The sequence below is a fragment of the Nodosilinea nodulosa PCC 7104 genome (assembly GCF_000309385.1).
GTDB classification, from domain to species: Bacteria; Cyanobacteriota; Cyanobacteriia; order Phormidesmidales; family Phormidesmidaceae; genus Nodosilinea; species Nodosilinea nodulosa.
On sequence record NZ_JH976537.1, the window covers coordinates 4,055,785 to 4,111,502 of the forward strand.

51 protein-coding genes and 1 pseudogene are annotated in these 55,718 nt (G+C 57.3%); 17 read left to right on the top strand and 35 right to left on the bottom strand.

Going from position 1 to position 55,718, the window contains the following annotated elements; genetic code table 11:
* Positions 1–327: 327 nt before the first annotated feature.
* From LEPTO7104_RS0118760 to tsaB, 5 genes are all read right to left on the bottom strand, one after another.
* Positions 328–1,476, bottom strand: a complete 1,149-nt coding sequence (locus LEPTO7104_RS0118760; RefSeq protein ID WP_026072846.1) for a Fic family protein — start codon at positions 1,474–1,476, stop codon at positions 328–330.
* A gap of 383 nt (positions 1,477–1,859) precedes the next feature.
* Positions 1,860–2,552 (bottom strand): SDR family oxidoreductase, encoded by a 693-nt coding sequence (locus tag LEPTO7104_RS0118765; RefSeq protein ID WP_026072847.1) that lies wholly within the window; start codon positions 2,550–2,552, stop codon positions 1,860–1,862.
* Between the two features lie 110 nt (positions 2,553–2,662).
* Positions 2,663–4,081 (bottom strand): sensor histidine kinase, encoded by a 1,419-nt coding sequence (locus tag LEPTO7104_RS0118770; protein ID WP_017300126.1) that lies wholly within the window; start codon positions 4,079–4,081, stop codon positions 2,663–2,665.
* Entirely contained in the window at positions 4,078–5,739 is a 1,662-nt protein-coding gene (locus LEPTO7104_RS0118775) for a response regulator (RefSeq protein ID WP_017300127.1), read from the bottom strand. The genes LEPTO7104_RS0118770 and LEPTO7104_RS0118775 overlap by 4 nt, the downstream gene beginning before the upstream one ends.
* A 182-nt stretch (positions 5,740–5,921) precedes the next feature.
* Positions 5,922–6,557 (bottom strand): tRNA (adenosine(37)-N6)-threonylcarbamoyltransferase complex dimerization subunit type 1 TsaB, encoded by a 636-nt coding sequence (gene tsaB / locus LEPTO7104_RS0118780; RefSeq protein WP_225887014.1) that lies wholly within the window; start codon positions 6,555–6,557, stop codon positions 5,922–5,924.
* A 416-nt stretch (positions 6,558–6,973) separates the two neighbouring features.
* On the opposite strand from tsaB, the gene LEPTO7104_RS0118785 reads away from it, so the two are divergent.
* On the top strand, positions 6,974–7,162 hold the full coding sequence (locus tag LEPTO7104_RS0118785) for a hypothetical protein (RefSeq protein ID WP_017300129.1): 189 nt from the start codon (positions 6,974–6,976) through the stop codon (positions 7,160–7,162).
* Positions 7,163–7,371: 209 nt separating this feature from the next.
* Here the strand turns inward: LEPTO7104_RS0118785 and LEPTO7104_RS0118790 are convergent, their stop codons facing one another.
* A complete protein-coding gene (locus LEPTO7104_RS0118790; protein WP_017300130.1) occupies positions 7,372–8,925 on the bottom strand; it encodes an ABC transporter permease subunit in 1,554 nt (517 codons plus the stop codon).
* Between the two features lie 180 nt (positions 8,926–9,105).
* Here LEPTO7104_RS0118790 and LEPTO7104_RS0118795 point away from each other — a divergent pair, with 180 nt between their 5' ends.
* Positions 9,106–9,876 carry an amino acid ABC transporter ATP-binding protein gene (locus tag LEPTO7104_RS0118795; protein WP_017300131.1) on the top strand — a complete coding sequence of 257 codons (771 nt, stop codon included), beginning with the start codon at positions 9,106–9,108 and terminating at the stop codon, positions 9,874–9,876.
* Between the two features lie 122 nt (positions 9,877–9,998).
* Entirely contained in the window at positions 9,999–10,607 is a 609-nt protein-coding gene (rpsD, locus tag LEPTO7104_RS0118800; RefSeq protein ID WP_017300132.1) for a 30S ribosomal protein S4, read from the top strand.
* A gap of 269 nt (positions 10,608–10,876) precedes the next feature.
* On the opposite strand, the gene LEPTO7104_RS0118805 is transcribed toward rpsD, so the two are convergent.
* From LEPTO7104_RS0118805 to LEPTO7104_RS34520, 3 genes are all read right to left on the bottom strand, one after another.
* Positions 10,877–11,404 carry a universal stress protein gene (locus LEPTO7104_RS0118805; protein WP_017300133.1) on the bottom strand — a complete coding sequence of 176 codons (528 nt, stop codon included), beginning with the start codon at positions 11,402–11,404 and terminating at the stop codon, positions 10,877–10,879.
* A 154-nt stretch (positions 11,405–11,558) separates the two neighbouring features.
* Positions 11,559–12,974: an adenylate/guanylate cyclase domain-containing protein gene (locus tag LEPTO7104_RS0118810; RefSeq protein ID WP_026072848.1), complete on the bottom strand. Its 1,416-nt coding sequence runs from the start codon at positions 12,972–12,974 to the stop codon at positions 11,559–11,561.
* Positions 12,975–13,158: 184 nt separating this feature from the next.
* Positions 13,159–13,830, bottom strand: coding sequence for a metal ABC transporter substrate-binding protein (locus LEPTO7104_RS34520; protein WP_017300135.1), 672 nt, complete (start codon positions 13,828–13,830; stop codon positions 13,159–13,161).
* A 102-nt stretch (positions 13,831–13,932) separates the two neighbouring features.
* Between LEPTO7104_RS34520 and LEPTO7104_RS42910 the strand changes: the two are divergent.
* Positions 13,933–14,220, top strand: a pseudogene (locus LEPTO7104_RS42910) (ATP-binding cassette domain-containing protein); the annotation flags it as partial.
* 150 nt (positions 14,221–14,370) lie between these two features.
* Here LEPTO7104_RS42910 and LEPTO7104_RS0118825 read toward each other — a convergent pair.
* The 6 genes from LEPTO7104_RS0118825 to psaA form a co-directional block, all read right to left on the bottom strand.
* The gene (locus LEPTO7104_RS0118825; RefSeq protein WP_017300137.1) at positions 14,371–14,856 is read right to left on the bottom strand and encodes a PIN domain-containing protein; all 486 of its coding nucleotides are present in this window, start codon (positions 14,854–14,856) and stop codon (positions 14,371–14,373) included.
* Positions 14,857–14,860: 4 nt separating this feature from the next.
* A complete protein-coding gene (locus LEPTO7104_RS0118830) occupies positions 14,861–15,097 on the bottom strand; it encodes a hypothetical protein (protein WP_017300138.1) in 237 nt (78 codons plus the stop codon).
* A 141-nt stretch (positions 15,098–15,238) separates the two neighbouring features.
* Entirely contained in the window at positions 15,239–16,051 is an 813-nt protein-coding gene (locus tag LEPTO7104_RS0118835; protein ID WP_017300139.1) for a hypothetical protein, read from the bottom strand.
* Positions 16,048–16,599, bottom strand: a complete 552-nt coding sequence (locus LEPTO7104_RS0118840; protein WP_017300140.1) for a hypothetical protein — start codon at positions 16,597–16,599, stop codon at positions 16,048–16,050. The genes LEPTO7104_RS0118835 and LEPTO7104_RS0118840 overlap by 4 nt, the downstream gene beginning before the upstream one ends.
* Before the next feature lie 103 nt (positions 16,600–16,702).
* Positions 16,703–18,904: a photosystem I core protein PsaB gene (gene psaB, locus LEPTO7104_RS0118845; RefSeq protein ID WP_017300141.1), complete on the bottom strand. Its 2,202-nt coding sequence runs from the start codon at positions 18,902–18,904 to the stop codon at positions 16,703–16,705.
* A gap of 109 nt (positions 18,905–19,013) precedes the next feature.
* A complete protein-coding gene (gene psaA / locus LEPTO7104_RS0118850) occupies positions 19,014–21,278 on the bottom strand; it encodes a photosystem I core protein PsaA (RefSeq protein WP_017300142.1) in 2,265 nt (754 codons plus the stop codon).
* Positions 21,279–22,047: 769 nt separating this feature from the next.
* On the opposite strand from psaA, the gene LEPTO7104_RS0118855 reads away from it, so the two are divergent.
* The 3 genes from LEPTO7104_RS0118855 (at position 22,048) to LEPTO7104_RS0118865 (ending at position 24,771) form a co-directional block, all read left to right on the top strand.
* The gene (locus tag LEPTO7104_RS0118855) at positions 22,048–22,491 is read left to right on the top strand and encodes an NUDIX hydrolase (RefSeq protein ID WP_017300143.1); all 444 of its coding nucleotides are present in this window, start codon (positions 22,048–22,050) and stop codon (positions 22,489–22,491) included.
* A gap of 38 nt (positions 22,492–22,529) precedes the next feature.
* The gene (locus tag LEPTO7104_RS0118860) at positions 22,530–23,288 is read left to right on the top strand and encodes a M48 family metallopeptidase (RefSeq protein ID WP_017300144.1); all 759 of its coding nucleotides are present in this window, start codon (positions 22,530–22,532) and stop codon (positions 23,286–23,288) included.
* A 409-nt stretch (positions 23,289–23,697) separates the two neighbouring features.
* Complete coding sequence (locus LEPTO7104_RS0118865) at positions 23,698–24,771, top strand: tocopherol cyclase family protein (RefSeq protein ID WP_017300145.1); 1,074 nt, start codon at positions 23,698–23,700, stop codon at positions 24,769–24,771.
* A 46-nt stretch (positions 24,772–24,817) separates the two neighbouring features.
* On the opposite strand, the gene LEPTO7104_RS0118870 is transcribed toward LEPTO7104_RS0118865, so the two are convergent.
* The 4 genes from LEPTO7104_RS0118870 to LEPTO7104_RS34530 form a co-directional block, all read right to left on the bottom strand.
* Positions 24,818–25,483: an SDR family oxidoreductase gene (locus LEPTO7104_RS0118870; RefSeq protein ID WP_017300146.1), complete on the bottom strand. Its 666-nt coding sequence runs from the start codon at positions 25,481–25,483 to the stop codon at positions 24,818–24,820.
* A 246-nt stretch (positions 25,484–25,729) separates the two neighbouring features.
* Positions 25,730–27,400, bottom strand: a complete 1,671-nt coding sequence (locus LEPTO7104_RS0118875) for a GMC oxidoreductase (RefSeq protein ID WP_017300147.1) — start codon at positions 27,398–27,400, stop codon at positions 25,730–25,732.
* Positions 27,401–27,854: 454 nt separating this feature from the next.
* The gene (locus LEPTO7104_RS0118880; RefSeq protein ID WP_017300148.1) at positions 27,855–28,424 is read right to left on the bottom strand and encodes a superantigen-like protein SSL4; all 570 of its coding nucleotides are present in this window, start codon (positions 28,422–28,424) and stop codon (positions 27,855–27,857) included.
* Positions 28,425–28,655: 231 nt separating this feature from the next.
* Positions 28,656–30,140 carry a hypothetical protein gene (locus LEPTO7104_RS34530; RefSeq protein WP_017300149.1) on the bottom strand — a complete coding sequence of 495 codons (1,485 nt, stop codon included), beginning with the start codon at positions 30,138–30,140 and terminating at the stop codon, positions 28,656–28,658.
* Between the two features lie 134 nt (positions 30,141–30,274).
* On the opposite strand from LEPTO7104_RS34530, the gene LEPTO7104_RS0118890 reads away from it, so the two are divergent.
* A complete protein-coding gene (locus LEPTO7104_RS0118890; RefSeq protein WP_017300150.1) occupies positions 30,275–31,168 on the top strand; it encodes an alpha/beta fold hydrolase in 894 nt (297 codons plus the stop codon).
* A 118-nt stretch (positions 31,169–31,286) separates the two neighbouring features.
* Here the strand turns inward: LEPTO7104_RS0118890 and LEPTO7104_RS0118895 are convergent, their stop codons facing one another.
* The 4 genes from LEPTO7104_RS0118895 to petJ form a co-directional block, all read right to left on the bottom strand.
* Positions 31,287–31,754, bottom strand: a complete 468-nt coding sequence (locus LEPTO7104_RS0118895) for a hypothetical protein (RefSeq protein WP_017300151.1) — start codon at positions 31,752–31,754, stop codon at positions 31,287–31,289.
* 253 nt (positions 31,755–32,007) lie between these two features.
* On the bottom strand, positions 32,008–32,535 hold the full coding sequence (locus LEPTO7104_RS0118900; protein WP_017300152.1) for a hypothetical protein: 528 nt from the start codon (positions 32,533–32,535) through the stop codon (positions 32,008–32,010).
* Between the two features lie 55 nt (positions 32,536–32,590).
* The gene (locus tag LEPTO7104_RS34535; RefSeq protein ID WP_017300153.1) at positions 32,591–33,367 is read right to left on the bottom strand and encodes a tetratricopeptide repeat protein; all 777 of its coding nucleotides are present in this window, start codon (positions 33,365–33,367) and stop codon (positions 32,591–32,593) included.
* Positions 33,368–33,440: 73 nt separating this feature from the next.
* Positions 33,441–33,773 carry a cytochrome c6 PetJ gene (gene petJ / locus LEPTO7104_RS0118910; protein WP_026072849.1) on the bottom strand — a complete coding sequence of 111 codons (333 nt, stop codon included), beginning with the start codon at positions 33,771–33,773 and terminating at the stop codon, positions 33,441–33,443.
* A gap of 183 nt (positions 33,774–33,956) precedes the next feature.
* On the opposite strand from petJ, the gene LEPTO7104_RS0118915 reads away from it, so the two are divergent.
* Positions 33,957–34,403: a BlaI/MecI/CopY family transcriptional regulator gene (locus LEPTO7104_RS0118915; protein ID WP_017300155.1), complete on the top strand. Its 447-nt coding sequence runs from the start codon at positions 33,957–33,959 to the stop codon at positions 34,401–34,403.
* Positions 34,403–35,308 carry a M56 family metallopeptidase gene (locus tag LEPTO7104_RS0118920; protein ID WP_017300156.1) on the top strand — a complete coding sequence of 302 codons (906 nt, stop codon included), beginning with the start codon at positions 34,403–34,405 and terminating at the stop codon, positions 35,306–35,308. The genes LEPTO7104_RS0118915 and LEPTO7104_RS0118920 overlap by 1 nt, the downstream gene beginning before the upstream one ends.
* Before the next feature lie 8 nt (positions 35,309–35,316).
* Here LEPTO7104_RS0118920 and LEPTO7104_RS0118925 read toward each other — a convergent pair whose 3' ends face one another.
* Positions 35,317–35,877, bottom strand: coding sequence for a hypothetical protein (locus LEPTO7104_RS0118925; RefSeq protein WP_017300157.1), 561 nt, complete (start codon positions 35,875–35,877; stop codon positions 35,317–35,319).
* A 62-nt stretch (positions 35,878–35,939) separates the two neighbouring features.
* Here LEPTO7104_RS0118925 and LEPTO7104_RS40240 point away from each other — a divergent pair, with 62 nt between their 5' ends.
* Positions 35,940–36,089 carry a hypothetical protein gene (locus tag LEPTO7104_RS40240; RefSeq protein WP_155523696.1) on the top strand — a complete coding sequence of 50 codons (150 nt, stop codon included), beginning with the start codon at positions 35,940–35,942 and terminating at the stop codon, positions 36,087–36,089.
* 80 nt (positions 36,090–36,169) lie between these two features.
* Here LEPTO7104_RS40240 and moeB read toward each other — a convergent pair whose 3' ends face one another.
* The 5 genes from moeB to LEPTO7104_RS0118950 form a co-directional block, all read right to left on the bottom strand.
* Entirely contained in the window at positions 36,170–37,342 is a 1,173-nt protein-coding gene (moeB, locus tag LEPTO7104_RS0118930; protein WP_026072851.1) for a molybdopterin-synthase adenylyltransferase MoeB, read from the bottom strand.
* Between the two features lie 76 nt (positions 37,343–37,418).
* Positions 37,419–37,958 (bottom strand): M67 family metallopeptidase, encoded by a 540-nt coding sequence (locus LEPTO7104_RS0118935; protein WP_017300159.1) that lies wholly within the window; start codon positions 37,956–37,958, stop codon positions 37,419–37,421.
* A 52-nt stretch (positions 37,959–38,010) separates the two neighbouring features.
* Positions 38,011–39,804, bottom strand: a complete 1,794-nt coding sequence (locus LEPTO7104_RS34540; protein WP_017300160.1) for a TolC family protein — start codon at positions 39,802–39,804, stop codon at positions 38,011–38,013.
* A gap of 205 nt (positions 39,805–40,009) precedes the next feature.
* Positions 40,010–41,467 carry a TIGR03279 family radical SAM protein gene (locus LEPTO7104_RS0118945; protein WP_017300161.1) on the bottom strand — a complete coding sequence of 486 codons (1,458 nt, stop codon included), beginning with the start codon at positions 41,465–41,467 and terminating at the stop codon, positions 40,010–40,012.
* A 41-nt stretch (positions 41,468–41,508) separates the two neighbouring features.
* Complete coding sequence (locus tag LEPTO7104_RS0118950; RefSeq protein ID WP_155523697.1) at positions 41,509–42,423, bottom strand: undecaprenyl-diphosphate phosphatase; 915 nt, start codon at positions 42,421–42,423, stop codon at positions 41,509–41,511.
* A 506-nt stretch (positions 42,424–42,929) separates the two neighbouring features.
* Here LEPTO7104_RS0118950 and LEPTO7104_RS0118955 point away from each other — a divergent pair.
* The 5 genes from LEPTO7104_RS0118955 to LEPTO7104_RS0118975 all read left to right on the top strand — a co-directional run bounded on the left by LEPTO7104_RS0118955 (position 42,930) and on the right by LEPTO7104_RS0118975 (position 49,834).
* Positions 42,930–43,589 carry a DUF3120 domain-containing protein gene (locus LEPTO7104_RS0118955; protein ID WP_225887015.1) on the top strand — a complete coding sequence of 220 codons (660 nt, stop codon included), beginning with the start codon at positions 42,930–42,932 and terminating at the stop codon, positions 43,587–43,589.
* A 137-nt stretch (positions 43,590–43,726) separates the two neighbouring features.
* Positions 43,727–44,761, top strand: coding sequence for an adenylate/guanylate cyclase domain-containing protein (locus LEPTO7104_RS0118960; RefSeq protein ID WP_017300164.1), 1,035 nt, complete (start codon positions 43,727–43,729; stop codon positions 44,759–44,761).
* 148 nt (positions 44,762–44,909) lie between these two features.
* Positions 44,910–47,306 carry a phosphoribosylformylglycinamidine synthase subunit PurL gene (gene purL / locus LEPTO7104_RS0118965; protein WP_017300165.1) on the top strand — a complete coding sequence of 799 codons (2,397 nt, stop codon included), beginning with the start codon at positions 44,910–44,912 and terminating at the stop codon, positions 47,304–47,306.
* 349 nt (positions 47,307–47,655) lie between these two features.
* Entirely contained in the window at positions 47,656–49,173 is a 1,518-nt protein-coding gene (gene purF, locus LEPTO7104_RS0118970) for an amidophosphoribosyltransferase (RefSeq protein ID WP_017300166.1), read from the top strand.
* Between the two features lie 85 nt (positions 49,174–49,258).
* Positions 49,259–49,834, top strand: a complete 576-nt coding sequence (locus LEPTO7104_RS0118975; protein WP_026072853.1) for a TMEM175 family protein — start codon at positions 49,259–49,261, stop codon at positions 49,832–49,834.
* A gap of 92 nt (positions 49,835–49,926) precedes the next feature.
* Here the strand turns inward: LEPTO7104_RS0118975 and LEPTO7104_RS0118980 are convergent, their stop codons facing one another.
* From LEPTO7104_RS0118980 to LEPTO7104_RS34545, 3 genes are all read right to left on the bottom strand, one after another.
* Complete coding sequence (locus tag LEPTO7104_RS0118980) at positions 49,927–51,162, bottom strand: RNA polymerase sigma factor (RefSeq protein WP_017300168.1); 1,236 nt, start codon at positions 51,160–51,162, stop codon at positions 49,927–49,929.
* Positions 51,163–51,165: 3 nt separating this feature from the next.
* On the bottom strand, positions 51,166–51,525 hold the full coding sequence (locus tag LEPTO7104_RS0118985) for a YciI family protein (protein ID WP_017300169.1): 360 nt from the start codon (positions 51,523–51,525) through the stop codon (positions 51,166–51,168).
* A 165-nt stretch (positions 51,526–51,690) separates the two neighbouring features.
* The gene (locus LEPTO7104_RS34545; RefSeq protein WP_083887096.1) at positions 51,691–52,911 is read right to left on the bottom strand and encodes an NAD(P)/FAD-dependent oxidoreductase; all 1,221 of its coding nucleotides are present in this window, start codon (positions 52,909–52,911) and stop codon (positions 51,691–51,693) included.
* Between the two features lie 225 nt (positions 52,912–53,136).
* On the opposite strand from LEPTO7104_RS34545, the gene LEPTO7104_RS34550 reads away from it, so the two are divergent.
* Positions 53,137–53,814, top strand: coding sequence for a 4'-phosphopantetheinyl transferase family protein (locus tag LEPTO7104_RS34550; protein ID WP_017300172.1), 678 nt, complete (start codon positions 53,137–53,139; stop codon positions 53,812–53,814).
* A 156-nt stretch (positions 53,815–53,970) separates the two neighbouring features.
* On the opposite strand, the gene LEPTO7104_RS0119005 is transcribed toward LEPTO7104_RS34550, so the two are convergent.
* The 3 genes from LEPTO7104_RS0119005 to LEPTO7104_RS0119015 all read right to left on the bottom strand — a co-directional run bounded on the left by LEPTO7104_RS0119005 (position 53,971) and on the right by LEPTO7104_RS0119015 (position 55,596).
* Entirely contained in the window at positions 53,971–54,747 is a 777-nt protein-coding gene (locus LEPTO7104_RS0119005) for a proteasome-type protease (protein ID WP_017300173.1), read from the bottom strand.
* Positions 54,748–54,921: 174 nt separating this feature from the next.
* A complete protein-coding gene (gene psbM, locus LEPTO7104_RS0119010; RefSeq protein WP_017300174.1) occupies positions 54,922–55,032 on the bottom strand; it encodes a photosystem II reaction center protein PsbM in 111 nt (36 codons plus the stop codon).
* Positions 55,033–55,272: 240 nt separating this feature from the next.
* A complete protein-coding gene (locus LEPTO7104_RS0119015; protein ID WP_017300175.1) occupies positions 55,273–55,596 on the bottom strand; it encodes a 2Fe-2S iron-sulfur cluster-binding protein in 324 nt (107 codons plus the stop codon).
* Positions 55,597–55,718: the final 122 nt, after the last annotated feature.

Consider the following 55,718-nt stretch of genomic DNA (forward strand, 5'->3'; position numbering starts at 1 on the left):
AGCACTTGGCGATAGGCGATGCCTTGTTCGTCCACTACAGCCTGGACTTCGGCTTCCGGTAGAACCTTGGCAAAGGGTAGACCGATACTGTTTTGGTATTTCTCCTTGAGGACATCCGCACGATTCGGCATCATAGAGACATGGTTTTGGGTTTCGACGCTTCGATCTTTACAGATCAAGCGCTTGAAGCCTTTTCTGCTCTCTTATGTCAGTGCCATTCAACTATTATTAGCTTAACCTTTATAGCTTTAGCTACCAAATGGTTAGTATATCCAGGAAATTCTAAACAAGTTTCCTGATCAGCTTATTGCAAATCTAAGATTGCGGCTATAAATCCTGAAAAACAGCCAAGTATGGTGCATAGGAAAATGCACGATTACGTTTTTGTCCAGTAATCTCTTCCAATAAACCTATATCACTAAGATCCCTAATTAAAGTATTTGCATTTTGATAGGATAGATTTGTAATTGCTTCGGCATGTTCTACATTGAAAATAGGTCTAAAGTAAAGACTCTCAAGCAGTGCGATCGCATTACCTGATCTCCGCCCCATCTCATTAAGTACCAATTGCCGGTGTTCTTCCTTTAAATTCACTATTTTCCGAGCAGTAGCCGCCGCTTCTTGGGCAACCTCATAAACACCACGCAAAAAGAACTTCAGCCAGCCTTCCCAATTACCAATGTCTCTGACGGCCTGTAGGCGATCATAGTACTCGGCACGGTTTTTCTTAAAATAGTAAGAGATATATAATAAAGGGCGTTGTAGTATGTTTTGCTCACACAATAAAAATGTAATTAATAGCCGTCCTGTTCTTCCGTTGCCATCCAAAAAAGGGTGAATGGTTTCAAATTGAGCATGAGCCAATCCAACCTTAATTAGGGTAGGCATAGGCTGTGGACTATGCAAAAAATCTTCTAGATTATTTAGAGATTGGATCATTTCATGGGGCGGTGGTGGCACGTAGGTAGCTTCTGCCAAAGAACAACCAGCTGAACCAATCCAATTTTGACTACGACGAAATTCTCCTGGATTCCGTTCAGCACCTCTTACACCTTTCATTAATTCCTGGTGAATTTCTCGAATTAGCCGCAAGGATACAGGTAATTCTTTTAAGCGTTCAAGGCCATAGTTGATTGCAGAGATGTAGTTAACAACTTCAACTACATCTTGGGGATTATCAGGTTCTAAAGCCTGAGATTCAAACTCTAAGACGTCTATTAAGGATGCTTGCGTGCCCTCAATTTGGCTTGAAAGGACAGCTTCCTTCCGCACATACATAAACACAAATAAATCTGGATTTGGTAGAGCATCAGTTGCTCCATCTAAACGCCCTAAAGCACGATCTGCCTGGGATAACAGATTCCACATTTCCTGATCCATAATAACTTCAGGTGTAGGTGGCAATGGGCTTGGGATAAATGCTTTGTAGCCTTCTAACTGGTCTATGTATTGCCCTGCTCTAGAAGCGCTAACCATTATTATCGGTTCCGTTAATACTGAATAGTCCTTAGCTCTATATTAATGGAAACAGTTTGTATTCGTTAATAAGCTGCTTCTTGGAAAGAACCTTACGCTGTAGGTAGCGTCGTGTGCAGCAGTCTGACGCTATACCAGTGCAGATGAACCAATGATTCTTTGCAAAAGTTTAAGGTCGTCTGCCTTGTGCACCTTCACAGTTATGACAATCTCATCCTAGGAATCTAAAGTAACGAATAGTGTATGTCTTTTTCTAGACGTGAAATGCCTTTCCCAAGGGCAAACACACTGCAAAACAAGTAGGCCCCGGTGCAGACTCCACAGAGATGGTGCCGTGGTGACGGTTTTCTGCAATGCGAAGCACCGTAGCCAAGCTTCATCAATTACCCTTCGACCGGTGGTGTTGGCAAAACTACAAGTTCGCCAATATCAACATGAGGCGGTTGCGAGAGCGCAAAGAGCACCATCCGAGCTACATCATCGGGGCGCAGAGCATCGGGCTTGGGGTCATCAAAGAACGGGGTATCCACCATGCCCGGTTCAATTAGCGTGACACGAACCCCCGTACCGCGCATCTCCTCTCGCAGGTTGTAGCCGATCGCTGAAACCGCCCACTTCGAGACCGAATACATAGAACCACTCAGCGTTTTACGTCCTGCGATCGAGCCAGTGATGACGACATGTCCCTTGGTTTTCTTGAGTTCTGCCAGGCTGGCCCGCAGCGTGTAAGCCACGCCCAGAATATTGGTATTGACGATGCGCTGCCAAGACTCAACCGGAGCGCCCGAAAACCCACCCGGTTCACCGCCACAGCCAGCATTGGCAAACACTGCATCTAGACCGCCAAACGCTTCTACCGCCTTGGCGACCAACTTTTCTTGATCTGCATAGTCAGTGACATCACAAGCAAACGTCCGCACGTTATCGGTGCCCAGTTCTTTCGCCAATTGATCCAGCTTTTCAGTAGAGCGGGCGGCTAAGACAAGGTTGAAATTTTGCGCTGCCGCCTGCCGGGCGGTGGCGGCACCGATGCCTGAGGATGCGCCGGTAATCAGTAGGGTTTTAGAATTCGACACGTTGAGTATTTGCCATAGGTCTTCACGGTCATCTTGCCATAGCAAATTGGGTAAGTGTGGGGCATTGCTAATCTCGCCGTAGGCAGCAAGCGCCCATATCGCCGTGGGAGCTAGGCCGATTCTGCGGCCCCCAGCGGCAAACACACCGCAAAGCAGGTGTGCCCCGGCGCAGACTCCAGACCAATGGTGCCGTGGTGGCGATTTTCGACAATGCGGCGCACTGTTTCCAGCCCCAGGCCCGACCCCTTGCCCACCCCCTTGGTGGTAAAAAACGGCTCATAAATGCGCGACTTAATCTCCGGCGGAATGCCCGGCCCGGTGTCGATGACTTCTACCCGCGCGTAGCCCTGAAACCGGCAGGTGCGCAGGGTGAGGGTGCCTTTTTCGCCCATGGCGTCGATCGCATTGTCGATCAGGTTCGTCCACACCTGGTTTAGCTCGCTGCCGTGGGCCATCAGCTGGGGCAGGGTGGTGTCGTAGTAGCGCTCGACCTTGATGCCCTGCTTGAGCTTGAAGGCAAACAGCCGCAGGGTGTCTTCCAGCCCGGCGTGCAGGTCAACCATCTGCTGGGCGCCCTGGTCCATATAGCTGTAAGACTTCATCGATTTGACCAGGCTGGCGATGCGCTCGGCCCCGTGCTGACCGCTCTGGATCATCGCCATTACCTCAAAGGAGAGGGCCAGCCAGCGAATGCCCATATCGTGCAGTTGGGTGGGGTTGTCGCGCCAGGGGGCCATCAGCCGCTCCAGCGTGGGGATGTCGATACCCGCCAGGGCCAGGGGTTCGGCCAGCTTCCAGGCTTCGGTAGCGCCGTAGTCTTCGAGCCAGTCGAGCAGCTCCTCTTCGCGATCGCTCACCGTTCCCGCATTGGCCCCGCCCTTGAGAATGGTGTCGTAGCCCGCATCGCGCACCCGCTGCCACTCCGCCGATTCTGCTTCGGTGGCGTTGGTCTGGCCGTAGAGCATATTCATGTTCTCCAGCTCGCGAATGGCGGGCACCACCTCCTTGAAGGCGCGCACCAGGGCGGCGGCGGGGTTATTGAGCTCGTGGGCCAGCCCGGCGGAGAGGGTGCCCAGGGCGGCCATTTTCTCGCGCCCGCGCAAAAACGACTCCAGCCCCCGGATGCGCTTCTGCATGAGGCGAAACACCGTGCGCTCAAACTCGCGGCACTCGTGCAGCAGGGTGAGAAAGTCGGCCCCGGCAATGCCGTGGATTTGGCAGTCGCCCATCGCTTGCAGGGTGACCGGGGCGGGCTCGTCGGTGAGCACCGGAATTTCGCCGATAAAGCCGGGGCCGTCGTGCTGGCCGATGGGCATCGCCAGCCCCTCGCTCTGGCGGGTAATGGCGAGGTGGCCCTCAACCATGACGTAGACGGTGGTGGTCAGGTCGCCTTCTTTGACCAGGTAGTCGCCCTTGGCCAGGGTGATGGAGTCGGCGCGATCGCACACCCACTCCAGCCGCTCTCGGGGCAGGTGATTGAAGGGCTCAATGGCCTGCAAGTGCTCCAGACAGAGGTTTGACTTACTCATCGCACATCCCCCAAATACTGGTGAACAAACTGCACGCAGATGGAGCCTTCGCCCACCCCCGAGGCCACTCGCTTGATCGACCCGTGGCGCACATCGCCGACGGCAAACACGCCGGGCAGGCTGGTCTCAAGCAAAAAGGGCGGCCGCTCCCGCGACCACACCTGCCGGGGCGGAATATCGGTGGTTTGCAAGTCGGGCCCGGTGAGAATATAGCCCCGCCCGTCGCGCTGAATCTGCCCATCTAGCCAGTCGGTTTGGGGCACCGCGCCGATGAAAATAAACAGCGACTGGGCCGGAACCGTTTCGGTGACTCCGGTTGCCGAGTTGTGCAGCACCAGCGCCTCCAGGCTGGTGCCCCCCTTGGCCTCAACCACGCTGGTGTGGGTCTGCACGTCAATATTGTCCGTCGCGGCGATCTGGTCGATCAGGTACTGCGACATGCTTTTGGTCAGCGACTCGCCCCGCACCAGCATCGTCACCGACTTGGCGTACTTCGAGAAGTACATCGCCGCCTGCCCCGCCGAGTTGGCTCCGCCGATCAGGTACACCGCTTCGCCTTCGCAGGCCAGCGCCTCGGTCTGGGCCGCGCCGTAGTAAACCCCCGCCCCGGTAAACTGTTCCAGGCCTGGGGTTTCCAGCCGCCGCCACGACACCCCCAGGGCCAAAATCAGCGCGTGGACGCTGATCTCGCTGCCGTCGCTGAGGGTAATTAGCCGGTAGTCGCTGTCGGTGCGCAGCGATCGCACCGACTGGGGCGTTAGAATCTCGACCCCAAACCGGCGGGCCTGGCTGACGGCGCGGCGGGCCAGGTCGCCCCCGCTCAGCCCCACCGGAAAGCCCAGGTAGTTTTCAATGCGGGAGCTGGTGCCCGCCTGTCCGCCGGGGGCCTCGCGCTCGATCAGCACCGTGCGCAAGCCTTCGGAGGCGCCGTAGACCGCCGCCGCCAGTCCGGCGGGGCCACCCCCTACGATCGCCAGGTCGTAGAAGGGCTTAGCCGCTGTGGTTTGCAGACCAATGCGGTTGGCCACCTCGGCGGTGCTGGGCTGGTGCAGGGGTTCGCCCTCGGGGAACAGCACCAGGGGCAGTTTCGCTTCGGCCACGCAGCCCGCCAGGGTGCGGGCCTCGTCGCTGCGCTCCACATCCAGCCAGCGGTAGGGAATCTGGTTGCGAGCCAAAAAGTCTTTGATCTCGTGGCTGTGGGGATTCCAGCGATCGCCCACCACCCGAATTCCGGCAAAGGCGGGCCTAAAGTGAGCCTGCCAGTCGGCCAGCAGGTCGTCAATCACCGGGTACAGCTTCTCCTCGGGCGGGTCCCAGGGCTTGAGCAGGTAGTAGTCGAGCTGAACTTCGTTGATGGCGCGAATGGCCGCGTCGGTGTCGCTATAGGCGGTGAGCAGCGCCCGCTTGGCGTCGGGGGCCAGGGTTACGGCCTGCTCTAAAAATTCCACCCCGCTCATTTCGGGCATGCGCTGGTCAACCAGCAGCAGCGCCACGGGGTCGGCGCGCTGCACGACTTGCCTGAGCGATTCCAGGGCTTCGGCCCCGGAGCTGGCCCGCATGACGCGGTAGTGTTCGCCGTAGTGCCGCCGCAGATCGCGGGCAATGGTTTGCAGCACATCGGGGTCGTCATCGACGGTGAAGAGAATGGGTTTGGCCATGGCAAAGACCTGAGGGGGCGATTCGGTCTAGAAATCTGGAACTCCGATCGCTGCCGCAGCGCCGTCGGGGCCACCGATGCCTGAGCAGAAACAGCGATTTGCTGCCTAGTTTAGCCAACTCTGCGCTGGGCCATCTGCCTGGAGCGCTACCTTGCCAGGAACGGCCTTGCCGATGGGCAGCGCTAGCGGTCAACCGGATGCTGGCCGTAGTAGGGCAGCACGGCAGACCAGTCGGGGCGATCGCCCGCCCGCCAGCGCTGGTGGGCCAGCCCCAACACCTGCACCACCGTCTCCGCCAGATCCTCCCCCGCCGCCACCCGCTGGAGGGCCTCGGAGTAGCTGGCTAGCAGGGCTTCCCAGGCCTCTGGCGTCAGCACCTGGTCGGACTGAGTCGGCTCCAGGCCGTTCGCTGTGGGCTTGTAGATAGCGGTAAAAAGCTGCCCCCGCTGGGCCTGCATTTCCACGGCAATCCCCAGGTCAGAATCGGGGGCGATCGCCCGCTGGGCCACCGCCGCCAGGCTCGACACCCCAAACAGCGGTATTTCCAGCTGCTGAGCCAGGGTGCGCGCCGTCACCACGCCAATGCGGGTGCCCGTAAAGCCTCCCGGCCCCTGGGCCACCGCCAAAAATGAAAACTCCTGCCAGGGGTGGGGGGCAATAAACTCGATCAAAATTTTGTGGAGGTGGATAGATAAATCGCGCCTCAGCGGCCAGGTTTGGTGGCGGATGTCGCCGTCAAAATTGCTGAGAGCCAGCCCCAGGGCGGGGCCGCAGGTGTGAATCGCTAGACCTAGCATGGACTCAGAGTCGGTATCCAAAGGATTGCTGTCTAAGATTACATCGGCCTGAACGAACCCCCGTCAGCTGGTCCGTTGCAGGTCCTTACCCAAAATCAATCCCTAGAGCTAAACACGCGCTGTCGTTTCAACGCAAGCTGGAGCGCCAGCGGCTCAACCCGCACCTGCGAGGAAAGACCTGCCCTGATTGAATATCGAGTTAACTTTCGGTAACTTTTATAAAGCCTTTTCTGCCTGCCAGCGAAATTTATTGACCACAGCCTTAATAATGAACTAGCGCTGGCTCGACTGCTTTGGGAAGGAACCGATGGGTCCAAAGCCCAGTCTGAAAGCTATCTGGTTTGCAATTGCTTTCCTTCGGCCATTGCAGGGTGTTATGGGCCGTTGCATAGAAGCCCAAAGAAAAGCCCAAAATTGACGCTCACTACGATTTTCCCATGAGAAATCGCTGTCTCCCCACCCGCCTGATTTTGAGAAATGTTGGCTTAGCGCTAGCCCTGGTGGCTGGTGGCGTAATGCTGTCAGCCGAGATTCACGCTTCGGCTAACCAGCAGCAGCAAAAAACCGAATCCCTGCGGCGAATGTTTGTCTACCAGATTTTAGTGGGCGCAGAGCAGCAGCATTAGTAGACTGCGGCATAAGGTTCTGGGCTGTGGCCGATCGCAAGGGGGCGGCGGGCGCAAGGGGGGCAGCGGGGCCAGAGAGCTGAACGGTAGCTCGATTTGCGTCCAGCAGGACTAGACGCCAAAAGGCAAAAGCATCTGCCCAACTGGGCAGATGCTTGGGGTGCTGGCATGGTGGAGCTTGCCCGTCAGAGGTCAGGCAAGGAGGCGTTTTAGCTCTCTGAAACCCCTATCGCAGAAGGCACGGGAGTCTTTGGCGCCTTTTTGGGGCGGTTGATGGGGTCCATGTAGGCTTCCAGACGCTTGAAGGCAAAGGAGGCGAGGGATGTCATGATCAGATATACGATCGCGACCGCCAGATACACCTCAAAGGCGCGGTAGGTGGTTGCCACCGTCAGCTGCCCCTGGCGGAACAGTTCCTCAAAGCCAATCACCGCCGCCAAACTGGTGTCTTTGATCAGCGTGATGAACTCGTTGCCCAGGGGCGGCAAAATGCGCCGAAAGGCCTGGGGAAAAATCACGTAGCGCATGGTCTCGACGGGGTTCATAGCCAGCGACTCGCCCGCTTCCCACTGGCCGCGATCGATGGATTGAATCCCGCCCCGCAGGATCTCAGCCAGGTAGGCGGCGACGTTGAGGCTAAGGGCCAGGATGGCGGCAAAAATGCGATTAAAGCTGAGATCAAAGCCCATGCTCTGGAACAGGGCGGGCAGACCAAAGTAGATCATGAACAGCTGCACCAGCATCGGCGTGCCGCGAAAGAAGTCGACGTAGATGCGGCAAAGCCAGCGCAGGGGCTTAATGGGGGAGATCATGGCGAAGGCCACCATCGCCCCGCCAATCAGCCCAAAGAAGAACGAGGCCGCCGTCAGCAGAATGGTGATCCAGGCGCCGCGCATCAGGTTTTGGAACAGCCGCCCCCAGGCCAAGCCTTGGGCTGTGCCGGCCTCGGCCAGGGCCGGGGCCACCAGCGGTAGCTCCGGCGGCTCGGCCGAAAACCAGCGCCCGTAGATCTCGGCGTAGGTGCCGTTTTGCAGGATGGCGGCCAGGGCGTCATTCATGGCCGCCAGATCGTCGGAGTTTTTGGGGATGGCGATGCCGTAATACTCCTCGGTGACTAGCTCACCGACGATTTTTAGCCCCTGGAGATTGGCTTCTCGAATGGCGTAGAGGGTTACGGGCAGGTCGTTAATTACCGCATCTACCCGGCCGTTGAGCAACTCCTGTAGGGCCAGGGGGGAGTTGTCAAAGGTGCTGATAGTGGCCCCTTCCACCTCGGCGGCCTTTTTGGCCCCGGTGGTGCCAATGGCCACGGCAATGCGCTTACCCTTGAGGTCGTCTAGGGTTTTAATGGAGTCGTCGCTTTGCTTGACGGCGATCGCCAGGCCCGCTTTAAAGTAGGGCCGAGTAAAATCGATGGTTTGGGCTCGCTCAGCGGTAATCGTCATACCGCTAATGGCAGCGCTGATGGTTTTCGATTGCAGTGCGGGAATCAGCCCGTCGAAGGGGAGGGCAACGAATTTAATCTCTCGCCCGGCAGCTTCTGCCATGGCCGTCATCAGCTCAATGTCAAAGCCGACCAGGTCGCCAGTGGACTCATCCTTCATTTCAAAGGGCGGGAAGGCGGGTTCGGTGCCCACCTCCCATACCGATGGCGTGTCTTGGGCCAGACTCACGAGCTGAGCGGTTCCCAACCCGAGCAGTAGCCCCAGGACCAGGGCCAGAAAGCGCTTAAACCAGCGGACGCGAAAGATACGAGCAACCATGGGCCAGCGGTAGTATTGGGGCAAATAACGGCCCTCCGCTGCCGGTGCGGAGGTATGATGCTGCACCATAGACAATTCTGTATGGGGAAAAATGTTTCGCACGATACAGATCCCCCAGGGTGCCAATGATTTTCTGGAGGTTACATTCCGCTCCGCCCACCTACCCTCCGTTCACCACCCATGACCACTACTCTGCCTGCGATCGCCACCCCCGTTATTGCCTGCGACAATCTTCACAAGAGTTTTGGCCCCATTGAGGTCCTAAAGGGCGTGAGCACCTCGTTTAGCAAGGGGGATGTGGTGTCGATTATTGGCCCGTCGGGCTGCGGCAAGAGCACCTTTCTGCGCTGCCTTAACCGATTGGAGGCCATCAACAAGGGGCACCTAGAGGTGATGGGGCAAAATGTGTCGGCGGCTAAGCTGCCCCGGCAGGCGCTGTACCACCTGCGCAGCCAGGTCAGCATGGTTTTTCAGCACTTCAACCTTTTTCCCCACCTGACGGTGATCGAAAATTTGATGCTGGCCCCCCGCCGGGTGCTGAAGTTTCCGGCGGGCGACTGCCACGATCTGGCCAGCCACTATCTCGCCAAGGTGGGTCTGGCCGAGCGGGCCGATGCCTATCCAGAGCAGCTCTCGGGGGGGCAAAAACAGCGGGTGGCGATCGCCCGCAGCCTCTGCATGAAGCCCGTTGCCATCCTGTTCGACGAACCCACCAGCGCCCTCGACCCGGAGCTGGTGGGCGAGGTGCTGGGGGTGATGCGGCAGCTGGCCGAAGAGGGCATGACCATGGTAGTGGTCACCCACGAAATGCAGTTTGCCCGCGAGGTGTCTAACCGGGTGCTGTTTTTCAACGATGGCGTGATCGAAGAGGAAGGCGTGCCCAATGAGGTGTTTAGCAATCCCAGCAGCGATCGCCTGAAGGCCTTTTTGAGCCGCCTCAGCCAGCATTAGGCCGCGCTTGGGGGGGAGGCTTTGGAATATTTGTTTAAAACTTTTGCTCGCTTCGCATTGATCTAGGCGCGGCTTAGCGCTAAGATTAGAATCTTTGGAATTTGTTCGGAGAGTAAACGTTTATGGCGCGATATAGAGGCGCTCGCCTGCGGGTCGTACGCCGTTTGGGCGAGCTTCCGGGCCTGTCCCGCAAGTCCCCCCGCAAGGCCTATCCCCCCGGTCAGCACGGCCAGGACCGCAAGAAAAAGTCTGAATACGCGGTGCGGCTAGAGGAAAAGCAAAAGCTGCGCTTTAACTACGGCCTGACCGAAAAGCAGCTGCTGCGCTACGTGAAGAAGGCGCGGCGGGCCGGTGGTTCCACCGGACTGGTGATTCTTCAGCTGCTCGAAATGCGGCTCGACAACACCGTGTTTCGGCTCGGGTTTGGGCCGACCATTCCCTCCGCCCGGCAGGTTGTCAACCACGGTCACATCTGTGTCAATGGCCGCGTGGTATCTATCCCTAGCTACCAGTGCCGACCCGGCGATGTGATTACCGTACGCGATCGCGAGGCCTCCAAAAAGCTGGTTGAAGCCAACCTGGAGTTCCCTGGCCTGGCCAACGTGCCCAACCACTTGGAGCTGGACAAAGCCAAGCTCACCGCCAAGGTCAACGGCATTATCGAGCGCGAATGGGTTGCCCTAAACGTGAACGAACTGCTGGTGGTTGAGTACTACTCCCGTAAGGCTTAAGGCTGCAAGCCCTTACCAGATCTGGTTTTGCTGGCCGATGAGGCTTTTCGCTTACCGCCCATAACGCATTACTCTAGATACATTATTTTTTGGTCTCCGGCCCGTCAGCCGGGGGCCAATTATTTTTTGGACTGGTTTTTAAGCCGATCCGCCCGTCCGAAGGGGACTAGAGCCTCGGTGCAGTATGGCCAAAAACCCGGTTTCTTCAGCGCTGCTCTAAGGGCAGAACTGTCAATTTGGCCAGGCAACCGGGTTTCTGTATTGGCGGGCTAGGCAGAGGCGCTGACGGCGGCGGGGGCTGGGGTAGCCTCGGTGCTGCTGGAGCGGTGCACCACCAAAACCGAGCACTTGGCATGGTGCATGACGTAGTTGCTAACGCTGCCCAGCAGCAGTTCGCCAATGCCCCGCCGGCCGTGACTGCCCACCATGATCAAATCGGCCTGCCACGATTGGGCCGTATCGCAGATGGTTGCTGCGGGCTCGCCCGTGACCTGGGTAAACTCAGCCTTGACGCCGACCGCGCGGGCTTGCTCTAGCTCCTGCTGGAGTTGGGCAATGCCCTGGGCCTCAAAAGCTTCCCATCGCTCCTGGTAGAGTCGCCAGGTGGACTCCTCCAGGATCGGATAGTAGGCCTGGTACGACCGAATCGGAATGCCGGGGCTGCCGTCTTCGTAGGCCGATAGAACGTGGCACAGCATCAAGCTCGCGTCGGTGGCGCTGGCTAAATCCAGCGCTTTTTGAAACACGTCGTGCCGATGGGTTGAGTTGTCGAGAGCAACCAAAATTTTTCTAAACATAGCGGTAAATCTCCTGAGATTCAGGCCCGCGTTTTAGGCTCTCTTATCGGTCGGTGCTAGGGGCAGTGGGGAGCCAGGCCCGCGGCGTTCGGCTACATCTCTATTATTATAAAAAGCCTGATGCTCTGGTTTCCCTGGCTGTAACAATGCCTAACTAATCGCCACGGTCATCGCCACAGTAGAGGTAGGTTTTCATGGGGCCGCGCCCTTTGATGTTGAGGCTACCTCTAGATTCAAAGTGGTAGAGATGGTTAAGGCAGGTGTAGGTCGCTTCACTGACCTGAATGCGATCGATTGACCCTTGAGACTCCAGCCGACTGGCAATATTGACCGCATCGCCCCACAGGTCATAGCTAAATTTTTTGGTGCCAATCACCCCAGCTACCACCGGCCCGGTATTGATGCCAATGCGCAGACAAAAAGGCCGACCGTCCTGCCGCTGAAAGGTTTTGGCCACTTGCAGCATCTCTAGGGCCATGGTCATTACCCGGCTGGCGTGGTCGGCTTGGGGAAGGGGAAGACCGCCAACAACCATGTAGGCATCGCCGATGGTTTTGATTTTTTCGAGCCCCAGGCGATCGGCGATGGCGTCGAAGGCGGAAAAAATATTGTCGAGGAGGCACACCAGCTGAGTGGGCGCCAAATCGACCGCTAACCCCGTGAAGTCAACAATGTCGGCAAACAAAATGGTGGCTTCGTCAAACCGAGAGGCGATCGCCTCCCCGGTTTCCTGCTTGAGCTGCTCTGCAATGCTGACCGGCAGCACGTTGTGTAGCAGGCGTTCGGAGCGGGCATTGGCCTCTAGTAGCGCCTGCTCGGCCTGACGGCGCTCCTGAATTTCGTGGGAAACCCTTCCAAACATTTGCCGAAAGGCCTTGGCCACATCCCCCAGCTCGTCGTTTCGGTCGAGGGAAAGGCTTTGAAAATGGGGATCGTCATCGCGGCTGACGGCCTCCCCCGCCGCCAGCAGATCGCTGCGCAGGTGCATCAGCGGATTGATCAACAGCCGCTCTAGCACCAGAATGGTGACCAGGGTGACAAACAGCGAAATGATCACCACCAGCCCAGCGATGGAGAGGGCGTAGCGCACCATCGCTGGGCCGATGCCGGTGGCGTCGTGGCGCACCGCCAGCAGGTACTGTCCCTGAAACTGGCTGCTGGGCCAGGCGACGTCGTAGCGCGATCGATCTGAGTTCAGCTGCCGCCGCACCTCTGAGACTCCCAGATAGCTGAGATCTAGCTCTGGGGATTCGCCAAACTGGCGCAGCATTGTGCCATCCCGCCGGTACAGCGCCGCCCCCCGCACAATCGAGTCGGGCTTGAGCTCAGCCTGGAGCCGAGCCAGCACCTCGCTGAGGTCTCGATTGACCATCGAGATGGCTTTAACCGCAAACAGCAGCTCGCCTGAAACCTGTTCTAGGGCGCGCAGCTGGGCCTGTCGCCGCCGCAGGTAGGAGGGGACAAAGATAATGCCTTCAATGACCAGCAGACTCAGAAATACCCAGGCCACAATCTGCCTCGACAAGCGCGATCGCAGCAGCCCTACCGACGATTGCAGCAGCCCAGCCATGGCGATTTCCCAACCCGCAACGTTTTCACTCCCGCTCCCCCCGCTCAGGTCAATATCAGGCCAAAGGGCAACGGTGATATCAGCACGCACCGGTTTAAGCATGCCCATTCTGGGGCCTGGGATTGTGTCCTTCGGCGGCGGGGCGGGGGCTAACGGTGTGGGGTAGATGGCAGACCTGCTTGGCCTAAAGCGGTGCACCAGCGCGATCGCAGCGTCCACTCAGGGCCTCCACCATGGTGCAGGTGTTGGCCACCAGCATAGCCTGCACGGTTTCAGTTTCGCTACCAGGGCCGCCGGGGCCTTCCACCCGCAGCGGCTGCTTGGCCACCGCCACCCCCGCCTCCTTGGCCGCCGCCTCAATCAGTTCAGGGTTAGTCGTATCTTCAGCAAAACCGGCTGGCACCTGAGCGGCCTTGACCTGCTCAACCAGGGCGGTTAGATCGCCGGGGGTGGGCCTTGCGTCGGTGCTAAGCCCGCTGAGGGCACCCTTGACCTCAAAACCATAGGCCTTAGCGAAGTAGCCAAAGGCCTCGTGGGTCGTCACCAGCTTGCGCTGACTGGCGAGCACTGTGGCCACCTGCGCCCTAATCCAGCTGTCGATCTGGCCAAACTGGGCGACTAGGCGATCGGCATTTTCGCTGTAGCGGTCGGCTTGGCCGGGGTTGATTTGGGCCAGGCGATCGGCAATGACTGTTGCGATCGCGGCATCGTTGGCGGCACTGTGCCATATGTGGGGGGCGGGCACCTGGTCTGCCTCGGCTGCCTGCCCGCAGCCATGGTCCGGCTCGGCTTCAGCTTCGTGAGCATGGTTATGGTCATGGTCATGGCTGGGTGCGTCCGTCAGGGGCGTCGGCACCGCCGCTTCGTAGACGCCACTCGCACGGCTCCACTGCTTATCATTCCACGGGCGCCGTGCTAGAGGTTCAAAACCTCTCTGTCAACTATCGGGGCGTTGCCGCTAGAGCGGGTGGATATGCTGCACCTGTGCGATCGCCCCATTGGTCAACTGTCAGGCGGGCAGCAGCAGCGCGTATTTCTAGCCCGTGCCCTGGCCCAGGGTGCCGATCTGCTGCTCTTAGACGAGCCTTTCACCGGCATCGACAAAAAGACCGAATCTCTGATGCTAGGTATTTTTGCCGAACTCCAGGCCGAGGGCAAGACTCTGATGGTATGCAGCCACAAGTGGGGTAATGCCCTACACCGCTACGATCGCCTGCTGCTGCTCAACCGCCGCCTGCTTACCGACCTCCACCGCCGTCACGACCTTCGATAATATTCATTGAGCTTACGACCAAGAACTACAACTGAGCTACACCAGCAGCGCCTACGCCGATTTCTTTTATTAAATGGAGCAGCAAAGAGGGTGAGATTAGTTTGTGTTCACAGCAGCTCTGGACTAATTATCAAGAAAAACTTGGTCGAAGATTGATCGTTTAACCCTAAAGTTTATTTCTAAAAAACGGGTGTAAAGCGCATCTAGACTGTCAACTCTTATCTTCTCATCCTTTTTCATTCTATTGATGGCGGCTAGTGTGCCTCTAATGGTTAAACCAATCCGCATAGCTTCTTTCCTAGCCGCAAGGTCATCGAGAAGAACGTAGTCTGCGTTTAGTTCAATCCCAAGGGCGATTGCGTCAGATTCTCCTTTCCCTAAACGCTGATTTAGGCTCTCTGCAAGATTGACAAGGTTAACCGTACGAATTTGTAGAGCATCAGACTTAACATAAGCTTGGATAGTCTGGCTAACAGAGTCTGATTTAGCTGAAATTTCATCTGCGACGGATTGGGGAATGTAAGAACTTTCAGGATAACTCAGGAATTGATCGAGATATCCGAGTTTCGTCAGAAATATTAGCGGTGATGAATTAATGATAATCTGCATTCATTCACCAGCTTTTTTCTAGTTCAACATCTTCTTCAGAAAGATAAGAAAACTCAATTCCCATGAGGTCTAGAATCTTGAGGAACTCAGAAGGTTCTAATTGCATGATCTCTGAGGCTTTTTTGAGACTGATGACTCTAGCCAGCAGAGCACCAATCAAAAAGAGAAAGTTCTCTTTTTGGTCGAGGGTCTGGAAAAGCTGGACTTCTGAAGCAATATTTTGAGTAATTTCTTGGTTCATAGCCTTAATTTCTCTGAGAAAGACAGCCTACAATCTTCGTTCTGCTTCGTTTTCATATCTTGGTGTGAGAACTTGGCAGAAAACGAATTGAAGAAATTATCTACACCAAGAGTTGAAGTGATTTCTTGTCTCAAGCTCAGGTTAATTATCATCTATTAGTTTCTTGATCTCCATAATTACCTCGGAATCCATTTTTTCGAAATCACCCAAAAGCTCTTTCGCATAGCTTTGAAACCAGGGCAAGAGAGTGGATTTTCTTACCTTTTTCAGCAATGCTGACACTGAGGAGAGTTTTGGTTTTTCAGGGAAATTCTCAAATAGTTGTCTCAAATTATTAAACTCATTCCACTCAAAAAAAACTGTCCCTTTCGCCATATAGTCCTGGAATTTCCCGCCTGATGCTCTGACTTCTAATAAATCTCGCTCTGCAGGTCTCTCTTTGCCCAGCCATTTACCAGCTAGATACCCATAAACTCTAGAATCAATTCGATCACTATAAGTATCTGCCAGCAATGCATAAGGTATGGCTTCTTCGTAGCGTTGTTCTCTTTGAAGAACCAAGCGAAGTTTGTCGTACACTATGGCACGCTGTTTCTCAATATGACTTTGAATCATGCCAACGTTATCGCGGCGTAATGGTTTGCCCCAGCAAGGGGAGTACAGATCTAAAAGCTTAATAAGTTTCTCAATAGCTTCTTGTCCTCTACCTGCTTGCTGCAAATACAGAGGTAATTTAACGAAGGTATCAACCGTGTACTGAGTTTCACCTTCAGAAATTGCAATATTGGCAGCTTCAAGCATTTTAATAGCGCTATGCATATTTCCTTGTGACTTTAGCCGAGTAGCTTCTTTCAGCAAGGCATTAGCTCTAGGATTCTGAACAAATCCAGGAGTTGATTCATCAACTATAGACAATGAATTAATATCAGCCAAAATTCCATCTAGATTCTTCATGCGTCACTCCTTAAAGCTCTCAATTCTTCAATAAGATGTTCGATTGTTTGATGAAAGGTCATTAAATGTTTGGGCGACAACCGAAGTCTGCGGCTTCCCACTAATGCAGATTCAATTTTCAGCTGTTTGACAGCTTTTTCAACCTTTTTGAGGAACACAGTATCAATCAATCCACCATAGCTATGCACAAATGCATTTCGCAAGATATAGATTTGCATAAAAGTTCCCCAATCAGATATTGCCCCGAAATCTATTCTTCCCGTGCGAGATAAATATAGTTGTAGCCTAGTTAGTCCATTACCTTTTAGATCTTCGACTTTAAATGAGTTCTTTTTTTCTTCATTAGCCGCAAGATCATAGAGAAAGACCTCAACAAGAGAACAGAGTCCTACAACAATCAAAGCAGCCCTATTGCTAACTCTTAAAGAAAAATGGGTGTGATTTCTAAAGCTTCCTATTCCTATATTTGCTAAAGAGTTAGTGAGTTCTTCTTGTAAACCTTGGATTTCAGCTTTATAAGCGTTTAACTCATGCCAGAAAATATCCATTTCGCATAATTCCTTCAAACTAACTCTTAGTAATTAATCATCCTTAAACAAAGAGCCCTGAAGCGTTGCTCCAGGGCTCTAAAAATTTCCTAACTAGCTCAATCTAGCCAAAGCGGCTTGACGTTGAGGCTATCAGGAAGGCCGCGTAGGTGAGGATGTAACCCACCGTAAAGTGAGCCAGACCTACCACTCGACCTTGAACGATCGACATCGCAACGGGCTTGTCCTTCCAGCGAACCAGGTTCGCCAGGGGAGTGCGCTCGTGGGCCCAGACAAGAGTTTCGATCAGCTCTTGCCAGTAGCCCCGCCAGGAGATCAGGAACATGAAGCCCGTCGCCCAGACCAGGTGCCCAAACAGGAACATCCAGGACCAGACCGCCAGGTTATTCATCCCGTAAGGGTTGTAGCCGTTGATCAGCTGAGAGCTGTTGAGCCACAGGTAGTCGCGCAGCCAGCCCATCAGGTAGTTAGACGACTCATTGAACTGAGCTACGTTGCCCGACCAGATGCTGAGATGCTTCCAGTGCCAGTAGAAGGTCACCCAACCAATGGTGTTGAGCATCCAGAACATGGCCAGGTAGAAGGAATCCCAGGCAGAGATGTCGCAGGTGCCGCCACGGCCAGGGCCGTCGCAGGGGAAGCTGTAGCCGAAGTCTTTTTTGTCGGGCATCAGCTTCGAGCCGCGCGCATCCAGCGCACCCTTGACCAGGATCAGGGTGGTGGTGTGCAGACCCAGGGCGATCGCGTGGTGAACCAGGAAGTCGCCAGGGCCAATGGTCAGAAACAGCGAGTTGGCGTTGCTGTTGATGGCCTCAAACCAGCCGGGTAGCCAGACGGCATTGGCGGTTTGGGCCACGCTGTCGGGGTTCGACAGCAGGGTGTCGAACCCGTAGAGCATTTTGCCGGAGGCCGCCTGCACCCACTGGGCAAAGACAGGCTCTACCAGAATCTGCTTCTCGGGGGTGCCAAAGGCAACCACCACATCGTTGTGCACGTACAGACCCAGGGTGTGGAAACCCAAGAACAGCGACACCCAGCTCAGGTGCGAGATAATCGCTTCTTTGTGCTGCAGGACGCGATCGAGAACGTTGTTCTTGTTCGCAACGGGGTCGTAGTCGCGAATCAGGAAGATCGCGCCGTGGGCAAAGGCCCCCACCATAATGAAACCAGCGATGTACTGGTGGTGGGTGTACAGGGCCGCCATGGTGGTGTAGTCCTTCGCCATGAAGGCGTAGGGGGGCAGCGCGTACATATGCTGCGCCACCAGGGAGGTGACCACACCCAACGAAGCCAGGGCCAACGCCAGCTGGAAATGGAGGGAGTTGTTCAAGGTGTCGTAGAGACCCTTGTGACCTTCACCCAAACCGCCTGCGGGGGGCTTGTGGGCATTCAAGATTTCCTTGATGCTGTGGCCGATACCGAAGTTGGTGCGGTACATGTGCCCGGCGATGATAAAGATCACCGCGATCGCCAGGTGGTGATGGGCCATATCCGTCAGCCAGAGCGACTCTGTCTGAGGGTGGAAGCCACCCAGGAAGGTCAGAATCGCAGAACCAGACCCAGTCGCCGTACCAAAGATATGGCTAGAGGTATCGGGGTTCTGGGCGTAGGCCCCCCAGTTGCCGGTGAAGAAAGGCATCAGACCTTCGGGGTGGGGCTTCATCGAGAGGAAGTTATCCCAACCCACATGGACACCCCGAGATTCGGGAATCGCCACGTGCACCAGGTGCCCGGTCCAGGCCAGCGAGCTGACGCCAAACAGACCAGCCAGGTGGTGGTTGAGGCGAGACTCGGCATTTTTGAACCAGGACAGGCTGGGGCGGAACTTGGGCTGAAGATGCAGCCAGCCTGCGAACAGGAAGATGGCCGACAGAATCAGCAGAAAGACCGCACCGGAGTACAGGTCGCTGTTGGTGCGCATGCCGATGGTGTACCACCAGTGGTACACCCCAGAAAACGCCACGTTAACCGGAGTCGAAGACCCGGCCTGGGAGAAAGCATCTACCGCAGGCTGGCCAAAGTGAGGATCCCAAATCGCGTGGGCGATGGGTTTGACGTTGAGCGGATCTTTAATCCACTGCTCGAAGTTGCCTTGCCAGGCGACGTGGAACAGGTTGCCCGAAGTCCACAGAAAAATGATTGCCAGGTGGCCAAAGTGGGAGGCAAAAATCTTTTGGTAAAGATTCTCCTCCGTCATGCCGTCGTGGCTTTCAAAGTCGTGGGCGGTGGCAATCCCGTACCAAAGCCGACGTGTAGTCGGATCGGCCGCCAGGTCCTGGCTAAATTTAGGGAATTTAGTTGCCATGAATCAAAACGGATTCTAGTACGACATTTGAGTCATGAGTGCGGTTGGTAGGTTGCAGAGACGCGATTAATCGCGTCTCTGCAACCCAGGAGATTCCATGACGAGAAACCTAGCCCACCGCGATAATTCGAGCCAGGAAGAAGGCCCAGGTAGTGGCAATACCCCCGAGGAGGTAGTGGGCCACACCCACAGCCCGGCCCTGAGTGATGCTCAGCGCGCGGGGTTGAATGGCAGGGGCCACCTTCAGCTTGCTGTGAGCCCAGACGATGGACTCAATCAGCTCCTGCCAGTAGCCGCGGCCGCTGAACAAGAACATCAGGCTGAACGCCCAAACGAAGTGGGCACCCAGGAACAGCAGACCGTAGGCCGACAGCGCCGAACCATAGGATCCGATCACCTGAGACGCTTGCGCCCACAGGAAGTCGCGCAACCAGCCGTTGATGGTGATGGCGCTGGCTGCAAAGTTGCCGCCGGTGATGTGAGACACCGTGCCATCGGGGCTCACCGTACCCCAAATGTCGGACTGCATCTTCCAGCTGAAGTGGAAGATCACGATCGATAGGGAGTTGTACATCCAGAACAGGCCCAGGAACACGTGGTCCCAACCGGAAACCTGACAGGTGCCGCCCCGACCAGGCCCGTCGCAGGGGAACCGGAAGCCTAGTTCGCCTTTGTCGGGTACCAGCCGAGAGCTGCGGGCGTACAGCACACCCTTGAGCAGAATGAGCGCGGTCACGTGGATGGTGAAGGCGTGGATGTGGTGCACCATGAAGTCGGCGGTGCCGAGGGCCATGGGCATCATTGCAACCTTACCGGCCACAGCTACAACATCGCCACCAAATACGGGGCTGACGCTGGCCAAGGCATTGGGAGCCGTAGCCCCAGCTGCCGCTGCATGGAACCCTTGCACCCATTGGGCAAAGATCGGCTGCAGCTGAATGGCGGAGTCAGAGAACATGTCCTGGGGACGGCCCAGGGCCCGCATGGTGTCGTTGTGGATGTACAGACCAAAGCTGTGGAAGCCGAGGAAAATACACACCCAGTTGAGGTGGGAAATGATGGCGTCGCGGGACCGCAGCATGCGATCGAGGGCGTTGTCCATATTCACCGCCGGGTCGTAGTCACGCACCATAAAGATGGAGGCGTGGGCACCGGCACCCACGATTAAGAAGCCGCCAATCCACATGTGGTGGGTAAACAGCGACAGCTGGGTGGGGTAATCCGTCGCGATGTACGGATAGGGAGGCATGGCATACATGTGCTGCGCCACGATGATGGTGATGGAACCCAGGATGGCCAGGTTAACCGCCAGCTGGGCATGCCAGGAGGTGGTCAGGTTCTCGTACAGGCCATCGTGGCCCTTGCCACCAAACAGCAGCGGGTCGCCCTTGTGGCCTTCCAGAATCTCCTTCATGCTGTGGCCGATGCCCCAGTTGGTGCGGTACATATGGCCCGCAACGATAAAGAGCACGGCGAGCGCCAGGTGGTGGTGAGCCGTATCCGACAGCCAGAGGCCGCCGGTCACGGGGTTCAGACCGCCCTTGAAGGTGAGGAAGTCGGCGTACACACCCCAATTAAGGGTGAAGAAAGGCTTCAGGCCCTCAGCAAAGCTGGGGTACAGGTCAGCCATCAGACTCTTATTCAGGATGAACTCGTGGGGCAGAGGAATATTCTGCGGAGCCACGCCAGCATCCAGCATTTTGTTAATGGGCAGCGCCACGTGGATTTGGTGACCGGCCCAGCTGAGGCAGCCCAAACCGAGCAAGCCAGCCAGGTGGTGGTTCATCATCGATTCCACGTTCTGGAACCACTCCAGTTTGGGAGCGGCCTTGTGGTAATGGAACCAGCCTGCAAACAGCATCAGGCCAGCCATCACCAGCGCACCAATGGCGGTGACGTAGAGCTGGAAGCCATTGGTGATGCCAGCGGCGCGCCACATCTGGAACAGGCCAGAGGTAATTTGAATACCCTGGAAACCGCCACCTACATCGGCGTTCAGGATCTCTTGACCGAAGATCGGCCAGACCACCTGAGCACTGGGCTTGATGCCCGTAGGGTTGGTCATCCAGGCTTCAAAGTTTGAAAACTTAGCGCCATGGAAATACATGCCGCTAAGCCAGATAAAGACGACGGCTAAGTGACCGAAGTGAGCGCTAAAGATTTTGCGCGAAATGTCTTCTAAATCACTGGTATGACTATCAAAATCGTGAGCGTCGGCGTGAAGGTTCCAAATCCAGGTGGTGGTTTTGGGTCCCTTCGCCAAAGTCCGATCAAAGTGACCCGGCTTGCCCCACTTCTCAAAAGAAGTAGGTACTGGATCCTTATCTACGATGACCTTGGCTTTCGCCTCCCGCTCGCGCGGGGTAGTTGTCATGGAGACTCTCCTCTCTCTAGACAAAAGCAAATCGAGAATCATTCACCTTGGCTAGAACTGTACCCGAGTGCGCGATCGCCCACAGGCACAACTGATACTTAGGCGGTGATTGCTCTTGAGCATTATAGTCTCGTGATTTGACGCTTTTTGACCGGGGTTAACAATAATTCAACCTCCGGAAGCCCTTGATCTGTAGGGCTTCTGGAAATACTCCGATCGCAAAATTGATCTTTAAATCAGCCTTCTATTAATAAAACTCAATAAAAAACGGGGCCTTGATCGTCAATTTGGCGATCAAGGCCTATTTTTGTTAATTCATGTTAATTATTGCGGCTCAATGCTTGATCTTTGGCGGGTTGTGAAGAGGCAGGATTTCCGAAATGCGGAGCTTTGACGGTGTAGCTGATGGGGTGACCACTCAGGAGGCATTGATGATGACCGCAATTATTTACGTGGCTGGCGGTAGTGCAGCGCATCCGCTCAAGGGTTGCCCCGCCAGCTGCGAAGGGCGAGGCTCGGGACGCTAATGTCTCCCCAGACCCTTGTTTTGCTGGCGACTGCCCCAGAGCCTTTGGCTAGCATTTAGCTCTATATATTTAATGGTGAGGCGTGGGCATCGCGAAGGTGGGCAGTCGGCCCAAGGCTTTAATACAGCCTTTCCCTACTGGGCTGGAGCGTTTAACCCTCCGCCTTTCAGCGCGCTGGCTGGGAAGGTTAACGTTAAGGATTGTGATGGCGCTGGCTGTAATCTTCTGTAACAACCTGTCCTATGACGACCAAACCTGAAGTGGCGATCGCGATTCTTTACCAGGGCGATCGCTTCCTGCTTCAGCTCCGCGATGATATTCCCACCATCGCCTGGCCTGGCCACTGGGCCTTTTTTGGCGGCCACCTGGAGCCGGGGGAAGATCCTGATACCGCCGTGTACCGAGAGCTGCTAGAGGAAATTGGCTATGCCGCTCCTCGGCTCACGCTCTTTGAGCGCCTGGAAGATGACGCCGTGGTGCGTCACGTGTACCACGGGCCGTTAGTTGTGCCCGTCGAAAGCTTAGTTCTGAGCGAGGGCCTGGATCTGGGACTGTGGAGCACTGCCGACATCCACCGGGGCGATCGCTTCTCTACTCGCGCCAATGAAAGCCGACCGCTTGGGCCACCTCACCAGCAAATTTTGCTCTCTTTTCTAGGGCACCGTAGGATAGAACAGGCTATATAAGTAGCGCCCTGTTCCTGAGTGCTGTGTTCCTGCCGCCCATGGCTGAATCGTCTGAACAGCTAGAGCTTTTTTCTGCCCCCTCGGCAGAGCTGCCCGACTACCGCATTCGAGAGAGCGCTCGCGCTCGCCACGTCTCCATTAAAGTGCACCTAAATGGTCAGGTAGAGGTGGTTGTGCCCAACGGCTTCGACCACAGCCAGGTGCCCGAGCTGCTGCATCGGCGGCGCGACTGGCTGTGGCGATCGCAGCTGCGGCTAGCCCACCAAACCGCCGGGCTTACCGATGCCCACTTTGACGAAAAACCCGAGCAGATTGAGGTGCGATCGCGTCATCAGACCTGGCAAGTTAGCTACCAACCCGCCAGCACGCGCACCCTGGCCATGACCCAGAGTGCCCCCCAAACCCTGCTGCTGCGCGGCCCCGTTGACGACAGCGCCGCCTGCGCCGATCTGCTGCGCCAGTGGCTGAGCCGCAAGGCCCGGGCTGAGTTTGCTCCCTGGCTGCGGGAGCTGAGTTTTGTTGTTAACCTGCCCTTTAGCCGCATTTCTATCCGGGGCCAAAAGACCCGCTGGGCCAGCTGCTCCAGCAACAAAAACATCAGCCTCAACTATAAGCTGCTGTTTTTGCCCCCCGAGCTAGTGCACTATGTCTTTGTCCACGAGCTGTGCCATACCGTGCATATGAACCATTCTGCGGCCTTTTGGAAGCTGGTAGAAGAAAAGCAGCCAGGGCATCGGCGGTTTCGAGACGAGATCCGCGATGGTTGGCAATACGTACCCCGTTGGGTTGAAGATTGAGAATCTTCTAGGACAGTAAGCTGCCTTAAGTAAAAGAGGTTCTAGGCTGGCAGAGGTGGTGGGAGAGAACCCAGATTAGCTGCTGGGGCCATTTTGCTGGCCCCAGACCCCCGTCAACCAGGGGCGTTCCGCCGCCCTGGACCCGACGGAAAGGAGCAGCCGATCATCGGTTTAAACCTGTGTTCTGCAAATGGACCTGTGGGCAACACAACCCCTCAGGTCCCGAACGGTGTTCTAGGCTATGGACGCACACCCAAGCAAACGTTCAATGACTTACCTCAAAACTCAAAACTAAACCCTCTTCCACTTCCCTACTTCCCTACTTCCCTACTCCCCTACTCCCCTACTCCCCCACTCCCTCCCCTCCCCACTCCCTCACTCCCTATGTCCCTCACCTCCCCCACTCCCTATGTCCCTTCACCCCCTCCAGACTCCCCACAGCGGCTACCACTGGGACGGCAAAGGCAATCGCTTCTTCGAGGGCTGGTACTTTCGCCTCACGCTGCCGGAGACTCGCCAGACCTTTGCCTTTATGTATTCCATCGAAGATCCGATTGGGGGGCAGCCCCACAGCGGCGGCACGGCGCAGATTCTGGGTCCCGACGACAGCTACTTTTGCCGCACCTTTCCCGATATAGGGCAATTTTGGGCTTGGCCTGAGGGGCTAGGGCTGGGTCACTGGCGAGGGAAAACCAAAATTGAGCCTCGGTTGCTGCCATCGTCAGACTTTGAGAAAGACATACCGGAGGGCTATCAGGTGACGGCAACCTGGCACCAGGGTCACTTAAACGATCCTGTCCTGGGCGCCGTGGCATGGCAGTACCACACCGATCCGGCCTATGGCTGGGGGAGCCGGGGGCAGTCTCAGCAATCCACCGCGGGGCTGCTCTCTAGCCTGCAAATTTTTGAGCCCGGCTGGCAAATTCTCATGGCCCACGGCCACGCTACCGGGTGGGTTGAGTGGCAGGGACAGCGGTATGAGTTCATCAATGCCCCGACCTACAGCGAAAAAAACTGGGGGCGATCGTTCCCGCAAAAATGGTTCTGGCTCAACTGCAACGCCTTTGAGGGTGTGCCCGATTTAGCCCTCACCGCCGGGGGCGGTCGTCGCCAGGTTTTGGCGTGGATGGAGTCGGTGGCGATGGTGGGGGTTCACCACGGCGGCAAATTTTACGAATTTGTGCCCTGGAATGCCCACGTCACCTGGCACATCACCCCCTGGGGCTATTGGCACATGCGATGTGAGCGGTCCGATTACGTGGTCGAAGTAACTGGCGCCACCCGTCTTTCCGGTATTCCGCTGCGGGCACCGACCCACGAGGGTATGGCCTTCTGCTGTCGCGACACTGCCCTGGGCGATCTCAGCCTCAAGCTTTGGCAGCGGTGGGGTAGCGCGTTGGATCTAGTCGTCGCCGCCACCAGCCCCCAGGCCGGGCTAGAAGTCGGCGGCGGCCCCTGGGATGAGCCCTGGGTTAAGGCGTGATGGCGCTTAAACGCGACGCCTTGCCTAGATTCAAAAAGATGTCTCTCTACCACGGGAGTACCTCTCCATTGGCATGCCAGAAGGTGCCGGAGTTCTCTAGCGTTAGCTCGTCAATGCGGGCCAGCAGCCCTCTGACCGATTCTTCTGGGGTAATGCCGCTGGTGGTAAATCCGGTCATGCGCGTCTGCACCAGGCCGGGATGCAGAATCGCTACGGCGATGCCCCTGGGCTTGAGGTCGTGGGCCAGGGATTTGCTCGCCATGGATAAGGCTACCTTTGACATGCGGTAGCCATAGGAGCCACCAGAAGTATTGTCAGCTATAGACCCCATGCGGCTGGTCATCAAGGCGACTTTTGAGCCATTGGTTAGATTTGGCAACAGCGCTGCCGTTAGCCGCAGGGGGCCGAGGGCATTGACCTCAAACTGCCGCCGAATGCTTTCAAAATCCAGGTCGTTGAGCGTAATGCGCTCGACAATGCCAGCGTTATTGATTAGTACGTCTAGCTGAATGCCATCCAGCTGCTGGGCCAGGACAGCGACGGAGGCGTCATCGGTGATGTCAATACCCGCTTCTACGCGCACCCCCAATGCTGTCAGAGCATCGGAAGGTTGGCGGCATACGGCGATCGCAGTATCGCCCCGCTGCTGAAGCTGCCGACAATACTCATAGCCAATACCGCGATTGGCGCCGGTAATCAGGTAGGTAGCCATAGGATGAATTTGAGGTTGCGTCTTCCTCATCCTGGCTTAAAGCACCCGCTGGCTGAAAGCATCCCTCGGTTGAACAGCGGGAGCGCAGGGCCTACTGTTTAACCGAGGGGGGGATAGCCGTAGCCAGTCTGGTTAAGACAATTTCCCTCAAAACGTTCAAACGCTCGAACGCCTCTGGATGTCTTGACCTAAGTGACTATGGCCGTATCTTTATTCCCCAGCATGCCCTAATCCGTTGCTAACCCCCTAGCTTAAGGCCAGTACCTCAGCGGCTAGCTCTTGCTTAATCAGGTCGCCCAGGCGCAGTGACAGCGCCACAATGGTCAAGGTTGGGTTGGAGTAGCCCCCGGTGGGGAAAACAGAGCTGCCCGCAACGTACAGGTTCGACAGTCCGTGCACGCGGCAGTTGGCGTCGACAACGCCCTGCTTGGGGTCGTCGTGCATGCGCGTAGTGCCCATCAGGTGGTGGCTGCCTGAGGGACGCCCCAGCAGCGGCCAGCCGTTCTCGCGCGGCATTTCATATTCTCCAATGCCGGCCCGGTGAAGCTCATTGGCCATAATTTCCTGGCCACGGGCAATCCGCTCGGCATCCTCTTTGCTCCATCGCCAGTGAACCTCAAGTTTTGGGCACCCAAAGACATCTTTGTCGCGGCTGAGGGCAACGCGATTAGATGGATCGGGGGACTGCTCAATTTGATGGATAATTTCAAAGGTTCTAAACCGCTTCTCGTTCTGGTCGAGGTTTGACCACCCCCCTTGGGAGAAGCCGGTTAGCCAGGGTTGATTCTTGGTTTTGACTAGGTAGGCGGTTTGGGCAATGTGGTCAGTTCCCATTAAAATCCTGAGCAAGTTTTGAGGCAGTTCGTCGGGCCATTCACGGAGCGATCGCGACTGAACCAGATATTGCAGCGACGAAATCGCCGTCATTTTGCGCTTGCTGGGCCGGGGAAAGAAGCAGGCACTCATATTGAGCAGATGCTCTCGCTCCATGACTTCCTTGGATAGTTTCAGATGCCCCATCACCGGCACGCCGTTCACATGCCGCAGATCGTAAAGAGCCGTCTGATTGAAAAGCTTGGGGTTGTAGGGTTTGAAATGACCTCCCATAACGAAGGGGTGATCGTTGAAGTAGCGACCGACTACGTCATGGGAATTGCCCAAACCGGCGGGCTGCTGACGATTGGACAAGAGCATCAGGCGGGCGTTTTCAAAGCCACCGCAGGCGAGCACAAACACCCGGGCCGATACCCAAAACTGTTTACCATTCAAACAGGCCACTCGAATGCGGGTGACTGCCGTGCCCGACTCATTGGCCTCAAGCTCGACAACCGTGGCCTGGGAGTAGAGGGTAACGTTGGCAGACCTGGCAAGCTCGTCCCGGTAGTCTTCAAAAAAAGGCTTACTTGGCCCGAACTGAAACATTGATGTCTGGACAAGGGTTTCATCTAGAGGCAGCCTGCGGGCGCCACTGTCTTCCCAGGTGTTGACATCATAGTCAAAAGGGCCTGATTGGCAGACAGCCTGAGCCCGGTGATAGTAGGGAAGTAGCTGCTCGTAGTCAATTGGCCAACCGCTGTTGGGCAACCAATCGCGCTTTTCAAAGTCAACCTCATGAAAGGGAACGTATCGGACCCCAACCCTGCCTTTTTCAACCCTGACCGACCAGGCGTTAGAGTTGCCCCCGACCTGCCGCCGACAGACATCCCCGGGGGGATTGATAGGCTCGCCGACCGTCGTTCCCATCGCCAGTGACTGCACCTGGGCATCAGGGTCTATGCCGCCGCTTTCGAGCAGGCAAACATCGGCCTTTTGGCCAATGAATTCCCGAGCCAGACTCATGCCAGCAGGACCTGAGCCAACGATACAAATATCTTTTTCGATTAAATTACTCTCAATTTCTCGAGCATCTAAAAACATGTTAGTTCCCTTTGCACAATGCTTTTGGCGGAAAGAAGCAGGCAAAAGCTGCGGGCTTGATGCTTGCATCTTTCCGCCATGATTTGTATTAGTGAATTAGTTTTCGACAACGATAAAAAATCGACAAATGTGTCTACGAAACTAGGTAGATTACTCGCTTTGGCCGAGTTCCGAAAGCCAAAATGTTAGTAACACATCTCTATAGAAGTACATCTATATACTTTTATTCAGGAGATATCGATTCGTTATGGGCTGGCAACACGTTAAATTTATAATCTAGATTCGATCTTCTATGACTGTATGAAGCGGCACCAGGATGAACTTCGAACGCTTATAATCCCCGTTGCCGGGTGGGTGAACAAGATCCTGATGCGGCATAAAGCACCAGGGGAACCGCTGTACAGGGTTCCCCTGGTGCCCAGGGAATGAAGCTATAAAGCTATCTGACGGAGACTTAGTTAGAGCTAGGGGCGGTCCCGGCTGAGTTAGAGTTGGGAGCGATATCGGTTGGGGCTTGATTGGCAGCGGCATCTGGCTGAGCGGATGGTGTCGGGGCTGGGCTAGACGGTTGCTCAGGGGTAGAAGGTACTTCCACGTTGATGTCGGGCGGTTGCACAGAACTCGGCACTGGCACTGCTTCCCGAGTGCGCTCAATGGTTCGCTCAATAACCGTGGTTTTGTTGTTGCTGGCGGGTTCTGGGCTAGTGGTCTCAGGGGTGGGAGCAACTGCGCCAGGCGTGTCTGCATCACTGTAGACGTAGATAAGACCACCCACTACTGCCGCTACCGCCGCTAGGATCAGACCAAGGATGAGGCCGATAGACAACCCGTTGTCCGCCCGCAGCCTGGCGTTTTCCTCATATATTCTGGCTTCGGCAGCCCGACGCCGCTCATACTCTAGCTGCTCGGCTGACTTGCCTCTGACATAGCCATCGCGATAGGCAATTTCATCCTTGGTTACGGGTCGAGCGCTGATCGATGATTCAAAGTCTCGATCGCGGCGGTCGGTATTTCGAGTAGACATATTCACTGTTCTCCCATACGTGGGTGCTTGAAAAAAGCAGCACCTTAAATTGCCTTAAGGGCGATCTGGCCGGAAGCTTTGCTCTTCTGCAAATGCCGTTTAGACTGCGCCCAATTTAGCAATGGGAGTAAGAAAATCTTCTCTACCCTGGTGGAGAGCTAAGGGGATGAGATGGTTGGGTTTGTCAGCCTATCTTGGGGAGGAGAAGGCTTGTTTACAAAAGGTTTGACTCTAGCGATCGCCCTCTTGGCCACTTTGGGTAACGTTGTAAAGCTGATAGCGCTCTTCGATCAGGCGATCGACATCGGCAGCCGCCAGACGCTTAACATAGTTGAGCTTGATTTCTTCGAGAAAGTCTATTACCAGGGTTTCAAGCTCTTCAATATCTTCGTTTTCTTTGATCTGAAGCCTGAAGGTTTCCCCTAGTTTTTGAATTAGCTTTTCGGTGAGCTTGCCGCCAGACTCATTCTCTAGGGAACCCTTGAGCGCCCCGTAGAGGTTGGCCGACAGTTGAGCTACGACCCTCTGGGCCACTTGGTCGGGCAGATCGCCAATGCCGGGCAGCTGCCTGAATCCCTGGTAGCCGGGGGCGCGATCAAACGCTTGGGTAATGGTGTGCTTGAGCAGTGCATCGATCTCGGGTTTGACCTGGGGCAGCACGTTATAGACGGCCAAGGCCCCCAGGCGTTTAGAGAGCACCTCCAATTCGTCAACACCGCCGACTTCGATGTAGCGGCGCGCTTTGGGTTCGAGCAAAGCCTCGGCTACGCTGCCATCTCGAATGAGCGATTGCGCCTGGTCGATAATGCGTAACACCACGATTTCGGTAATTTCAACCGCTACGTGGCTGATCACAAAACGGCTAACTCGGCTTTGGATCGGGGCCAGATCGAGCAAATTTGACTGGTTAATGCGAATGGTGACGGGAATGATGCGAGCTAGGGCAAGCCAGGGCAAGCGGAGACCGCTAAACGGAATGATCAATAGAACGTCGTACCAGCGCCAGAGAATGGCGTCGTGCCAGGCGAAGTTTTTGTAGCGGCGATCGAGGTAAATGCTGCGGGCCAGCAGCTCGAGGCCAAACAGCAGGTTAAACCAGATATCAATCCGCCAAAATAAATCTACAAAGCCGCCGTGAACCGCAATCCGCCGAAAGAAGTTGGTCTCAATCAGAGGCTGAATTTCATCCTTAAAGAACCTCATCTCTGAGGAGAACCCAGCTTCGCTCAAATGCTCAGCACTCCAAAATTCGGTAAATGCAGTGGTGGACGATTCAACGCCCATGCGATCGCGCATTTCGTTCTTAATCTGCTCAAGATTGCCGGATCGATTGGCGATTTGAAACGGGTTTTCGGCAATCATCGCGGCACTTTGCTGCTGTAAATCGTCCAAAATAGACTGCGCCTGAACAGAAGTAAGCCCGGTTTGGGCCACCTGTTCTTCAAGCTTTTCTACGGTACCGAGATAGTTGGTGGTGAACCGGTGGGGCTCAATGCCCTTAAAGGTTTCGCCATACCAGGTCGTCACCCTGGGCAAAAAACGCAAATACTGATCTCGCAGGGGAATATAACTCAGGTCGCCGATTACCAACACCAGGTTAAGCAGTGCCGTCGCTGCCATCAGGCGCTCAAACCAGAGCGATTTGCGACTGCGAGCATCGTACTTAGAAAATTCGCGACGGTTTTTTGATTTGCGGGGGCGAGATAGGGCAGCCATAGGAGCGGGCTTAAGAGCATTCCTCTGCAACAATGCCTGGTATTCGACGTTTTGTCATCCTCAAAAGGCTGGTTGTGCCAATATTCGCTACCATCATATTTAATATTTGTTTACATATCGCTTGCAAAACCGCTATGCCCGCCGCTGTTTCTACTTCCGACAGTTCCCTGCATACCTACTGGCCCTGGCGCGATCACGCCATTCACTACGTGGTTGCCGGAGAAGCCCAGAAAGACCGTCCACCGCTGCTGCTGGTACATGGCTTTGGCGCTTCCACCGACCACTGGCGCAAAAATATTCAGGAGTTGCAGGCCGATTTTCAGGTATGGGCGATTGATCTGCTGGGGTTTGGGCGATCGGCCAAGCCTGACTGGCAGTACAGCGGCGATCTATGGCAGGCCCAGCTCCACGACTTTATCGCCGAGGTGATCGGTCGCCCGGTGGTACTGGCGGGCAATTCGTTAGGAGGATATGCGTCGCTGTGCGCGGCGGCAAACCACCCTGAATTGGCCGCTGGGCTGGTGCTGCTCAACAGCGCCGGGCCATTTTCTACCCCTACTCAGACTCCGCCTGCTCCCCCCAATCCGATCGCAAAGGCGATCCAAGCGCTGATGCTGCAACCGCTGCCGAGCTGGCTGCTGTTCCAGTATATGCGTCAGCCCGCCACCATTCGCCGCACCCTCCAGCAGGTGTACCTGGATAAATCGGCCATTACCGATCAGCTAGTCGAAGACATTCGCCGCCCCTCTGGGGACCCCGGTGCCGCAAGGGTATTTGCCTCGGTGTTCAAATCGCGCCAGGGTGAAAGGGTTGATGAGCTACTGCAAAAGCTTGCCTGCCCATTGCTGATGCTCTGGGGCGAAGGCGACCCCTGGATGAACTGCCGCGAAAAGGGGGCTCAGTTCCGCCAGTATTACCCCACCTTGACCGAGCACTATCTCCAAGCGGGCCACTGCCCCCACGATGAGGTGCCCGAGCAGGTGAACAGCCTACTGCGCGACTGGGTGCTGACAAAATTGATCCAATAAGCCGAGCGGGTTATGGATGCCGTCTTAATTTGATCCCCTACTGAATCGGTCGATGGGAGCATTGAGGCTCGCAGCCCCATACTTCTGGCTTCAGCTTCAAACCTTTGCTGTAAATTGCTCAACCCAGAGAATCTCGGTAGTCGTTGAGCAATGCTAGCACCTGGGTTAACTTCCGCTGGTTTTCCGCAGATGAGTCGGCCAGATAGCTCAGGAGTGCAAGATCTCGTTCAATTTCGATTGCAGCTCGGCGAGACGCCTGTTCTTTTTCCTCAGCCCTTCGTTGCTCTTCCTCAAGTCTTCGTTGCTCTTCCTCAAGTCTTCGTTGCTCTTCCTCAAGTCTTCGTTGTGCTTCTTCAGCCAGGCGGTCTGCTTCTCGGTTTCGACCGTCCCACTCAATGCAGAAATTAATAACCGCAGCCAGGAGGGCCGCCACAGTGAGTCGGTTGCTCCAGATTCTGGGGTTGGCGATGAGGCCGAGGAAGGTGAAGTCTTGCTCATTGTAAAACCGCAGAAAGGCAATGCTAATGAGAAGTAGCGTAACGGTGGTAGCCGGAATTAGCGAAAGAAAGTTGAGCCACGCCATCATTCGCGAGTACTTTTATAGCCATATTCACGTCAGTTAGGACACCCAAAAACCCTATGAACGTTCAAACGTTTGAACGCTCAAACGTTCACAGAAGTCATGTCTTAACCAGACTGGCCACAGCTATAGCTTAGCGGATCGTAGCAGTGGGCGGCCTCACTACCCAGAATGCCCTGGTGAGAACGTTTTTCATCAGGGCATTCCATCGCTGGCAACGTTAGGGCTTACAAGGCATAGGCGGCTCTAGAGCGATTACCTAGGGGACCTCGACTACCACGGTAGATTCAATTTTCTGGCCATCGTGGGTCAAGGCTTCGTGTCCGTTGGCGTTGAGACCCACGGTTAACTCGCTTTGTCCGCTGGGCAATTGAGGCAAGTGCAGCCAGGGGCCATAGATGCGCGATGTTTTTTCGCCGTTGACGTAGAGATGGGCATGACCTTCGCCAGGAAGATTGGCCTGGTTGACATGTTCTGGGGCAAAGCGAAAGTTGGTAGTCTGCACCTCCAGGTTCCATCCCTGCACTGGGTCGGGATACACCATCAGCATGACAGTTGGCACAGGCTGACCCGCCGGAATTTCGAGGATGCCGTGGTGGTGGCCCTCTTCCATGTCGTGACCATCGCCCATATCACTACTGGTGCCCATGTCGTGGCTAGGAGTATGACCGTGGTCTGAGTCAGCCCGAGCGACGAGATGGCCACTGCCCAAGACCAGGGTCAGGGCCATTGTGAACAGCCCCAGGGTCGATTTGAGCATCAGGGCCGAGATGGTAGACAATTTCATCGACATAGCTATAACTTGGTGGACTTTAAAGCGAATCAGCTCAGGTTGGATAGCCCTATCCCAGCGATATGCTTGGGGTTTGCCACTCGTTGAGCAGAGTGAGAATGTAGTGGTGCAGATAGAGTTGCCCCTGGGCCTTGGCGCAGTCTGAAGCCTGGCGCAAATCGGCTAAGCTGCCGGTGCGATCGCCCAATGCCTGCCTCAGCACCCCCCGCTTTAGATAGGTGCGGGCGTGGTCGGGCTCTAGATTCAGCACTTGGTTGAGGTCGGCCAGGGCATCGCTGACTCGGCCCAGCTGGTGGCAGGCACAGCCACGGTTAAACAGTGCCCGTGTATCTTTGCTGTTGAGAGCCAAAGCTCGATCAAAGTCGCGCAGGGCCGCCTCTGGCTTGGCCGCCAAAAGTTTAGCCAGGCCGCGATCGTCGTAGATATCAGCTAAGGGCAGCGGATTGGCGGTTAGGGCTACCGCCTGATCAAAATCGGCGATCGCATCCGAAAAGTTATGCAGGGCGATCTGGACTAATCCCCGATTGTAGTAGGCCCGATAGTCGTGGGGATGAGCCGCCAAAACCTCCGTATTGTCGGCGATCGCATCGGCAAAATAGCCGCTGCGGTAGAAGGCCAGCCCTCGGTTAAGGCGGTAGTCAGCAGTTTCGGCCTGGTGCTCGATCGCCTGGGTACAGGTGGCGATCGCATCCCCGTAGCGTTCCTGCTGAATCTCTAGGAAACAGCGATCGCCAGCCGCGATCGTCGCGTCAGCTTGCGCCATGCTGGGCCAGCCCACGCTCAATAGCAGGCCCAAACAAAGGGCAACCCATTGATAAATGCCCATAGGAGTGACCTCATTTGACGACAAAACCCCCTAGCTTGACGGCAGGGGGCGTAGGGAACTGGAGCGACGAAATCTACCACCCTTGCTCAGCCTGGCTCAGCACGTAGGCCGCCACATCGGCAATGTCTCCATCGCTGAGTCGTCCTTTAAAGGCCGGCATCGCATTTTTGCCGTTGGTCACCTGGCCGACAATCGCCTCGATCGAGGCCATGTCATACTTTTCTAAATCGGCCTGCTTCAGAGTCTTAGCCCCGTTGACTACGTTGCCGCCGCCAATGTGGCAAGCCGCGCAGTTGTTGCCAAAAATTTGACCGCCGTGGCCTAGGTCAGCGGCCTGGGCCGCCGGAGCCATCCACAGGGTGAGGGCTACCAGCGCAGCTACCAATGTTAAAGCGAGTCTTCTCATAATCGTTCACAGCTCAAAATCCTCTCTTGAAGGATTGTCTTGGCAACTCCCATTTGAATCAAAAGACAGCTGGTCAACTATTGCAAACTGTAAACTCAGTCTCTGGGCAGCCCCGTGCCCCATCCCCTAAACTAAACCCTATCAACGCCTGGCCGCCTCACCCCCTCACCTGCGCTTCCCCAAATGTCCCCCCTCCCTCGCCATCGCCCCCACCAGCTCTCCCTCGGTCCTCTGGAAGCTGAAATTCTGGCCATTATTTGGGCCAAGGGAGGGGCAACGGTCAAAGATATTCACGACCACATTCTGGCCGACCCCGATCGCGACCTGGCCCAGGCTTCGGTGACGACAGTACTACAGCGACTGGCCAAGAAAGGCTGGCTGCGGCGCGAAGTAATTCAGCCAGAAAAGCCCGGAAAACTGCGGCGGGTCTACCAGTGGCAGCCCACGGTTTCCCAACAGGAGGCTAAACTGCTGACTGCCCACCAGCAGCTACAGAGCTTTTTGGCGATCGGCAGCCCCGACATTGTGGCCGCCTTTGCCGATAGCTTAGATACCGCTGAGCTGGATCAGCTCGATGCGATCGCCAGCCGCCTGCGCGCCCTGCGCAGTACCAAACGGGAGGATGTGTAATGCACAGCAGCCTGATTGTGCTCACAATTCTGTTCGCCGTGGCATGGCGGTGGCAGTGGCGATGTCCCCAAGGGCGATCGACTCCTATGTCCTGGCAGGCCCGCTGGGAGTCTGCTCTCAGCACCTTTTGCCTGCCGCCCCTGCTGCTGCTGCTGACCGCCGGGGCCGTGCTTTTCATGGGCCACCACGGCACCATGATGGGCTGGTCGGTTAGCCCCACGGGGTGCTGGGCCAGCCTGGGATGCCTGACCTTTTTCATGGGAGTACTGGTCTATTCCCTGGGGCAGGCGGCGGCTACCGGGCTGCGGCTGCGGCAATACCCTACCATTACCCTGGCGCAGGGCAGGCAGGCGCGATGTTTGCCCATTGACCTGCCTTGCGCGGCCCAGGTCGGATTATGGCGATCGTCGCTACTCGTGAGCCAGGGCTGGCTAGAGCAGCTCACCGCCAGTGAACAGCAGGCTATGCTTGCCCACGAGCAGGCCCATGCCGACTGTCACGATCCCTTCTGGTTTTTCTGGCTAGGCACGGTGCGACGCTTCGCCATCTGGCTGCCTGGCACCCATATGCTGTGGGAAGAGCTGCTGCTGCTGCGCGAAATCCGGGCCGACCGACGGGCGGCCCAAACCAGCGATCCGCTGCTGCTGGCGGAACTGTTGGTGAAGGTGTCTCAGCAGATGGCCCTGGCTATGCAGTCTGCCAACCTCAGCGCCGATTTTACGCCCTCCACAGGCTTCTATGAACCCCTGTTGCTCAGCCGCCTGGAACAGCGGGTCAATGCTCTAATCGAACCCGTCAGTACATTTGAAGCCCCAGCTTCACCCCTGGGGCGTCTGGTTCTGGGGCGTCTGGCCTGGGTGGCAGCGGCTACGCTGCCGTTAGCTACCATCTGGTTGCACACCTGAGCGTTTCCCTAGGGACTCAGCTGGGCTTGCAGGGCGGGCAGATCGGCCTTGAGAAAGACAGCCATACGGCCCAGATAGGCATTGCCAGCGCGATCGTAGGCGATCTCTTGCCAGTAGGCAAATTGTTCGCCCTCGCGGACTTCACCTCGCAGCACCAGGTTGGGGTTATCTGTCGGAGTCGTTCTGGCCCCCCGCGGCGGATAGCGCATCAGCACCTCGGCCTGGCGGTAGTCGTTGAAGAGTGCTTGCCCATAGATAGCCCGCAGTGACTCATCGAGGCGGTCTGGGGTAATTGGGTTGGCGTAATCGACCAGGCTAAACCGCTCGGTGCGAATCTGAAGCCGATTTTGGGCCGGTGCGGCCTCACCAACGGCAAAAACCGACGCCTGAAAGGTAAACCGCTGACCAGGGGCGGCCAGGCGATTGATCGTCAGGCGCTCGTTGGGAGCCGGTTTGAGGGTGGGGTTATTGCGAATCCACGACTCGGCTAGGGTGACAGTCTGCCCCGGAATCGCGCAGGCGGGGAGAGCAGCAAAAATAAAGGTGGCGCAGGTCAGCGCTCCACCCATAAGGGCGAGGCCTATAGACTCGCTTTTTGGGGCCAACGTGCCCCCCAAACTACGGTTAAACCATGCCATCATTTACCCTGCCTCTCCAGGAACCCGTGCCCGATGATAACAACTCTGGGTTAGAACGAACCATCTCGATCGCCTCTCCCCCCAAGATTCCTTGGGAGCAGATGTCTCGCCAGTCGCGGATGGAGATGGCTGGCGTAGTCTGACTATCCGTAATCTAACTATCCGTAAACAAAATGCCCCGATGGAAACATTCCCATCGGGGCATTTTGCCAGCTTGCTCGGTCTAGTACTCGGGCACCGAAGGATCGACTTCCTGGCTCCAGGCGGTAATGCCGCCCTTGACGTTGGTGCCCTCAATGCCGTGCTGCTTGAGCAGGCCGAGGGCTTTAGCCGATCGCCCGCCCATCTTGCAGTGCGCAATCAGGCGATGACCGTTGAGCAAGCTCTTAACCTTATCGACCCCGTCGCCGTTTTCGATGTCGGGCAGGGGCACCAGCACTGAGCCGGGAATGCGGGCAATTTCGTACTCGTTGGGATTGCGCACATCGAGCAGCAGCACGTCGTCAGCGCCGCTGTCGAGCACCTGCTTGAGTTCGGTCACCGTCATTTCGGCAAGATTGGCCTGCTCTTTTTCAGCTTCCATACGCGCCTGGGGTATACCGCAAAATTCTTCGTAGTCGATCAGCTTGTCAATGACGGGCCGCACCGGATTTGGGCGCAGTTTTAGTTCTCTAAATGTCATCTCAAGGGCATTGTAGAGGAGCAGGCGACCGCTGAGGGTGCTGCCCGTGCCCAAGATTACCTTGATGGTTTCATTGGCCTGAATGACGCCAATGATGCCGGGGAGGACGCCCAGCACCCCCCCCTCCGCGCAGGAGGGCACCAGCCCTGGCGGCGGTGGTTCGGGGTACAAATCGCGGTAGTTGGGGCCATCCTGGTAGTTGAACACCGTAGCCTGGCCCTCAAAGCGGAAAATAGAGCCGTAGACGTTGGGCTTGTTCAGCAGTACGCAGGCATCGTTGACCAGATAGCGGGTGGGGAAATTATCGGTGCCGTCAACCACCACGTCGTAGGGTTCGAAGATACCTAGGGCGTTCTCGGCGCTGAGACGGGTTTCGTAGAGATCGACCTGGCAGTGGGGGTTAATTTCGAGAATTCTGCTTTTGGCCGACTCAATTTTGGGCTTGCCCACCCACGACTCGCTGTGGATTACCTGGCGGTGCAGGTTTGACTGGTCGACTGTGTCAAAGTCAACGATGCCAATGCGGCCAATGCCAGCGGCGGCCAGGTACAGCAGCAGCGGTGAACCCAAACCGCCCGTGCCCACGCAGAGCACGCTGGCGGCCTTGAGCTTTTTCTGCCCGTCGAGGCCCACTTCGGGCAGGATAATGTGGCGGGAGTAGCGTTCGTACTCCTCCTTAGTGAGCTGAATATCGTCTAGATTAGGATTGAGCATGGTCTCCAGATCGGCAATGTGATGGGTGGCAACGGAAACGGTACGGGGCAATACCGAAATCACACATCATCCCAGCTTAGGCCAAGAATGGGGCTTTGTTGGCAGATGCTCCAAGCATCTTCACAGGCTCGGGCTGGAACTGGTTTTGGTCATTGAGTCGCCAGCTTTTGAAATCGACGACCTGGCCCTGCACCACTGACACAATCCCGTAGGAGTAGACGGGCCAGGCCAGGGCGCGATCGCACTCTGAGGGCACCGCCGGGTGGTCAGGGTGGGAGTGGTAAACGCCGATGATCTCGAGTCCCTGCCCTCGGGCCGATCGCTGCACTGCCAGCAGATCAGCCGGGTCGATCCAGTAGCGATCGCGATCGCTGTGGCGGTTTTCTGCGGCGGCCTCTGCAGCGGCCTGGGCATCGGTATAGCCCAGCAGCGAGGGCTCCCAGGCATTTTCTAGGGCGACCACCTCAATCACTGTGCGGCAGTCGGGTTCAGCCGCCGCGATCGCCCCCTGCCCCCGCCGACCTACCAGCAGCCCGCAGCATTCTTTTGGGTAGCTGTTGATCGCCGCCCGGGCGATCGCGCGGTAGCGGTCAGGGGCGAGGTAGAGGCCGGTCATGGCAGCAGAGGGCAAGGGCTAGGGGAATCGCGGCGGTAACAGAATGCGTGCCTCAGGGAGTGGTGCTGGAGGGCGCGGCGGCAGGCTGTACTTCACTGCCGCTGCTCGGCGGGCTTCCAGCGGCCGGGATATCCTCACTGACAGGACTATCCAAATTGCTGACCGCTCGCTGCAGGCGGGCTAGGGCACGGTTGTAATCGAGCACCGCCGTCACCTGGTTGCCCTGGGCTTCGGTCAGATCGCGAATGGCATTGATGACTTCCAGCTGGGTGCCAACCCCGGCGTTAAATCGTAGGTTGGCCAAATCCAGAGCTTCCTGGGCCTGGTTGACGGCCACCGAGGCGGTGTCTATGTTCGACTGATTGGACACCAGGGTGTAGTACGCCTCTTCAACCGCAATGCGAATATCGTTGCGGGCGCTCTCGAAATCTGATTCGTCCGTTTGAATATCGAAGTCGCTCTGACGCGCTCTGGCCGCTGCCCCACCGCCGTCAAACAGCCGCCAGCTGAGCTGAGCCCCAACTGAGAAGCCATCGTTTATGCCCCTGTTGAAGCTCGATGAGGAGTTCAGTGAACCCTGGGCCTGGTATTGCCCAAACAGGCCCAAGTCCGGACGCACCGAGGCTAAGTTAATTTGGCGCTGGGATTCGTCAAACTCTCGCTGAACTAAAAACTGCTCTAGCTCAGCTCGGTTTTGGTAAGCCAGAACAATGCTCTCTTCCAGGGAGAGCGGCCAGGCTCCGGCGATATCGACCGCCAGCGTCGTCAGATCAATAGAAGGCTGTATATTCAGCCGCCGCGCTAGCTGCCGCTGGGAGATCTGCCGCTGGCTGACCGCCTGGGTCAAGGTCTGCCGGGCATTGGCCACCTGCACCTCGGCTTGCAAAACATCAAAACGAGTGCCGACACCCACCTCTTCCCGCAGCTGGGTGTCGCGCAGGTTGCGCTCGGCGGCATCTAAAAACGCCTGGTTGATCCGAATTTGTTCGATCGCCTCCTGCACGGCATAGTAGTCGGTGGTGGTATTCAGCCGCAGGTCTTCACGGGTTTGCTCCACCTGTAACTCCGACAGACGCACCTGCCGTTCTGCCGCCCGAATTCGGGCTGAGCGCTCCCCCGACAGCCCCAGATCGTAGTCGGTGCGAATGCCCCCTGAGAGGGTCGTGTCAACTGAGTTGCCGCCCGTCCCAAAAGAAGATTGGTTGCTAGTACTGGATTCAACGCTGCCGCTGAGGTCAACTGTGGGGTACAGCAAAGCCTGCTCTGCGCGCAATCCGGCCCGGCTGCGATCGAGCTGAAGCAAGGCTGAGCGCAAATCTTCGCTGTTCCGGTAAGCCACGTCAAGAGCCGTTTCCAGGGAAATGGGCTGGGTGCCTAAGATCTCGACCTCGTCCGGGCTAGTTGGCAACAGCAGGGGGTTAGCGGCCGGGCTCAGGTAGTCGGGCGGAGTATCAAACCCCTCGCTGGTAGGGCGATCGGACTGGGGAATGACGGGACTGGATAGCTGATCGGCGGGTGCCATGTTCTCCCCCCCAGCGGGTGCCGTGCTATTGCTCGGGGCATCGTTACCCTCGCTCGACAGCGGCATAGCCTCTTCGCCCGGCTCTAGAGCTGGGGTGTTGGCCTGGGCCGTGAGGGTATTTTCACTCTCGGCAGGGGGCACAATCGTCAACTTTGGCAGCAAATCAGAGTTTTCTGGGGCAACTGTCCCGGCCTCGGCCTGGGGGTTCAAATCCTGAATACTAGGGGCGGGGGCGGCCAGCCCCGCAGTGGACCAACCGGATAGGGTAATGCCTAAGCTTAGGGGTATCAGGCGGCGGCTGTAGGAGTAAAGCATAGACACCATGGGCTATCAATAGCGAAAACGAGTCACCAGCGGGGAAAAAGAAATTCCTGCCTCAGCTTTTTAGCATATCGGCATCAGCGATTAGTTTAGCCAGCCCTGGCAGAATCCAACCTGCTAACCAGAACTAGAGCGCTCCCGCCGAGCCGCAGTACTGCGGGCAAAATTTTCCCGCCCATAGCTTAGCAAACTAAACGGTTTAGTACAATCACGACGGTGCCCAGTAGCCGGCGGCGGGCTGCAGGTTGGCAAACTGATGGCCTGGCAGATCGCCGCAGCAGGCTTTTACGAGGGCGTCGGTGTCATCTATAGGCAAGATTGGGCAGCTGAGACGCTGGCTCACCGTTGCTACGCTCATATCGTCTAGAAACAGCGTGTCCTGGGGATCGCCAGAGTCGCTGGGCTTGAGCATAACCGTGGGTAGCAGCAGGGCATCCCCCAGCGCTGGCGGCCTGGGCCCGCTCTCGTTTGGAGCCGATGCCTGAGCACTCCCTAAACCGCCCAGCCCCAGCAGTAGATCGTGGCCCGTGAGCAACCCGGTTACAGTCATGTCGCGACCCCAGTAGTCGCTGGCCAAGGCGGCCAGGTGTACCGTTAAACCCGGCACCTGGTTGAGGCGATCGACAATGGGCCGAAAGGCGTGCTCTACGGCATTGCCAACTACCCAGGTCAGGGTGCGGGGTGGGCTGACAGTTGCGGGCAGGTAAGCCTCAGCCGACTGCTCAAACGCCTTGAGAAACTGACGAATGGACCCTACCCCATTGCCCAGCTGAGGATAGTCTTCGTAGTGACTTTCAGCGGGTACCTCCTGCCGGGCAATCAGAAACCACTCGTCGGCCAGCCAGACGAAATTTGTGCCGAACTGCTGCCGACAATCGTGCTGAAACGCCTGCACCTGGGCAATGACCTGCTGGGCCAGGGCCTGGGTAACAGGCATAAGTTCGTCATCCTCAGGGCGAAACCGCGTGAGGCCTACAGGCACCACCGCCGCCGAGGCCACCGCCGGGGTATCGCCGCTGTGGAATCGGGCCAGATCCCGCAGGGTGGTCTCCAGGTGGCGGCCATCGTTAATGCCGGGGCAGACCACCACCTGGGTGTGAATTTGCAGGCGCTGGGCTTGAAACCAGGCGAGTTGGTCAAGAATTTGCCCTGCCCTGGAATTTTTGAGCAGGCGCGATCGCACCGTCGCCTCCGTCGCATGCACCGACACGTATAGAGGCGACAGCCGCAGTTGGGCAATGCGCTCCCATTCCTGGGGCAGCAGGTTGGTCAGCGTCAGGTAGCTGCCGTAGAGAAAGCTCAGCCGGTAGTCATCGTCTTTGAGGTAAAGCGTGCCCCGTTTGCCGGGGGGCTGCTGGTCAATAAAGCAAAAGGGGCAGGCATTGTTGCACTGCATCAGCCCATCAAACAGGGCGGTTTCAAACTCCAGCCCCAGGTCCTCATCAATATCTTTCTCGATGTCAATGCGATGGGTTTTGCCGCCGGTATCCAGCACCTCGAGGGTTAAATCCTCATCGGCGCAGAGAAAGCGATAGTCAATTAAATCGCGCGGCCTTTGCCCATTGATGCTAACCAGGGCGTCACCGGGTTCAAAGCCAATTTCTTCAGCAATAGAGCCCGGCAGCACGCGGGTAATACAGGCGGGGCGAATTGCCAACGTAGCCATAGCTAACCAGGCCTTAGGGGCGCAAAATGTGCTTCCCTATCTTAGATGTTTTGCATTTTCCCAGTGGCCAAAGCCAGCAAAATTGCCGCCCCAAAGGCCAACCTATACCACACAAACACCCAGGTGCTGTGCTGCTTTAGAAACCGCAGTAGCCAAAAAATTGCCAGATAAGACGACACCAGCGCCGCCGCTAGCCCAGCCATCAGCGATACCAGATTGACAGCACCCATACTGCCGTCAAAAAATCCCTTTAGCTCGACCAAACCCGCTAGGGTAATGGCAGGTACTCCTAGCAAAAAAGAGAACCGGGCAGCAGTGGCGCGCTCTAGCCCCATAAATAGACCTGTCGTAAGGGTCGACCCCGATCGCGAAACCCCCGGAATTAGCGCCAGGGTCTGGCCCAATCCCATCAGAACTCCATCTTTAAGGCTCAGGCTCTCGTAGGTGCGCTTTCGGGTACCGACCAGCTCGGCAATGGCCAACAGCAACGCCATCCCGATGGAGACGATTGCAATCGTTTCGCTGCTGCGGAGAGGCGAATTGTCAAAGTCGGGAATAAACACTTTGATGAGCAGCCCCCCAACCAAAATAGGCAGCGTACCCAACAGAATGCCCATGCCCATGCGAAAGTCTGAAGAGCCGTAGTTGGCGGTCATGGCGGCTCTAATGGTGCCCATGGTGACCTGGCGCAGATCGTCCCAAAAATACCAGATGATGGCCGCAATGCTGCCCAGCTGGATCACCGCCGTAAAAGCCACTCCGGGGTCGCCCCAGCCCAGGGCCACCGGCACCATCTTGACATGGGCTGTGCTGCTGATCGGCAAAAATTCGGTCAGCCCCTGCACGATGCCGATCACAATAGCTTGGAACAGATTCATCTGCTCTATGGAAGCGGTAGGCGGGGGATTGCCCACTTGAGCCAACGTTGTCGCTAGATCGGGGATCAGACTATTCATAGGGTTTAACCATAGGGATTAAAACGTAACTCTACAGACCTGGCGTAGACCCAAAACCGCACGAGTTTGCCCCAGACCCTAAGACCACCCACAACGGGCTCGCCAGATCTCAAGTACCAAGACCTGAAGTATCTGAGCAAAGGGTCGGCTCAATCGCTTTACCTCCTCCCTGGGAGGGCTGCCTGAATATCTTAAAGTAAGTACACTAAATTTCAGTAAAGCAGTTGCAGGGCTTCCCCTGGGCCTCCCTCCGCATTCTAGGAGGGGCAACTGGGATGGTGCTGGGTAAGCTACTGCCTTTTTGCAGGCTTAATCCACGGCTGGGGAAATTATAAATTTTGTAAATCTAAAGAGAATCTTCATTGCCGGGCAATTGCCCCCTGGCTCAGTCAATGCCCCCCTGGGGCATGTTATGTTAACAATAGTTAATCCCAATCCTCAGAATTCCCTTGAGTCTTTCCTACAGTTCTGCTTCAGTTAAGGAGATATTGCCGTGGCTGACTCCGGTGAGCGATTGGCTCGCGCGGTCTAGTCTTCAAATCCAGGTGTTTGGGGCTGCGCTGGGCCTGGTCATTTTGCCGGTGTTTGTGCAGGCACCCCTGGTGCGCTACTTTCCCTGGGTTAGCCTGGGCATGACGCTGCTCTGGCTAGGGTTGGGTGTCTGGTTGATGAGGCGGCCCGCCTGGCAGCTTTGGGGCGATCTGATCGTTGGCTTTGGTTGGATTTGGCTGACTGGCTCGCTGTACTGGGGCTGGTTTCGGTGGGAGCCTGTGGTCCATCTGCCGATTGAGGCCTTGGGGCTGCCTATTGCTTTGGTTTGCCTGATGGGCGGATGGGGTAGAGTGGGCAGCTACTTCTTTCTGGGATCTCTTCTGGGTACAGCGGTTACCGATCTCTATATCAACTGGATGCATTTGTTTCCCACCTGGCGGCAGCTGATGGCGATCAGTCCGGACACGGCACCTTTGGTATTGCGGGCTGCCAGCGCTACGCTGCAAACGGACGTGGCTGCCTGCCGAGCCATAGTTTTGGTCCTATTTCTGCTGGTGGCGACCGCGATCGCGGTGACCACCTCCCGCCAGCTGGCCTGGTGGGCTTTTGGCGGAGCTGTGTTTAGCACGCTAATCGTCGACGGTCTCTTCTTTTTGACGGCGGCTCTGGCCTAGTCTGCGTTACGCGGTAGGCATCTCTGGCATAATGGGGGCAGTTCAGGGATGATCTTGGGGTTCTCTGCCGCTGCTGCTGTCTGATGTTCGAGCGATTTTGTTGAATCGCTCTGGTCTATGCCTTTAGCCTTACCGTCGTGACTCTTTCCTCTGGCCCCTACCTTGCGCTCAAAACTGGCTCTGGCGATCGCCAGCTGTCTTTGGTAGGCGGCAACTACTGGACCGTAGGCCGCGGCGATGACAACAATTTTGTCCTGCCCGATCGGTGGATTTCTCGCAATCACGCCATGCTTCAGGGCACCGATAACGACAGGTTTTATCTGATCGATCTGGGCAGCCGCAACGGCACTTTTGTCAACGGACGGCGGGTGAGCGTACCCGTTATTTTGCACGATGGCGATCTGCTGACCTTTGGCCAAACCGAGCTGCGATTTTTCTCGCCAGTGGACCTTTCTCCAGCCGCCGATGCCGCCATCAGCAATGCCCGCCGCCGGGAGGCTACGGCTACGGCTATGCTCCACCTGCGCCAGCTGATTTCGGTCGTGGTGGTGGACATTCGCGATTTCACGGTCATGACCCGTCAGACCGACGAAAAAATCCATTCTGAGGCGATTGGCACCTGGTTTCGTCGTGCCGGAGAAATCATTGGCCAGTACGGTAGCTGGATCGACAAGTACATTGGCGATGCGGTAATGGCGGTTTGGATCCACGGCCCCGAGGGAGCTGACGATGCCAGTATTGTGCAAATTCTGCGGGCCGTCAGTACCCTGTCTGCTATGACGGGGCAGCTTCACCAGCAGTTCCCGCTCCCTTTTCCGCTCCGGATTGGGGCCGGCATCAACACTGGCTACGCCATGGTGGGCAACACCGGCAGCAGCGATCGCCCCGACTACACAGCCCTGGGCGACACCGTGAATGCGGCCTTTCGCCTTGAGTCATCCACCAAGCACCTGGGACTTGACATTGCCATGGGTGAAACCACCTACAAGTACCTGCAAAATATTGCTGCCCCCAAGGCCGGTGCCCTAAAAGTCGGATCGGGCGATCTGGCTGAGGGCGGCGATCGCTACTTCAAGCGCTTCACCGTAGAGATGAAGGGCTACGAAGGCCCGATCACTACCCGAGCGGGCACCTTTACCGACCTGGACCGATTCCTGGCCGAGGCGCTGTAGTCGGGCGGATAGGGCTTAACTACAGGGCGACTCGCCTCGTCCGGGCTGTGGGGGCGATCGGCCTGAGGTTTAGCACGGCTGCCGCGTTTTCGCCGCGTCGATGGGCGACTTAGGGCTAAGATCGGTAGGCAACGTTTCAAACGCGAGTATGACGGCCTTTTCTACTGCCCCCTTTAGCCCCACAGAGATTGCCTCCGAGGGCATCAAGCCCGACGAATACGATGACATCGTGCGGCGGCTGGGCCGCCATCCCAACCGAGCCGAACTGGGGATGTTTGGGGTCATGTGGTCTGAGCACTGCTGCTATAAAAACTCGCGGCCCCTGCTCAAGCAGTTTCCCGTCGAGGGAGCACGGGTGCTGGTGGGGCCGGGGGAAAACGCTGGCGTAATCGATGCAGGTGATGGCCTGCGGGTGGCGTTTAAAATTGAGTCCCACAATCACCCCTCGGCGGTAGAGCCATTCCAGGGGGCGGCCACTGGTGTCGGGGGCATTCTGCGCGATATTTTCACCATGGGTGCGCGCCCGATCGCGGTGCTCAACTCCCTCAGGTTTGGCGATCTAGCCGACAGCCGCACCCGCCGCCTGTGCCAGGGGGTGGTGTCGGGAATTGCCCACTACGGCAACTGCTTCGGAGTGCCCACCGTGGGGGGCGAAGTTTATTTTGACGCCGCCTACAACGGCAACCCCCTGGTGAATGCGATGGCGATCGGGATTATGGAAACCCCCGATATTGTCAAATCTGGGGCGGCGGGCCTGGGTAACCCGATGGTCTATGTGGGTTCAACTACGGGCCGCGATGGCATGGGCGGAGCCAGCTTTGCCAGTGCCGAACTCACCGATGAATCGGAAGCCGATCGCCCGGCGGTACAGGTGGGAGATCCTTTTCTGGAAAAATCGCTGGTAGAGGCATGTCTCGAAGCTTTTAAGACGGGCGCGATCGTAGCGGCTCAAGACATGGGCGCGGCGGGGCTTACCTGCTCTACCGCCGAAATGGCCGCCAAGGGCGGGGTCGGCATCGAGCTAGATTTAGACCTGATTCCGGTGCGCGAGACGGGCATGGTGCCCTACGAATACCTGCTGTCAGAATCCCAGGAGCGGATGCTGTTTGTGGTTGTCGCCGGGCGAGAAGCTGAGGTCATCGAGATCTTCGAGCGCTGGGGCCTCCACGCGGTGGTGGCCGGCAGCGTCATTGAGGATCCCATTGTGCGGATTCTGTTTAAAGGGGAAATCGCGGCTGAAATTCCGGCCCTGGCCCTGGCGGAAAATACGCCTATTTATCACCGAGAATTGCTCTCCGAGCTGCCTGACTACGCCCAAAAAGCCTGGGCCTGGAGCGAAAACAGCCTGCCAGCCTGCTCCGCTTCGGGTATCGCTCTGGCTAACGCTGGGCAAGTCTCGTGGACTGAGATTTTGCACAGACTCCTCAGCCAGCCCACGATCGCCTCTAAACAGTGGATTTACCACCAGTACGACCACCAGGTACAAAACAACACCGTGCAGTACCCCGGCCAGGGCGATGCCGCCGTCATTCGCCTGCGTCCGCTGGAGACTGTACCGGGATATCAGCCAGGCAAAGTTACCCGTGGGCTGGCCGCAACCGTCGATTGCAACGCCCGCTACGTGTATCTCAGCCCCTACGAGGGGGCTAAGGCCGCCGTGGCCGAAGCCGCCCGCAACCTTAGCTGCGTCGGGGCGCTGCCCCTGGCGGTCACCGACAACCTCAACTTTGGCAGCCCTGAGAAGCCCATCGGCTACTGGCAGCTAGCCGAAGCCTGCCGGGGCTTAGCCGACGCCTGCCGGGAGTTTGAAACCCCTGTGACCGGCGGCAATGTGTCTCTCTATAACGAAACCGTCGATAGTCAGGGAATCCCCCAGCCTATTTACCCTACCCCGGTAGTTGGCATGGTGGGGCTGATCGATGACCTGGCGTATACCTGCGGCCAGGGCTGGCAGCACGATGGGGACTTAATCTATCTGTTAGGTGTCTCTCTCGAGCAAACGGCGGTTGCTGCGGTGGGCGGAAACCCTCTGGTGACCCTGGGAGGGTCAGAGTACCTGGCCGCCATTCACGGCGCCGCTACCGGCCACCCCCCGGCTATTGATATGGCCCTGGAGAAGCAGGTGCAGGCGGCCTGCCGCCACGGCATTGCCCAGGGCTGGGTGCGCTCGGCCCACGACTGCGCCGAGGGTGGACTGGCGGTCGCTTTGGCTGAATCCTGCATCAGCGGGCGGCGCGGGGCCAAGATTCAGCTTTCCGCTGGGGCTGACCAGTCGGGCCAGCGGTGGGATCGGCTGCTGTTTGGCGAGGGCGGCGCCAGAATTGTCGTTTCGGTTGGCCGCGACGACCAAGCGGTGTGGGAAGCCTACCTGCGCGATCGCCTGGTCGATGCCTGGCAGCCGCTTGGCACCGTGCAGGGCGACGCCTTAACTCTGACTACCCAGGATGGCCAATCCCTGATTGCCGACCGGGTCGACGCCCTATCTCAAACCTGGCACACCGCCATTGAGCAACGGCTAGCTGGCAACGTCGCTGTCCTGGCGTAGCGATCGCGGCGATCGCTTCCGTCACCGCTGGCACCCAAGGGACGGTTCAGCTGCAGGGCAATGCTGCGCCCATCGCCCATCCCGATTCAGGGCTGTAGCCTTCTGTTCCCGGCGCGCGGGCCTCGCGTCTTGTCTACCCCCGGACGGGAAGGCTACAGGTGTTATGATCGGTCACATGTTAAGGAACTATTAAATAGGCCAGGGAAGTTCGGTAGTTTCTAATACCACCCTGAAATCCTTCACCCTATGATGAAGCTGGGCTCGCATTGAAGGCAAAATGCGGCAGCCAAATGTGTTGAGACGTTCTGCTCCTTTGCCATCGCGTTCCTAAAGCCACCCCGCACCACCAATGACGTTCCCCTCTGAATCTTTCCTCGACGAGTTCTACCAGTCCTGCGAAGATACCGCTTTGGACCGCCCCGATAAGCCTGAAGAAGCCTGCGGCATCTTCGGCCTCTACGCCCCTGACGAAGAAGTGGCTCGACTGGCCTACTTTGGCCTGTTTGCCCTACAGCACCGAGGCCAGGAGTCGGCGGGCATTGCTACGTTTGATGCCTCGGGTAGCCACTGCTATAAGCACATGGGGCTAGTCTCTCAGGTCTTTGACGATCAGATTTTGCAGGAGCTGTCGGGGCACATTGCGGTGGGGCACAACCGTTACTCCACCACTGGCTCTAGCCATGTCTGCAACGCTCAGCCCGCTGTGGTGCCCACTCGTCTGGGCGACCTCGCCCTGGCCCACAACGGCAACCTGGTCAACGCCGCCGACCTGCGCGAAGAACTCCTCGATCGCAACCATGACCTGATCACTACCACCGACTCTGAGATGATTGCCTTTGCCCTGGCTGAGGCCGTCAACGACGGGGCCGACTGGGTCAAGGCGGCAGAGAAAGCCTTCAACCGCTGCTATGGGGCCTTTAGTCTAGTGATTGGCACCCCCAGCGGCATTCTGGGTGCCCGTGACCAGCAGGGCATTCGGCCCCTGGTGCTAGGCGTACTGGGCTGCGAAATTCCTGAGGTGGGGCAGCCCGCCCACTATGTGCTGGCCTCAGAGACCTGTGCCCTCGATATCATTGGCGCGACCTACGTGCGCGACATTGAACCGGGCGAGCTGGTGTGGATCACCCCTGAGGGGATTAGCTCGCACAAGTGGGCTGAGGCGACGCAGCGCAAGCTCTGCGTCTTCGAGATGATTTACTTCTCGCGCCCCGACAGCATTGTCAACGGCGAGAGTCTCTACAGCTATCGGCGGCGCCTGGGTCACCAGCTGGCAAAAGAGGCCCCCGCCGATGTGGATTTGATTATGGCGGTCCCCGACTCAGGGGTGCCAGCCGCCATCGGCTTTTCGCAGCAGTCCAAGATTCCCTACGCCGAGGGTCTGATCAAAAATCGCTACGTAGGGCGCACGTTTATTCAGCCTACCCAGTCGATGCGGGAAGTGGGCATTCGCATGAAGCTCAACCCCCTCAGAGACGTGCTGGAGGGCAAGCGAATTGTGATTGTGGATGACTCAATTGTGCGAGGCACCACCAGCCGCAAGATTGTGCAGGCCCTGCGGGATGCTGGGGCGATTGAGGTCCACATGCGGATCTCGTCACCGCCAGTTACTCACCCCTGCTTTTACGGCATCGACACCGACAACCAAGATCAGCTCATTGCCGCCACTAAGTCTTTAGAGGAGATTGCAAAGCAAATCAACGTCGATTCGCTGGCCTATCTGAGCTGGGAAGGCATGTTAGAAACCACCTACCAAGATCCCACCAGCTTTTGCTCCGCCTGCTTTACAGGCCGCTACCCGGTGGAAATTCCTGAGCCCTTTAAACGAGCCAAGCTCAAGTTTGAGCTAAAAGAGCCGGTGGCCACCTGACGTTGATTAATAGGCTTGCTTAGAATACTATCCGCTTAACGGACTGGGGCTGATGTCAAACCCAGCTAAAGGGAGCGGATAAACGATGACTAAGGGCAGAATGGAGGCCTTTAGCGACGGGGTGCTCGCCATTATCATTACGATTATGGTGCTAGAGCTAAAAGTACCCCACGGGGCGGATTTGGGGGCGCTGCGCCCGCTGATTCCAGTGATTTTGAGCTACGTGCTCAGCTTTGTCTATATCGGGATTTATTGGAATAACCACCACCATTTGCTCCAGGCGGTGCGCCGGGTTAACGGCAGCGTGCTGTGGGCAAATCTAAACCTGCTGTTTTGGCTGTCTCTGGTTCCCTTTGTGACCGGGTGGATGGGGGAGAACAGCTTTTCGGCGCTGCCTGTGGCGCTCTACGGCGCCGTGCTGCTGCTGTCGGGGGTGGCCTATTTTGTGCTCACCCAGGCGCTAATTGCCTGCGAAGGGCGACAGTCAGCGCTGGCGATCGCCCTGGGGCGCGACTGGAAGGGCAAGGTGTCGGTGGTAATCTATGCGATCGCCATTCCCCTGGCGTTTCTAAAAACCTGGCTGGCTCTGCTGCTCTATATTTTGGTGGCGGTGATGTGGATGATACCTGACCGCCGCATCGAAAAAACGCTGATGTCTTAGGGTTTTAGGCTTTTGGGCGCACCGGGCGCACCGGGCGCAATCGATGCACGCTGGCCGCGTTCCGCAAGGCGGATGCTGCTGGGGAAGCGCTGCTAAAGCTCCTCTGATTGGTGCGCCAAAAAGGCGCGAACGGCGGCATCGGTCGATAGTTTAATGGCCTGGCTATAGCAGGCTTTAGCGCTGTCGAACTGCTGCAACTGCGCCAGCAGATGTCCCCGCAGTGCCCAGTAGGGCTGGTAGGTTTTAAGCGGGCTGGCAGGCAAATCATCGAGGGCCTGCAATCCCCGCTGCGGATTGTGGGCCTCGGCGATCGCGGCGGCCCGCCCTACCCAGGCCCCCAGGGTGGGCGAGATCTGCACCAGGCCGCTGTAGATTTGCACCAGGGCTGCCCAGTCGGTGGTGCCGCCCTTGGCCCGCTGGGCATGTACCGACTGAATCGCGGCTTCGAGCTGAAATCGGCCCCACTGCTTCAGTTTGGAGGCCTGGTTCAGGGTTGCTTCCGCCTCCTGGACCATGGGCATGGACCAAAGGGCTGTGTCCTGCTGCGCAAGGGGAATGTAGGCTCCCTCAGGGCTGCGCCGGGCGGCGTGCCTCGCCTCGCAGTAGAGCATCAGGGCTAAGAGTCCGCGCGCCTCGGCGGCCTGGGGCAGAAGCTGTACACACAGCCGCGCTAGCCAGAGGGCTTCATCGGTGAGTTCGGCAGGGGGTGAGTCGGCGCCGCTAATGCTTTCCCATCCCCGGTTGTAGGCTGCGTAGATGGCTTCCAGCACGGCTTCTAGTCGCTCGGGCAGGTGGGCGATCGCAGGCAGTTCAAAGGGAATGCCCGCATCGCGAATTTTGGCCTTCGCCCGCACTAGGCGCTGGCCCATGGTGGCTGGAGCAACTAAAAAGGCCGAAGCAATGTCTGTCGCTGTGAAGCCCAGCACGGTTTGGAGCATGAGCGGCGTGCGAATGCCCGGATCAATAGTCGGATGGGCGCAGAGAAACAGCAGCTTGAGCCGCTCGTCGGGGAAGGGGGTTTCCATGGCTGGGGCAGCCTGAAGGTCTTGGGCAACTTGTTCGGCAATTTGCTCTAGGGCCGGGATGGTGGCGGCCTTCACCCTGGCGTGGCGATTGGTATCAATTAGGCGACGCCGGGCCGCCACCAGCAGCCAGGCCTCGGGGTTGGCGGGCAGGCCTTGGCTGGGCCAGGTCTTGAGGGCCGCCAGGAAGGCATCGCCGAGGGCATCTTCGGCGGCGGACACATCGCGCGATCGCACCGCCAGATAGGCGACCAGCCGTCCGTAGGAGTTGCGGGCCGCCAGTTCTGCGGCTCGGCGGGCATCCATGGCCTAGCCTGCGTCCATCGGCAGCAGGGGCCTAACCTCCACCCGGCCAGTGGTTGCAGCCGGGCAGCGGGCGGCCCAGTCTAGGGCCACATCTAAATTCGGTACATCCACAATGAACATTCCCCCCAGCTGCTCCTTAGTGTCGGCGTAGGGACCGTCCTGCACCTTGCGGTGGCCAGCTTCTAGCCACAGGGTGGTGCTGGTATGGGGGGGATGCAGGGCCGTGCCGCCGGAGGCTACCCCGGCTTCGGCCAGCGCTTGGGAATAGGCCTGGTAGGCTCCCCAGTAGGCTTCCTGGTGGGTGGCGTCGCTGCGCTTGGCAAACTCCTGCTCAGGCTCGTAAACCATAATGGCGTATTGCATGGAATTCCTTTGAATTAGAACAGTCTAGAAGCATCACTAAATCTGTGCTTCTAAGACTATGACGGGGCGGCCAGGGCCATTTCGACAGGCAGAGACAAAATAATTGCCACACTTCTGAAATTCAACCCAGTTTGTTCCACTAGATTCGCTTAGATTCGCTAAAGGCTAATGCTTGGAATTTAGCCCCAGGCGATGTTTGAGCACTCGCCAGCGGTGGGCGTGGGTGGGCAGCCGCAGCCAGTAGGCCCAGTGGCGCGAAAACGCCCCCAGCCGCCCGGTAATACACAGCCCAAACCCGCACACCACGGCTTCCCCCTGCCCCAGCGTGAGCATGTCGCCGAGGTGATTGTAAACAAAGGGCTTAAGCGGACGGTTGGCGATCAGGGCAAGCAGGTTGTGGGCCACAGCGGGGCCAGCTTGGTAGGCGGCTTGGGCCGTAGTTGGGGCGCGGTCTCGGCCAGGGGCAGGCATGGCGGCCATATCTCCCAGCACAAAGACATTGCTGTGTTCGGCCAGCTGTAGGGTAGGGCGTACCGGGCACTGGCCATACAGGGTTGGTGGGGGCGCACCGCTCCCCAGCCAGGAGCGGGGAACTGTGCCCACCGTCCAGAGCATTAAGTCGGCCTGGCAGCGGCGGCTTTTGCCCTGGTAGTCAAAGGTCATTCCACCGGCATCCACCCCTTCGACGGCGGCGTTGAGGTAGATCTCAACGCCGCGTTTGGCTAAGGCCCGCATGGCCGCCTGCTGCAGCCGTTCGGGGTACGATCGCAAAATTTCTCCCCGGCGATCGACCACGGTGACCTGGCCTCGCTCCCCCAGGCGATCGCTCAGTTTGCAGGCTAGCTCGACGCCGCTGGGGCCAGCCCCGGCGATGACCACCTGCACCTGCGGCTGCCGCTGGAGGTCGGCTAACCGCCGCTCAATCTGCTCGGCATCGGCCAGGGTGGTAAACGGCAGGGTATGGGCCTGGCTGCCAGCGATCGCGGGAGGGCGCATTTGGCTGCCCAGGGCCACGACCAGGTAGTCGTAGGTGAGGGGTTCGCCGTGGCGCAGGGTCACGGTGCGCTGGCTCAGGTCAATGTTTTCTACCCAGTCCTGGCGGAGGTCAATGGCGGTGTGCCTGAGCAAATCTCTGTAGGCAGGGGCGATTTCCCAGGGGGCCAGCTCGTGGGTGAGCAGCTCGTAGAGCATGGGGGTAAAGTTGAAGCGATCGCGCGGCTCCACCAGGGTAATATGCACCTGCTCCGATTTACCCAGGCGCTGGTGCAGCGACAGGGCGCAGTACAGCCCGCCAAATCCGCCCCCCAAAATGCAGATCCGCGCCGCCCTGCCCCTGGGGGGGGCAGTATGTCCAGCAGCAGTGGATATCGATCGCTTGGACGGCATAGAAAAAGAATGCGGGGGGCTGTGCCAAGGGTGCCCAGCTTACTGCACAATAGCGCTAGCCAACAGCGCTAGCCAGCAGCGCTAGCCAACAAGCGCTGTCAATCCTTCGCGATCGCCCTTTTCCGAACCTGAGCCAGGTCAGGAGCCACCGCTATCCCCAGCCCTTCTACCATCGACCTCTGGCTAATCTCCACCGAGAGCGTTGATACCACGGCCCTAACCCTCATGGCAAGCGCCCTATCGGCTGCCGAACAGGCCCAGCTTCAGCGCCTTCGCTTGGCCGCCGCCCAGCGGCAATTTGTCTTGAGCCGGGGCTGTCTGCGCTACCTGCTCAGCCGCTACACCAGTTTTCCTCCGGCTTCCCTGAGCTTTGTCTACGGGCCTCGCGGCAAGCCAGCCCTAGGCCCAGACCAGCCAGATCAGGGGCTAGCCTTCAACCTCTCCCACAGTGGCCCATGGCTGCTGATTGGGGTGAGCGTGGCGCCGGAGATTAGGGAAATTGGGGTCGATATCGAAGTGCTGCGCGCCGTAAAGCATTTGCCCGGCCTCTGCCGACGCTACCTGACTCCAACCGAGGCCGAAACGGTGTTGGCCCAGGGGACGCCCCAGGCCGACCATCAATTTTTGCGCTACTGGACGGGCAAAGAAGCCTGCCTAAAAGCCCTAGGACTGGGCATTGCCAACTCAATGCAGACAATGGAACTAACGCTCAAATCCGATGGGCCTGCCTCGGACCCGGCCCCTATTGCTGTGGCGACCGATTCCCTGCAGCGCCCAGGGCAGCTTTACCAGTGGCAGCCCAACGGGAACTGTTTGGCGGCGATCGCAGTGCAATCTACCCCCCCCTGGGCAGCCCTAACTTTTCGCCTGAAGCAAACTACCCCCGTGGCGCTCGCCCCCTAACACGCTGGGCTCATGCTCTTTCTGCATGGTAGATCACCCATCTCTCCCTCCCCTAGTACTGCTGGACGGACCTCCAGCCACCTTCAACTCCCCTGGCTCCCTAGCCCCACTGCTCCCTTGCGATCGGCATAGTTCAGAAACCTATGCCGCAGTCTACTAAGCGTCTCCCAGATCGGCGATGCCCAGCGGCGAAAGGGTGTCGTCCTGATTCCAGGAAATATCCGGCATGGCCACAGAGGCCTCCCGCAGGGAAACCTCCCAGTGCTTGCGCATTTTAATTAGGTAGGGGTCCCCCGCATGGAACTGCGCCCGGTGCCGTACCTCAAAACTGTTTGCCTGATACATCGCCATGTGGATCGGCGGCCCCACCGACAGGTTCGATCGCATCGTCGAGTCGATCGAGAGCAGGGCGCACTTAGCCACCGCGTCTAAGGGCACATCGAAGCCCAGGGTTCTATCTAGGATAGGTTTACCGTATTTGGTTTCGCCGATCTGTAAAAACGGCGTCTCGCGCGTGGCCTGAATGCAGTTGCCCTGGCTGTAAACCAAAAAGAGCTCTGGGGCTTCTCCCTGAACCTGGCCGCCCAGTAAAAAGCTGCATTGAAAATCAATTTTGTCTTTTTCAAGCCAGGGGCGGTCAGCTTCCTGCAGGGCGCGAATTTGATCGCCCAAATAGCGCGCCACATCGTAAAGGGTGGGCAGGCTGTGCAGGTTAAACTCGCGATCGCGCTTGATATCCTGGGTCAGCTTGTGCACCACTGCCTGGGTGATCGACAGATTGCCAGAGGTACAGAGCAAAATGACGCGATCGCCCGGCTTAGAAAAATCAAACAGCTTGCGGTAGGACGAAATGTAGTCAACCCCAGCGCTGGTTCTAGAGTCAGCCGCCAAGACCAACCCCTCCTTTACCAAAATGCCTAAGCAGTACGTCATGAGTTTGATAGAGATGTGCGATCGCTCTTGCGATCGGGGTGAGAGGCTGCTGCCCTACAAAAAAGCGCCGGTCAGCCCAGCGCCCTAAGACTACACCTAAATCCTACAGAAACCCCATAGACTGGCCCACCGAGTTCAACCGACCCAGCAGCGGCCAGACAATATGGCAGCGGGCTACGAACCCGTTTGCTTACTGGAGGTCTGGATGTACAGAATCAGTAGAAAAACCGTCGGCACCAGAACAAAGAGAATGCTGGCTACAAAACCAAGTTTATTAACTTCCATCTTGCCTCTACTCTCAACCCAACAACGTCGCCTCAGAACTTCCACCCTAGCGGCTCCGTAGCTCACCGTACCTCACAGAGGCAGGTGACCCAGCAGCCTAAAAAGAATAAAAACTCCGATGAACTTAAGGATATCACTCTACCCGATGGGAATGCCTGCTGGGACGTGGAGCGTGCGGCCGACGCTAATCAACTGGCCCTGCACCAATTTTGACCCGCTATGGCGATCGCTATATTTGGATTATTTGGCGACCGACTTAGCTTTGCGGCTGGGCTTAGTGACCACGGAAACCGGCCCGTGCACTGTCGTTTGACAGGCCAAACGACAGCTCGAAGGCCACTTTTTCAGCTTGCGGTCCTCCACCTGAGTCCGGGGAGAAAGGTTTTCTTCCCCCGACACCACATCCACCACGCAGGTGCCGCACTGGCCATAGCCGCCGCAGTTCATCAGCTTGCCGCTAAAGGTGTAGATATCGATCCGGTTTTCTAATGCTTTGAAACGCAGGTTGGCACCATCGGCAACGATAATCTCTCTGTCTTCGTTAACAAACTTAACATTGGCCATTGGGGCAATCTCCTTTCCGTGCTGCGTCGTTAATGGCTTTCAGAATCAAGCCTTTGGCCGCTGGGTCTATTCCCCTGCCCAGGGTAACTCTGGGGATTTTCCTGAGCTGCTGCTGGACCCTG

What these genes read in the sequence shown, in the direction of transcription:
- LEPTO7104_RS0118825 (WP_017300137.1), bottom strand. Translation starts at nt 14,856, where the DNA reads ATGCAGATTATCATTAATTCATCACCGCTAATATTTCTGACGAAACTC.
- purL (WP_017300165.1), top strand. Translation starts at nt 44,910, where the DNA reads ATGACGGCCTTTTCTACTGCCCCCTTTAGCCCCACAGAGATTGCCTCC.
- petJ (WP_026072849.1), bottom strand. Translation starts at nt 33,773, where the DNA reads ATGAGAAGACTCGCTTTAACATTGGTAGCTGCGCTGGTAGCCCTCACC.
- LEPTO7104_RS0118790 (WP_017300130.1), bottom strand. Translation starts at nt 8,925, where the DNA reads ATGGTTGCTCGTATCTTTCGCGTCCGCTGGTTTAAGCGCTTTCTGGCC.
- LEPTO7104_RS0118895 (WP_017300151.1), bottom strand. Translation starts at nt 31,754, where the DNA reads ATGATGGCGTGGCTCAACTTTCTTTCGCTAATTCCGGCTACCACCGTT.
- rpsD (WP_017300132.1), top strand. Translation starts at nt 9,999, where the DNA reads ATGGCGCGATATAGAGGCGCTCGCCTGCGGGTCGTACGCCGTTTGGGC.
- LEPTO7104_RS0118805 (WP_017300133.1), bottom strand. Translation starts at nt 11,404, where the DNA reads ATGTTTAGAAAAATTTTGGTTGCTCTCGACAACTCAACCCATCGGCAC.
- LEPTO7104_RS0119005 (WP_017300173.1), bottom strand. Translation starts at nt 54,747, where the DNA reads ATGACGTACTGCTTAGGCATTTTGGTAAAGGAGGGGTTGGTCTTGGCG.
- LEPTO7104_RS34550 (WP_017300172.1), top strand. Translation starts at nt 53,137, where the DNA reads ATGGCAAGCGCCCTATCGGCTGCCGAACAGGCCCAGCTTCAGCGCCTT.
- purF (WP_017300166.1), top strand. Translation starts at nt 47,656, where the DNA reads ATGACGTTCCCCTCTGAATCTTTCCTCGACGAGTTCTACCAGTCCTGC.
- LEPTO7104_RS0118950 (WP_155523697.1), bottom strand. Translation starts at nt 42,423, where the DNA reads ATGAATAGTCTGATCCCCGATCTAGCGACAACGTTGGCTCAAGTGGGC.
- LEPTO7104_RS0118980 (WP_017300168.1), bottom strand. Translation starts at nt 51,162, where the DNA reads ATGGATGCCCGCCGAGCCGCAGAACTGGCGGCCCGCAACTCCTACGGA.
- LEPTO7104_RS34535 (WP_017300153.1), bottom strand. Translation starts at nt 33,367, where the DNA reads ATGGGCATTTATCAATGGGTTGCCCTTTGTTTGGGCCTGCTATTGAGC.
- LEPTO7104_RS34545 (WP_083887096.1), bottom strand. Translation starts at nt 52,911, where the DNA reads ATGCCGTCCAAGCGATCGATATCCACTGCTGCTGGACATACTGCCCCC.
- LEPTO7104_RS0118875 (WP_017300147.1), bottom strand. Translation starts at nt 27,400, where the DNA reads ATGTTTTTAGATGCTCGAGAAATTGAGAGTAATTTAATCGAAAAAGAT.
- LEPTO7104_RS0118920 (WP_017300156.1), top strand. Translation starts at nt 34,403, where the DNA reads ATGCACAGCAGCCTGATTGTGCTCACAATTCTGTTCGCCGTGGCATGG.
- LEPTO7104_RS0118775 (WP_017300127.1), bottom strand. Translation starts at nt 5,739, where the DNA reads ATGGCCAAACCCATTCTCTTCACCGTCGATGACGACCCCGATGTGCTG.
- LEPTO7104_RS0118835 (WP_017300139.1), bottom strand. Translation starts at nt 16,051, where the DNA reads ATGAAGAATCTAGATGGAATTTTGGCTGATATTAATTCATTGTCTATA.
- LEPTO7104_RS0118900 (WP_017300152.1), bottom strand. Translation starts at nt 32,535, where the DNA reads ATGAAATTGTCTACCATCTCGGCCCTGATGCTCAAATCGACCCTGGGG.
- psaA (WP_017300142.1), bottom strand. Translation starts at nt 21,278, where the DNA reads ATGACAACTACCCCGCGCGAGCGGGAGGCGAAAGCCAAGGTCATCGTA.
- LEPTO7104_RS0118785 (WP_017300129.1), top strand. Translation starts at nt 6,974, where the DNA reads ATGAGAAATCGCTGTCTCCCCACCCGCCTGATTTTGAGAAATGTTGGC.
- LEPTO7104_RS0118975 (WP_026072853.1), top strand. Translation starts at nt 49,259, where the DNA reads ATGACTAAGGGCAGAATGGAGGCCTTTAGCGACGGGGTGCTCGCCATT.
- LEPTO7104_RS34530 (WP_017300149.1), bottom strand. Translation starts at nt 30,140, where the DNA reads ATGGCTGCCCTATCTCGCCCCCGCAAATCAAAAAACCGTCGCGAATTT.
- LEPTO7104_RS0118945 (WP_017300161.1), bottom strand. Translation starts at nt 41,467, where the DNA reads ATGGCTACGTTGGCAATTCGCCCCGCCTGTATTACCCGCGTGCTGCCG.
- LEPTO7104_RS0118865 (WP_017300145.1), top strand. Translation starts at nt 23,698, where the DNA reads ATGTCCCTTCACCCCCTCCAGACTCCCCACAGCGGCTACCACTGGGAC.
- LEPTO7104_RS0118860 (WP_017300144.1), top strand. Translation starts at nt 22,530, where the DNA reads ATGGCTGAATCGTCTGAACAGCTAGAGCTTTTTTCTGCCCCCTCGGCA.
- LEPTO7104_RS34540 (WP_017300160.1), bottom strand. Translation starts at nt 39,804, where the DNA reads ATGGTGTCTATGCTTTACTCCTACAGCCGCCGCCTGATACCCCTAAGC.
- LEPTO7104_RS0118855 (WP_017300143.1), top strand. Translation starts at nt 22,048, where the DNA reads ATGACGACCAAACCTGAAGTGGCGATCGCGATTCTTTACCAGGGCGAT.
- LEPTO7104_RS0118880 (WP_017300148.1), bottom strand. Translation starts at nt 28,424, where the DNA reads ATGTCTACTCGAAATACCGACCGCCGCGATCGAGACTTTGAATCATCG.
- psaB (WP_017300141.1), bottom strand. Translation starts at nt 18,904, where the DNA reads ATGGCAACTAAATTCCCTAAATTTAGCCAGGACCTGGCGGCCGATCCG.
- LEPTO7104_RS0118985 (WP_017300169.1), bottom strand. Translation starts at nt 51,525, where the DNA reads ATGCAATACGCCATTATGGTTTACGAGCCTGAGCAGGAGTTTGCCAAG.
- LEPTO7104_RS0118935 (WP_017300159.1), bottom strand. Translation starts at nt 37,958, where the DNA reads ATGACCGGCCTCTACCTCGCCCCTGACCGCTACCGCGCGATCGCCCGG.
- LEPTO7104_RS0118890 (WP_017300150.1), top strand. Translation starts at nt 30,275, where the DNA reads ATGCCCGCCGCTGTTTCTACTTCCGACAGTTCCCTGCATACCTACTGG.
- LEPTO7104_RS0118795 (WP_017300131.1), top strand. Translation starts at nt 9,106, where the DNA reads ATGACCACTACTCTGCCTGCGATCGCCACCCCCGTTATTGCCTGCGAC.
- LEPTO7104_RS0118810 (WP_026072848.1), bottom strand. Translation starts at nt 12,974, where the DNA reads ATGGCTGGGCTGCTGCAATCGTCGGTAGGGCTGCTGCGATCGCGCTTG.
- LEPTO7104_RS0119015 (WP_017300175.1), bottom strand. Translation starts at nt 55,596, where the DNA reads ATGGCCAATGTTAAGTTTGTTAACGAAGACAGAGAGATTATCGTTGCC.
- LEPTO7104_RS0118770 (WP_017300126.1), bottom strand. Translation starts at nt 4,081, where the DNA reads ATGAGTAAGTCAAACCTCTGTCTGGAGCACTTGCAGGCCATTGAGCCC.
- psbM (WP_017300174.1), bottom strand. Translation starts at nt 55,032, where the DNA reads ATGGAAGTTAATAAACTTGGTTTTGTAGCCAGCATTCTCTTTGTTCTG.
- moeB (WP_026072851.1), bottom strand. Translation starts at nt 37,342, where the DNA reads ATGCTCAATCCTAATCTAGACGATATTCAGCTCACTAAGGAGGAGTAC.
- LEPTO7104_RS0118840 (WP_017300140.1), bottom strand. Translation starts at nt 16,599, where the DNA reads ATGGATATTTTCTGGCATGAGTTAAACGCTTATAAAGCTGAAATCCAA.
- LEPTO7104_RS0118830 (WP_017300138.1), bottom strand. Translation starts at nt 15,097, where the DNA reads ATGAACCAAGAAATTACTCAAAATATTGCTTCAGAAGTCCAGCTTTTC.
- LEPTO7104_RS0118870 (WP_017300146.1), bottom strand. Translation starts at nt 25,483, where the DNA reads ATGGCTACCTACCTGATTACCGGCGCCAATCGCGGTATTGGCTATGAG.
- LEPTO7104_RS40240 (WP_155523696.1), top strand. Translation starts at nt 35,940, where the DNA reads ATGCCATCATTTACCCTGCCTCTCCAGGAACCCGTGCCCGATGATAAC.
- LEPTO7104_RS0118915 (WP_017300155.1), top strand. Translation starts at nt 33,957, where the DNA reads ATGTCCCCCCTCCCTCGCCATCGCCCCCACCAGCTCTCCCTCGGTCCT.
- LEPTO7104_RS0118925 (WP_017300157.1), bottom strand. Translation starts at nt 35,877, where the DNA reads ATGGGTGGAGCGCTGACCTGCGCCACCTTTATTTTTGCTGCTCTCCCC.
- LEPTO7104_RS0118760 (WP_026072846.1), bottom strand. Translation starts at nt 1,476, where the DNA reads ATGGTTAGCGCTTCTAGAGCAGGGCAATACATAGACCAGTTAGAAGGC.